Origin of the sequence: Pseudomonas segetis (assembly GCF_900188155.1) — a bacterium.
GTDB lineage: Bacteria > Pseudomonadota > Gammaproteobacteria > Pseudomonadales > Pseudomonadaceae > Aquipseudomonas > Aquipseudomonas segetis.
The window spans coordinates 519,045-575,858 of record NZ_FZOG01000001.1 but is presented as its reverse complement, the minus strand read 5'-3'; the positions used below and the strand labels follow the sequence as shown (position 1 = coordinate 575,858).

The following is a 56,814-nucleotide window of genomic DNA, read 5'->3' as shown; positions in this document are numbered from 1 at the left end:
CCATCTCGGTGTCACCAACGATCAGGTAGCGCAGCAGCTGTGTCGGCAAGATATCCAGTGGCATCACAGCTTCGTAGTTGCCCACGGGAACCATCGCTCGCGGGCTGCCATTGGTGGTGGTCGAAAAAGCAAACTTCTTCGCCGCGGCCAGCTTGGATACGAAAATATTCAGCACCGAGTGCTTGTTCACACCCGCGCGCAGGTAATGCAGCATTTCACGGTCATTGCCTTCGGCCAGGCAAGATACCTGCTGGTGATAACGACCCAGGAATGCAAAGGCGCCCTGCGCCGTGCGACCACCGAGCAGAGAACCCGAGACAACGCGGTTTTCGCCAGGCTTGAGTTCGCCAGCGGTGATTTCCTCAAGGTTCGCACCCAGGCGAGTACGCAACAGGCGCGGGGTTTCGACAACCGGGCCAGCCAGCGAGACAACCCGGTCAGTCCACAACTGCCCGGTGGTAAACAGCTTACCGATTGCAATGACATCCTGATAACCGATCGACCATACGCTCTTGGTCACGGTAACCGGGTCAAGGAAGTGGATATGGGTGCCTGCCAGACCCGCAGGATGCGGCCCGGCAAATGCCTCTGCCTGCACGCCCGGTAGCTGCTCGCCAGGCACCTTGGCACCATCGGCCTTGCACAGGAATACCTTGCCGAAGGTGCTAAGCACCTGCAGACCATTTTCAAAATCGGTGGCGTACTCGGCGATAACGACCGCAGGATCAGCCGCCAGAGGATGGGTATCAATCGCAGTCACGAAGATCGAGTTAGGGACCGCGTCAATGGCAGGCACCTTACTGAACGGGCGCGTCCGCAAAGCAGTCCACAAGCCTGACTGCTGCAGGTTCTCGCGGACTTTCTCATGGCTCAGCCCCGCCAGCTCACTGGCCGGATACTGAGCGAAAGTCACTTGCTCATCGCCCTCGATGTCAATTACCACCGATTGCAGCACACGCCGCTCACCGCGATGAATCGCGCTGATCACGCCTGCCGCAGGTGCGGTATAGACCACCCCCGGGGTTTTCTTGTCAGCGAACAGTACTTGCCCGAGCTTGACCCGATCACCCACCTGGACTTCCATCGTAGGCTTCATACCATGATAGTCGTAGCCTATGACGGCGACGCTACGTACCGGCCTTGCGGCCTCGATACGTTGCGCCGGCGCGCCAGTTATGGGCAAATCGAGCCCATTCTTAATTTTGATCATAGGTTTGCCTAACCACTGATATTGGAAATCTTCTTAGAATACGGACGACGCCAGAAAGCCAATAGGCAAGCACACACTGAAATAAATCAGCATGATGGACGGCATCGGTCGCGGGTAAAAAATCCGCTTGATTATAAAGACGGCCCCAGCCACTGACCACCCAAGGCTTGGCTTTTTTTAGGCGATACGTAACAAGAGGCAACAAGCTCATAGTTTGGATCAATCAATCCACGCCGTGAATACGACTAAAAGCACCTGTACAGCCAAGCCTTTATCAAAACCTAATCCGCCCATTATCCCCCAACCGGCCAGATTTCGCGACCAGGCAGTCAGAACCCTCCGATACCCAGTAAAACCAGGGCATAAAAAACGGGAGCCTGGGCTCCCGTTCTCATGGCGCTAAGGCGTCTTAGCGTGGAAAGGCTGGCGGGTTGACCCCGACCATATCTTCCATCACCCGGACGACCTGGCAGCTGTAGCCGAACTCGTTGTCGTACCAGACATACAATACAACGCGGTTATCGTTGCTGATGGTGGCTTCGGCATCGACAACACCGGCATGACGGGAACCAACGAAGTCAGTCGAAACCACTTCTTGCGAGTTCACGTAGTCGATCTGCTTGTGCAGGTCCGAATGCAGCGCCATGTAGCGCAGGTACTCGTTGATTTCTTCGCGAGTGGTCGACTTCTCAAGGTTCAGGTTGAGAATGGCCATCGACACGTTCGGCGTCGGAACACGAATCGCGTTACCGGTCAGCTTGCCCTTCAGCACAGGCAGAGCCTTGGCCGCCGCAGTAGCCGCGCCGGTTTCAGTGATTACCATGTTCAACGCTGCAGAACGACCACGACGACTGCCTTTGTGGAAGTTATCGATCAGGTTCTGGTCGTTGGTGTAGGAGTGAACGGTTTCAACGTGGCCGTTGACGATGCCGTATTTGTCATCGACAGCCTTGAGCACCGGCACAATGGCGTTGGTGGTGCAGGACGCAGCGGAGATGATCTTGTCATCCGGGCTGATGTCCGCGTGGTTGATACCGTGAACGATATTCTTCAGCTCACCCTTGCCTGGCGCGGTCAGGACCACACGATTGATGCCTGGGCACTTGAGGTGCTGACCCAGGCCTTCGGCGTCGCGCCACTTGCCGGTGTTGTCGACCAGCAGTGCGTTTTCGATGCCGTAAGCGGTGTAGTCGATCGACGCCGGGTCGTTGGAGTAGATAACCTGGATCAGGTTACCGTTGGCGCTCAGGGTGTTGTTGGCTTCATCGACAGTGATGGTGCCATTGAACGGGCCGTGTACCGAGTCGCGACGCAGCAGGCTGGCGCGCTTGACCAGGTCATTGTCGGCGCCCTTGCGCACAACAATGGCACGCAGGCGCAGGCCATCGCCACCACCGGTCTTTTCGATCAGGATGCGCGCCAACAGGCGACCAATACGACCGAAGCCGTAAAGCACAACGTCGGTGCCTTTGCGCCCGGCGGCATTTTGCTGGCCGCTAACGGTCTCCAGCTCTTCACGGACGAACTGCTCAAGGCTGCGGCCGTTGGCTTCTTTTCCGAACTTGGCCATCATGCGGCCAAGGTCGATCGATGCCGCGCCCAGCTTGAGCTCGCCCATGGTTTTGAGAACCTGGAACGTGTCGTGTACCGACAGCTCGACATCACCATCAATACGGTGGCGAGCATAACGGTGAGCTTTGAGTATCTGAATAACGGAACGATTGATCAGGCTACGACCATAGATCGATGTGACCACGTTGTTATTGCGATAGAGCTGGCCGATCATCGGAATCATCGCTTCCGCAAGGGCTTCTCGATCGATCCACTCACCAAGACACTGGTCGGGCTTCTGATTCACAGGCAGTACCTTCCACATATGTAGGGGCTGAAAAAAGGGGCTACATTATGCCGATCCGCGAGCGCGGGGGCAATGTCGCCTGTCGAAACTGACAGCAGACACTTTCGCCCGTTACAATCGCCAGCCTTGTATCTTGACCGTGAGCCGCCTGTGTCCGTACTGCGCCTTCCGTCCCTGCCCGCTGCTGCCGGCAAACAACACTGGGGCAACCTTCCCGGTGCTGCGCTAAGCCTAGCAATTGCTGAGGCTGCAAGCGCTGCAAATCGCTTCACTTTACTGCTGACCGCCGACAGCCAAAGCGCCGAACGGCTTGAGCAGGAATTGAGTTTCTTTGCCCCGCAACTGCCGGTGTTGCATTTCCCCGACTGGGAAACCTTGCCGTACGACCTCTTTTCGCCACATCAAGACATCATTTCACAGCGTATTTCTGCACTTTATCGTCTGCCAGAACTAAAACATGGCGTTTTGGTAGTACCGATAACCACCGCCCTACATCGCCTGGCCCCGACACGCTTCCTGCTCGGCAGCAGCCTGGTCCTGGATGTTGGCCAGACACTTGATGTCGACGAAATGCGCAGCCGCCTTGAAGCCACGGGCTATCGCTGCGTCGACACGGTTTATGAGCATGGCGAGTTTGCCGTGCGCGGGGCACTGATTGATTTATTCCCCATGGGCAGCAAGCAGCCTTTTCGCATCGATTTGTTCGATGACGAAATTGAAACCCTGCGCACCTTCGACCCGGAAACCCAGCGCTCAATCGACAAGGTTGAATCCATAAAGCTACTTCCAGCCCGTGAATTTCCGCTGGAAAAGAAAGCCATTACGGATTTCCGTGGACGCTTTCGCGAGCGCTTTGATGTCGACTTCCGTCGTTGCCCTATCTACCAGGACCTTTCCACGGGCATCACCCCGGCGGGTATCGAGTACTACATCCCACTGTTTTTCGAAGAAACCGCGACCCTGTTCGATTACCTGCCGCAGGACACCCAGGTGTTTTCACTGCCCGGCATCGAAAAAGCCGCCGAACAGTTCTGGAATGACGCCCGCAACCGCTATGAAGAACGTCGGGTCGACCCCGAGCGACCACTGCTGCCGCCAGCGGATATCTTTTTACCGGTCGAGGACTGCTTCGCACGCCTGAAAAACTGGCCCCGCGTGGTGGTCAGCCAGGAAGATATCGACGAGGGTGTTGGCCGCCTGCGTTTCAACGCACAGCCCTTGCCTGACCTGGCGATTCAAGCCAAGGCTAGCGAGCCACTTGCTGCGCTACGGCGTTTTATCGAGGAATATCAGGGACGCATCCTGTTCTGCGCCGAGTCAGCAGGTCGTCGTGAAGTCCTGCTCGAATTGCTGGCACGGCTGAAGCTCAAGCCCAAGGAGGTCGATGGCTGGCCAGCGTTTATCGCCGGCAAAGAGCGCCTGGGCATCACCATAGCCCCGCTCGACGAAGGCCTGCAGCTTGAGGATGTGGCGCTCATTGCCGAAAGCCCGCTCTTTGGCCAACGCGTCATGCAGCGCCGTCGCCGTGAAAAGACCCGTGATGCTGGCGAAAACGTCATCAAGAACCTTACCGAGCTGCGTGAGGGCTCACCCGTGGTCCATATCGACCACGGCGTGGGTCGCTATCAAGGCCTGGTAACCCTGGAGATTGACGGCCAGAACGCGGAATTCCTGTCGCTGCAGTATGCCGAGGACGCCAAGCTCTACGTCCCGGTTGCCAGCCTGCACCTGATCGCCCGCTACACCGGCAGCGACGACGCCCTCGCCCCGCTGCACCGCCTGGGCTCGGAAATCTGGCAGAAAGCCAAACGCAAAGCCGCTGAACAGGTTCGCGACGTTGCCGCCGAGTTGCTGGATATCTATGCGCGCCGCGCCGCGCGTGAAGGCTATGCCTTTGCCGACCCGCAGGTTGACTATGCCACTTTCAGTGCGGGCTTTCCCTTCGAGGAAACCCCGGATCAACAGGCTGCAATTGATGCAGTACGCCACGATATGCTCGCGCCCAAGCCCATGGATCGCCTGGTCTGCGGCGATGTCGGCTTCGGTAAAACCGAAGTGGCCATGCGCGCTGCATTTATTGCGGTACACGGCGGCAAGCAAGTGGCAATCCTGGTGCCGACCACGCTGCTCGCCCAGCAACACTACAACAGCTTTCGCGACCGCTTTGCCGACTGGCCGGTAAAGGTCGAGGTCATGAGCCGCTTCAAGAGCGCTAAGGAAGTTGGCGAAGCCATGCAGCAACTGGCGCAAGGCAAGGTCGACATTGTCATCGGCACCCACAAGTTGCTGCAGGACGACGTCAAGTTCAACAACCTGGGCCTGGTCATCATCGACGAGGAACACCGCTTTGGCGTGCGCCAGAAAGAACAGCTCAAGGCACTGCGCAGCGAAGTCGATATCCTCACCCTCACCGCCACGCCTATCCCGCGCACCCTGAACATGGCGGTTGCCGGCATGCGCGACCTGTCGATTATTGCCACGCCTCCGGCACGACGCCTGTCGGTTCGCACCTTTGTCATGGAACAGCAAAATACCGTGATCAAGGAAGCACTGCTGCGTGAGCTGCTGCGTGGCGGCCAGGTCTACTACCTGCACAACGATGTCAAAACCATCGAAAAATGTGCCGCCGACCTGGCCCAACTGGTACCGGAGGCGCGCATAGGCATAGGTCACGGCCAGATGCGCGAGCGCGAGCTGGAACAGGTGATGGGTGATTTCTATCACAAGCGCTTCAATGTGCTGATTGCCTCGACCATCATTGAAACCGGTATTGACGTACCGAGCGCCAACACCATCATCATCGAGCGTGCCGACAAGTTTGGCCTGGCCCAGCTGCATCAATTGCGCGGGCGTGTCGGACGCAGCCACCACCAGGCCTATGCCTACCTGTTGACGCCACCGCGCAAGCAGCTCAGCGACGACGCCCAGAAGCGTCTCGAAGCCATCGCCAACGCCCAGGATCTCGGCGCCGGTTTTGTCCTGGCCACCCACGACCTGGAAATTCGCGGGGCTGGCGAGTTGCTCGGCGATGGGCAGAGCGGTCAAATCCAGGCGGTTGGCTTTACCCTGTACATGGAAATGCTCGAGCGCGCGGTCAAAGCCATCCGCAAGGGCGAACAACCGAACCTGGACCAACCACTGGGTGGCGGCCCGGAAATCAACCTGCGTGTCGCCGCGCTGATCCCGGACGATTACCTGCCTGATGTGCATGCCCGCCTTATCCTGTATAAACGCATCGCTTCGGCGGTCGATGAGGACGGGCTCAAGGAGCTGCAGGTTGAAATGATTGATCGCTTCGGACTGCTTCCGGAGCCGACCAAGAACCTGGTGCGCATCACCCTGCTCAAGCTTAAAGCCGAAACCCTGGGCATCAAGAAGGTCGATGCCGGGCCACAGGGCGGTCGCATCGAGTTTGCCGCCGACACCTGCGTTGACCCGCTGACACTGATCAAGTTGATCCAGAGCCAGCCCAATCGCTACAAGTTCGAAGGCGCTACGCTATTCAAATTCCAGGTCCCAATGGAACGCCCGGAAGAACGATTCAACATACTTGAAGCGCTGTTTGAGCGCCTGACACCACCCTCTTGAAGGACCAATACGTGAATATGCGTGTACTTCGCAGCCTTGCCCTGCTGCCTTTACTGGCACTTAGCGCCTTTAGCCAGGCAGCCGTGGCCGCCGACAACTATCAAGTTGAAGTAATTGTCTTTCGTCAGCCCGGTGAAGTCCTGGTTTCCGGCAAGCGTGCCCCAGACGACTGGAGCCAGGGCGCACGCCTGCTTGAAGCCGATCAGGAGCGCGCAACCGCGCTCAATGACGAAGCAGACAAACTCAATGATGGCGGCGACTACCAGGTTCTGCTGCACAAGGCCTGGACTCAATCCGGCGATGAAACCCTGGCCTTCAGCAGTGGCGACATGCGCCTCGGTCATGCACCGATCGAGGGCACCCTGAGCCTCAAGCAAGACCGCTTGCTGGAGGCCAAGGTGGATCTGTGGATCAACCAGTTCGAGCCTGGCGGCCTGGTTCAGCGCAGTGAGCGTCTGAAGCAGTCAAGCACCTTGCAGGTACGCAAGCTCAACTATATCGATCACAGCAACCTGGGCATGCTGATTCAGGTTCGCCCGCAATAACCCCACCCGCAGCCGGACGCGGCGCTGTTGCCGCGCCCCTGCACGAGCCAAGGCTGGGTTTATTTGCTCTTCAGCAACTTGGTGTCCAGCACATCCGAAGACTTGCCCATGACGTTTTCGCTGATCTGGATAAAGTCCTTGGTGCTGACCTTGTCGAGGCGCATCAGGCCACGAGTCACGTCATCCAGCGACAGTTGCTTGCGGTCATTGGTGGCTTTGCGGATTTCACGGTCAAGGTCTTGCAGCATCAGCACTGCACGCGCGGTGATTGGCCCCGTGGAATTCTCGGTGCGCAGGGTCTTGACCGACTTGCTCCACTTCAGCAGTTGCTCACGCACTTTCTGGTAGCGCTCTTCTGTCATGCCGCCGGAGCGGCGAACCAACTCGATCGCGTAGTACTCGGCCAGGCCCTCACTGATCCAGTCGCTCTTGTCGGTGTCCTTGATTCGGGTAAATACGTGAACCAATTCGTGAACCAGTGAACTGGTACCGTTTTCACTGACGGTTGGACGCCCAGCGTGCATAAAGTAGGAGTTGGATGCCGAAAGACCACCACGCCACATCGGGTCGTTCGCCCCCACGACCAGCAACTTTTTCGGATCACGCGGGAAAACCGCCTGCGCCTCCGGCCAGACATAGGTGAGCATGGTCAGCATGTCCATACGGCGCATGCCCTGGCCGTCTGGCGCGGCGATGGTGACATCGGTTTCGCCCAGCTTGGTGCGGCGGGTGCCGATTTTACCTGCGAGAATCCAGCCAGTTGGACGATCGAACTTGCGCTGTGGGTTATTGATCCTGAAGGTGTTTTTGCCCACCCGCGGCCAGCCGGTTTCGACACTCGGCCAGCCTTCAGGCAACTTGAACTTCAGGTGCGCGACCAGATTGGTCTTGTCCTGGATCTGCATGGCCGCACTGGGTATCAGGTTGTCGCCGCGAAACAGCGCCCAGTCCCGGGTCATGAGCGCATCGAACTTACCGTCAGCGCGCGGGTGGCTTATTTTCACCCGGTAGCTGAGCTTGGTCTTGCCCTTGCCCGGCGTCCAGATGCCGCGTTCCGGGCTTTCCTGGGTCCACTCCCCGCCTTCGCTGCTGAAGTCAGAGTAGCGTTGCTCGTCGCCCAGGTTAAAAGAAAGCCGCTGGATGGCTTCGCCCTTGTCCAGAGTCATGCTCACTTCGGCCACGTCATCCTCTGGCACGAATCGCACGTTGTAATCCAAATCGACCTTAGTGGCTGCCCATACCGGCGAGCCAAAACCAAACAGCGCAACAGACAACAACAGGGGACGAATCGACATCACAGGGCAACTCCATGGCAAACGAGGTCAGTTCCAAGCATAGACAAGCAGCCAACCCGGCAATTCCATCACCGGAGCCGACATTTATTCAAGCTGGCGGGGTCAGTTTTAGCGAATGTTCAACGCTGTACTGGGACAGATATTAGCCTGCCCGAAAGATCAGATAGTCTTCCCAATCATCTTCAGCGACATTTTTTTCACTGAGCATGCGCCCTGATTGAGAAATACGTTCGACATGCACGGCTTGCGGGTCGCCACACACCAGGTGATGCCAGAGCGGCAGGTCCTTGCCTTCGCTGACCAAACGATAACCGCAAGTCGGTGGCAGCCATTGAAACTGATCAGCCTGTGCTGGCGTCAGTTGAATGCAGTCGGGCACGAACTTGATGCGGTTTTCATAGTTGGTGCAGCGGCAAGTATCGAGATCAAGCAGCTTGCAGGCGATGCGTGTGTAGTAAACGCTGCCGTCGTCTTCGTCTTCAAGTTTTTGCAGGCAGCACAGTCCACAGCCATCGCACAGCGACTCCCATTCAGCTTGATCAAGCTGCTCGAGGGTCTTACGTTTCCAGAAGGGTTCGACTTTGGCGGCCATGGCAAGAACCAAGATAGAGGTGCGAAAAGGCCGGCAGTCTAACGCGGCGCCCTTTCGCAACCAAGCCTACAGCGACGGATAGTGACCTGTTGCCCGGTAAAAGCTGAGTAATTACCGCGATGACTCCGCCTTGGGCCTTTGAAAAGCGAACGAGCAACGATAGTAAAAAGCGCAGCGGGCGTAACAGCCATAGACGGGGTCGCAGCAAGGGCTGCCCCACTAAAGCGCGCTCGGCCTGTGGTTTTCAGGCGTCACTTAATAATCGCGGGAAAAATCCACCAACCCCTGAAGCGCCTGCCCTGCCTGAAAACGTTCCAGGTTGTCGACAAACAGCTTGACCATCAATGCCGGCTGCGTCGGAGCGGAACTGTGGCCTGTGAGCAACAAGCGCGGCGCAGTCCAGAACATGTGCCCGGCAGGCAAGGGCTCTACTCGACACACATCGATTACCGCCGCAGCCAGCCTGTCCGCCTGCAAAGCGCTGACGAGGTCTTCATCCACCACCGCCGCGCCGCGCCCGGCATTGATAAACATGGCGCTTGGCTTGAGCAGGGCAAATAGCTCGCTGTTGTAGATATTCTGGGTCGCTGGCGTGTCCGGCAGCAGATTGATCAGGTAGTCCGCCTCGGCAGCCATGCGCGGCAATTCAGAAATCGACGCCACCTCAATGAACGGCCCTTGTTCACGCGCCTGGCTGGCAATGCCGTGGAGTTCTACGCCAAAGGCCGCCAAAAACAAGGCCATGCTATGGCCAATATCACCACAACCAACAATCAGTACGCGCCGGCCAGCCAGGCTTTGTGGCAGTTCGCCGCGCCATTGCTGCCGGGCCTGGGCGGCCTGCTGGGCCGATATTTGCCGTTCATGGGCAAGCATGTGGCACAGCACGTACTCGGTCATGACCTGGCCGAAGATACCTACAGCCCGGCTCAGCAGATAATCACGGGGCAAGCCATCTGCCAGAAACGGCGTGATCCCCGCCCATGTCGATTGCAGCCATTGCGGTTTTGGCCCCTCACGCAGGACCTGGGCGAGCAGATCAGGCTGGCCAAGCCAGATTTGGCAGTCTGCTGCCAGATCCGGCAACTGCTGCGGATCATCACTACCCACCAGTTCCAGGTCCGGACCCAGAACCTGTTCGAGGCGCCGGGCATAGTCGGCCTGGGCCTTTTCAGCAATCAACACACGCATCTTGTTATCCAAGGTCGTCAATGGGGCAATACATCCGGGTGCCGTGCCTGGTCGAGCACAGCGCTCGTTATTGGGTTACAGGCCCCTCAAACGGGGTCGTTGCGCCGCAGCAGCTCTTCAGGCAGATGCTGGATGTAGTCTTCCTCTTGCGGCGGCATCTGCAGGTGATAGCCCTGGTTGTCGAGGTTCTCCAGCACCTGGTGGATATCTTCGCGGGCCAGGGCGCGCTCAGGGGTCAAGATCATGCTGAACGCCAGGGTCGGTGTACCAAACGCCGCGAGCAGCGACTCCGGCACACGCTTGAGCTCATCGCTTTTGAGCACGTAGAGGTACATCTCGTTGCGTTTGGAACTCTTGTAGATATTGCAGATGCGCTTCACACCCTCTCCTCTTCTTTGGCTTCGCTGATTTTAGCCAGGCGATCTAGTAATGCTTGCCCCATCAACTCGCGGCGCCAGCCGGTGAGGGACTCAGGCAACTCATAAGGCCCCGTTGGGTAGCCACTTTTGAGCAGTGCCTCAAGGATCTTCTTGCGCAGCATCAGTTCCGGTGCGATATCCAGGCGTTCAGCCTCTTTCTGGCCAATAGCGCGCAGCTTTTTAAGGATTCCCGATGCCTCGATTGGCAGCGGCTCAGGCAAGGCTTCTGGCCATTGCGACGCGGGCAGCGCGGCGGCATCCTTGATCAACTGCAGAATAAATTCGCCGTCTTGACGCACCGTCTTTGGATGCATGTCTTCAATACGCGCCAGGCTCTGCAAGTTATCCGGCTGAGTCTTGGCCAGCGGCCACAGTGAATGCTCACGCAGAATTCGATTACGGGGCTGGTTACGGGCTCGCGCTTCACGCTCACGCCAGGCACAAAGTTCGCGCAACACCGCCAACTGCGCTCGCGACAGCTTCCACGCCAGCTTGGCTTCGCGATAGGCCTCTTGCGGTTCGACTTCACGGCCAAGGTGATTGACCATGTCGGCGCAGTCTTCAAGCACCCATTGGTATTTTTCAGGCGACAGCTTGGCTTGCAGCTCACGGTAGACATGCGCCAGGTGCAGGACATCTTCGGCTGCATAGCTTACCTGGGTCTCAGAAAGCGGACGCTTGAGCCAGTCCGAACGTGTCTCGCCCTTGGGCAACTCGATATCCAGCACAGCCTTGACCAAGCGAGAGTAACCCATTGAAAACCCCAGATTGAGGTATCCAGCCGCAATCTGGCTGTCAAACAATGGCACAGGCAGGCTGCCGGTCAGGCGCAGGAAAACCTCAAGGTCTTCGCTGCAGGCGTGAACCACCTTGATCACCTCGGGATTTTCGAGCAGCGCCGCGAACGGCGCCCAATCACTGATCAACAGCGGATCTATCAGGTAGGCACGCTCACCTTCGCTAACCTGAATCAGGCCGGCAATCGGGTAGAAGGTATCCACCCGCATAAACTCGGTATCCAATGCCACAAAGCCCAAGCGCTGCCATTGCTCGCAGTGCTGGGCCAGGTCCTGGTTGTCACTGATCCACTGAATATCAATCGCCACGCGGCTCTCCCATGCTGAATGGCAAGCAGTATATATGCCTGCGCCCTATCTCGGGGCCTGGTTGAATGATAACAAGCGATAAGACTCGTACTTGACCCTGTTGCCGCCCATGCAAAGCTTAGGCAACCCACTGCGCGCCGTGCCGACCGTCCGGCTGAATGATGCAACCACAAAATGCTGCATAGTTACGCAACCCATGCTCCGAAACCTGTAGTCTGCCGCTTGGCCTCAACGTGCTGCGCCCATCACTCAACAGGGAAAATAATAATGAAAAAACTGCTTGGTCTTTTGATACTGCTGATCGCCTGCGTTGCGGTCTTCCTTGCCGTCACTCCCAGCCCGATCAATCCAGTCGCCTGGCAGGCACCCAAAGCGCCAGCCATGACCGGTGTACTTGAGCCAAATGACACGCTGATGAAAGCGCAGCTAATTGCCAAGGGTAAGATCCACGGCCCGGAAGACACCGCTGTTGATGCTCAAGGCCGTGTCTATGCAGGCCTCGCAGACGGCAGGATTGTGCGCATTGAGGGCGAGACGGTCGACACCTTTGCCAACACCCAAGGTCGTCCGCTTGGCATGGATTTCGATGCACAGGGCAACCTGATCGTTGCCGATGCCTACAAAGGCCTGCTTTCAGTCGATCCCAAGGGCAGTATCAAGGTGCTCACCACCGGCGCTGAGGGCCTGCCATTCAAGTTTACCGATGACCTGGCCATCGCCCGTGACGGCACCATTTACTTCAGCGACGCCAGTTCACGCTTCGAGCAACCCGACTATTTGCTGGACCTGCTCGAGGCGCGTCCCTGGGGCCGTCTGCTCAGCTACACGCCAGCAACGGGCGAAACCAAGGTACTGATGAAGGATTTGTACTTCGCCAATGGTGTCGCGCTATCAGCCAATGAAGACTTCCTGCTGGTCAATGAAACCTATCGCTACCGCATCAGCCGCTACTGGCTCAAGGGTGAAAAAGCCGGCAGCCACGATGTGTTTATCGATAACCTGCCCGGCTTGCCCGACAACCTGGAAAGCGACCATGCAGGCATCTTCTGGGTAGCAATGCCTTCGCCGCGCAAAGCCGATGCAGACTTCCTGCACCAGCATCCATGGCTGAAAGCGCAAATCAGTAAACTGCCGCGTATGTTCTGGCCCAAGGCCACGCGCTATGGACTGGTGATTGCGATCAACGAGCAAGGCGAAATAACCCGGAGCCTGCACGATACCAGCGGCAGCCATCTGAGCATGATCACCTCAGCCAAGCCCGTGGGTGACTATCTATACCTTGGCAGCCTTGAAAACGACCGTATCGGCAAGCTCAAGATCCGCTAAGGCGCCGCCGGCAAAGGCTCTCGCCAGGGCCTTTTGCGTGGCTCAGCCCAGCTTTTCGGCAATCCAGATGGTGTGGCGAGTGCCCCTGTTGCCATGGGCATAGACCTGCACCGCCTCGGCCTTGAAGCCGGCCTTGGCGATTTTCTCGGAAAACTTGCGATCCGCACTGGACGACCAGACCGCCAAAATACCTTTGGCACGCAAGGCCTTGTGGCACTGGCGCAGGCCATCCATGGAGTAGAGCCAGGTATTGCTCTTTTGCGTCAAGCCTTCAGGGCCATTGTCGACATCTAGCATGATTGCGTCATAGTCACCCTTGGCGGCGTTGAGCACCTTGGCTACATCATCCTCAATGATTCGGGTGCGCGGATCATTGATTGGATAGCCCGACTTGGCACCCAAAGCACCGCGATTCCACTCGATCACCCCCGGCACCAGTTCTGCCACCACAACCTCAGCAGACTTGCCCAGGTGCAGCAGTGCCGAGGCCAAGGTAAAGCCCATGCCCAAACCGCCAATCAGTACACGCGGCTCGGGACGACCTGCGATCTTTTTACAGGGGATCTCCGCCAAGGCATCTTCCGAGCCATGCATACGGGTATTCATCAACTGGCCGCCATCACCGCCGGCAATCTTGATCACGAAGTCTTCGCCGTACTCGAACAGGCATAGCGCGGAATCGCCATGGGGAATAGGTGCGGTGTCCAGCAACACAAAGCGTTTCATCGGCGACTCACGTATGGATGGCATTGAATGCAGCGCACCATACAGCAGCACCGCCAGGCTTAAAACGCTTAGAGCTCGCCGTGCTGACCGGCCAAGACTACGGTGTAGCCGTCAGGGTCGCGCAGCCACACCTCACGGTGCTGCGCATTCGGGTTGACCAGCGGGCCCTGCAACACCCTGATTTGCAAAGCGGCAATGCGCACCAGCGCGGCGGCAAAGTCATTGACCTCAAACCACAGCAGCACGCCATTACCGCGCGAGTCCAGACTGCTATCGCCCAAGTACCGATGACTATGGGCATCCCAGGCATGAAGCTGAAGGATCATCTGGCCGCTAGAGTTAACCAACTGTTCGTACTCAGCCCCTCCGTGGGCTGACTTGCAGCCCAGCAGTTGCTGGTACCAAAGACTGCTGGCAGGCACATCGACAACTGCGATCAAGGGTTGTGGCTGCATGACTCTGGTTCTCGTGGTTAAAGGCTGATTCGACAATCAGACATTGGCTGTGACATTACGAATCCAGTAGCGCGCCTGATCAAGTTCATCCAGGCCAAAGTTACGGATCTCTGCATGCATCAGGGGTTTGACCAGTTCGCTGAACCAGCCAATCCATTTTTGATCGGCAACTATCGCCACATGGGAGAAATCCTTGAGGTGCTTGGGCGCAAATTTAAAATCAGCCCAAAGCGCAGATGGAGAGATCGCCCCCACATGCTTGACCACCTCGATAATGCGTACCTCACCATACTCACTGATGACCTGTTCAATGCGCGCGGCCAACAGATCAAACTCCTCACGGCTTAAACCACCATCAAGCTCGAACTCGATGACATTAGTGTGTTCACTCGGCTTAATTGTCAGCATTTTATTCACCTCGCAATTGGCGGATGCTTAAAACGAAGGCTCATGATCAAGCACTACGATAACTAATAAGACCACTCCGCTACGCTTGAGTTTTGCAACATGATAAAAAGCCTGTTGGCCCTACGGATTTTTAAACCGTGCCTTGCCCCACCAGCCCGAGAAGACCCTGATGCCTATTGCCCAACTGATCACCGCCGAACAACTGCACAAGCACCTGCAAGCCCCTGGCACGCGGATTTTTGATTGCCGTTTTGCACTGGATGACAAGGGCTACGGCCGACGCAGCTTCGCTGAGGGGCATATCCAAGGGGCGCAGTTCCTCGACCTGGAAGATGATCTATCCGGTGAAATAAAAACCGGTATCACCGGCCGCCATCCCCTGCCGCAACCGCTGGCACTGACCCGGCGCCTGGCTGAACTTGGCCTGGATAACGAAAGCCAAGTCATTCTTTACGATGACGGCCCCGGAGCTTACGCCGCCAGGGCCTGGTGGCTACTGGCATGGCTGGGCAAACGCGAAGGTGTTTTCGTGCTTGATGGCGGCCTCAAGGCCTGGCGCGAGGCAGGGTTGCCAGTCACGCCCCAGGTGCAGCCTGTGACTGCTGGCAACTTCAGTGGCCAGCCCGACAGTGCGATGGTGCTCACCGCCGAGCAATTGCAGGCCCGCCTGGACAGGCCCGAAATGACCTTGCTGGATGCCCGCGCCCTGCCGCGCTTCAAAGGCGAAGTGGAACCATTGGACCCGGTGGCCGGGCATATTCCGGGGGCTCAATGCGCAGTATTCACCGACAACCTGGACAGTGCCGGCCGTTTCTTGCCCGCCACCGAGTTGCGTGAACGCTTCAGCGATTTGCTCGGACAACGCCAGGCGGAGCAACTGGTGGCCTACTGTGGCTCCGGGGTGACGGCTTGCCACAACCTGTTCAGCCTGTGCCTGGCAGGTTACCCGCTGGCTGCGCTTTACGCGGGCTCCTGGAGCGAGTGGATTACCAATCAAAACAGGCCCATCGCCACTGGCGAGTGATCAGCCATGCAACCGGCAAACCCGCTACATGAGCGGGTTTGTTAATTACCAAGTGCTATATAGATATTTAGTGATCGAAGAAAACAATTTAAAAACAGGCCTTTACAACTCAAAGGTAGCACTACACTTCAACATGAGCGGCTAAACCCGCCCCCGGTAGAGCCTTTGTACGAACAACCAGCTGCCAAGCGCCTGCCCTACCGGTCTCCAGTTTTGTGAGGATGGTATGGGAATCGCGGCCTGCGAACTGAGCCAGCATGTTATCCGCCCGACATTGGTCTATCTGGGCCACTACTCACCTGCTGCGGAGGCCCTGCTTCTGGGAGCTGCGGCCAGTCAATCAAGCCTGTGCGCCGAGCTTGATGACAACCTGGGTCATGGTTTGTTTCGCATTACCGAAACCCGGCACCAGCAACTCTGGGACTGCCACCTCGCCTTTGATCCAGACCTTGCCAGCCAGATCCGCGGGCTGGCGAGCCAGCATGCCTTTCTTGATGCCCCGCACATAGAGCTCACGGTCAACCTGCGTTATGCGACCGCCATTGCCTGGATGCTGATTGAAATTGAACAGCGCCCCCTGCCTGAAGTTGATGACCTGGTCGGCATGGCAACAATTTGGCGCCATGTTTTTCGACCAACGGGGCGCGCGCAAGATTTTATTGAGGCATGGCAACGTTGCATTGGCCAGCTCGGTCAAGTTGCCTGACATCCTGCCAAACTGTCCGAATAGTCAGGGTTTGCGTCATTTCAGCTCAGTGCACGCCTGTTCACATTCAGCGAAGATAGCGGCACAACGCCACAAATTGTCCTACAAAACCCGACTTTTCAACTGAACTTTTGCCCTTGGCAAACGCCTAAGAAGCCTGTTAGCTTGCGCTCCCCAGCTACCCTTTGGAGTCCTCCTGTGAGCCAAAAAATTCTAAAAAGCAGTTTGGCCTTAGCCATTAGCGTTGCATCCAGCTACAGCCTAGCCAGCGGTTTTGCCCTCAACGAGCAGAGCATCAGCAGCATGGGTACTGCATTTGCTGGCCGTTCATCCTCTGCCGACGACGCCACCACGCTGTACGGTAACCCTGCTGGTATGTCGCGCCTCAAGCGTGAAGAAGTCTCTGCAGGTGCCGCAGTGGTAATCGCCAAGACCGACATCAAGCACGCCGATGGCAGCCTCAGCGGCAGCAACGACGGCGATATGGTGCCAGTCGTGGGCGTGCCTATGGGCTACTACGTCAAGCCAATCGACGACAAGGTCAGTTTCGGTATCGGCATGTATGTGCCATTTGGCTTGGTAACGGATTACGAGAGCGACTTCCAGGGACGTTATTTTGGCGACAAGAGCGAAGTTCAGGTCATCACGCTGCAGCCAACGGTCAGCTACCGCTTCAATGACAACTTGTCGATCGGTTTTGGCCCGACCATCAACCACATCTCCGGCGAACTGACCTCGAAAATCCCAAGCTTCACCCCTGAAGACGGCAAGGTCAAAATCAAGGGTGACGACGTTGCCATCGGTTATAACCTGGGTGTGCTCTACGAATTCAACGAGCACGTACGTGCCGGTGTGACTTATCACTCCAAGGTGGATTACGAGCTCGATGGCGACACCAAGGTTTCAGTGCCCGATGGCAGCCTGCTCAGTGGTTTCCAAGGCAAGTACGATGCTGGCCTGGATATCACCACGCCTGAATCCGTTGATATGTCCCTGACCTACGACATCAACGACCAGTGGACTGTTTACGCAGGCAGCACCTGGACCCGTTGGAGCCGCCTGGAAGACATCACGGTTAACAACGAAGGCGTAACAGCTCCGTTTGAAACCATCAGCGAAGAGCAAGACTGGCACGACACCTGGGCCCATGCCATTGGTGCAGCCTACAGGCTCAACAAGCAGTGGGTTCTGCGTGCTGGCCTGGCTGTTGACCAGTCGCCTGCCAACAACACGCACCGCTCGCCGCGTATCCCGACCGGCGACCGCAAGATCTTCAGCCTGGGTGCTGGCTGGAGCCCGACCGATGACATGACTATCGACGTGGCTTACTCCTACCTCAAAGAAGACGACGCCAAGCTCGACAACAGCGATCCGCTGCGCGGCAACTACAGCTCTACCTATGAAAACAGCGCCCACGGTCTTGGTGCGCAAGTGACTTACCGCTTCTGATTCGCGGCGCTTAAGCACTCAATTTGTGCGGCATGAATAACAACAAGAAAGCCGCGCAAATCTACCGTCGTTGAAACGCCAAAACCTTTCCCGCCCCATCACGCCTGTGGCAAGCCGCGCTTGCAGGCCGTCGAACGCTCAGCAAATACCAACACCCAGTTGCAACACTGCCAGGCCACCCTGGTACCAGCCCCAGCCAATCAGGCCCAGCAGCGCCAGCCCAACAATTGCTAATCCTGTTCGGATCAACCAGGCTTTGTTCATATCGCGGCCTGGAGATTCTGCAAGCGCGCCACCGGTTGCTCACGCACCGGCCAATTAAGCGCCGCGGCGATCAGGCTCAAGCCAATCGAGATATACCAGACCAGGTCATAGTTGCCTGTTCGGTCGTACAAATAGCCGCCCATCCAGCCCCCCAGGAACGCGCCCAACTGGTGAAACAGAAAGACAATACCACCGAGCATCGACAAGTTGCGCACGCCAAACATGGTGGCAATGGTACCGTTGGTCAAGGGCACGGTTGAAAGCCACAACAGCCCCATGGCGATACCGAAAGCATAGGCACTCCAGACCGTCAGGGGCGCCCAGATAAAGAGGCCTATCACCACCGCACGTGCCAGGTACAAGGCACTGAGCAGGCGTGGCTTGGAGCGCGAGGTGCCGAGCCAGCCTGCGGTGTAGGTTCCGAAAATATTGAACAGCCCAACCAGTGCCAGCACAGTAGTGCCGACCAGAGCCGGTAAATGCTGGTCAACCAGGTACGCGGGCAGGTGCACGCCGATAAATACCACCTGGAAACCGCAGACGAAAAACCCCAGGGCCAGCAACCAGAACCCCGAGTGCGAACTGGCTTCACGCAGCGCCTCGAGCAGGCTTTGATCGCCTGCCTGGGCCGGGAGCGGCACATCCTTGATCATCTTCGCCAAGGGTACGATCAGGGCAACCAGCAGGCCCAGCGCCAACAGTGCCGACGACCATCCCAGCCAACTGATCAAGCCAAGGGTACCCGGCAGCATGGCAAACTGTCCGAACGAACCTGCTGCGCTGGCAATGCCCATCGCCATGCTGCGATCCTCAACCGCAACAGCGCGCCCCACAACGCCAAGGATCACCGAAAACGACGTGGCTGACAGGCCCATGCCAATGAGCAAGCCAGCGCTGAGCGACAGCGACCAAAGCGAGTCGGCAAAGCCCATCAAGCCCAGACCCAGCGCATAGAGGACGCCACCAATAATCACCGTACGTTGCGCGCCAAAGCGGTCGGCAATAGCGCCGGTAAAGGGCTGGGTCAGGCCCCAGATCAGGTTTTGCAGGGCAATGGCAAAGGCAAAGACTTCACGCCCCCAGCCAAAGTCTGCGCTCATTGGCGGCAAGAACAAGCCAAAGCCATGTCGAATACCCAGCGACAACGCCAGGATCAACGAAGCCCCAAGCATTATCCAGCCACTTTTACGCCACACATTATTCATATCAATTCCTGGATACGCAGTGACCCGCGCTCAATCGGGGCCTGAATCGAATGCTTGCAACTTGGCGAGCAGGTGGCTCAATTCGTCCACCTGCTCTGCCCCCATACGTTCGACAAGCAATTGCTGGACGCCCTGCCATGCGGCAAAGGCCGCCTCGATAACCTGTTCCCCATGGGCACTGAGCAGCACAATGCGATTGCGCTGGTCGGCGCCCTCCTGCATGACCACCAGATCCCTGGCCTCAAGCACCCGCAGGTTACGCCCCAGGGTGCTGCGATCGAGACCCAGGGCCAGGGCAAGATCACTGATGCTCGGCTGCTCCAGACGCTGCAAATGCTTGAGCAGCGAATACTGGGCAACATTGATCCCGATGGCACTTAGCGCATCGTCGTATAGCTTGCTGACCCCGCGACTCGCACGGCGCAGCTGGGTACATAGACATTGGGTCGACAACATAGATACGGGTATATACCCGCATTAACCAAAACGCAACTTAAATCGAACTGGAAACTAGTGTGGGCCTTACCGGACTAGGAAAGCTTCCAGGTCTCTTCAGCGCCTGGCGAGCTTTGAATCCTGGGGCTTTGCCGGCAAACCTGGGCGATGCGCTGAGGTTTCATCTGGGTTTGCCGGGCAATGGACGGGCTGTCCAGTTGACCTTGACCTGAAGCAGCTTTGGCATCTTCAAGACACTTGAGGATAACCCCTTCGTCGATCTTGAATTTCACCCAGCGATAGAGCCAGTAGTGCGCCGCCAAACTGACGATAACGACCAGAGCAATGATGATTTTCTCAGACACAAGCAAGTCCTTCGTAGTGTCGGTCAACCAAGGGCGCAGCCCAAGACCACCACTATCGCGCACTCCATAATCTCGAGCAAGGCGCCCGCGGTATCGCCGGTGGTGCCGCCCAGGCGCTTGAGCATCAACCGACGGCACAGGACAAAAACCAGCCCCGCCGTTATCAGCGCCAGCCAGGCGCCGGGGATAAATACCAGTGACAACCCCGCCACAGCAACCAGCAACCAGGGCAACTGCTGACGCGGTAAATGGCTCGACAAGGCCTGCCCCAGGCCGCCCTGGCGCACATAGGGCGTGGTTAAAAACAGCAGCGGCAGCGCACTGCGTCCCAACAAGGGTGCCAGCACCAATACAGCACTCGCCCCAGCCCCAAGCAAGACCACCAGCGCGGCAAACTTGAGTAACAGCAGCAACAGCAGGACCACCACGGCAATAGGGCCACTGCGCGGGTCCTGCATGATATCCAGGGTGCGTTGCTTGTCGCCAAGGCCTCCCGCCCAGGCATCGGCGCTATCGGCCAGACCATCAAGGTGCAGGCCGCCGCTAATCGCCACCCAAAGGCTTAACAGCAATGCGGCCTGCAACAGCGGAGACAGATCGCCGAGTAGATAATGGGCCAGGGACAACACAATGCCGATCAACAGGCCCACCAACGGATACCAGAGCACTGAGCGGCCGTTTTGCTCGGCACTGGGCATCTGACCGAGGCTAATGGGCAGGCGCGTCAGAAACTGCAGCGCAATAAGCAATCCGTTCATCGACATTCGCTCAGGGTGCCGTCCTGCCCGGCCACGAGCCTGACCAGTTGAGCATGGCCAACACTGACCTGCATCAGATCACTGCGCGGCAAGCCCCGCGCCCTCGCCAGTAACAAGCGCATCACCCCGCCATGGGTGACCAGCAAGATACGTTCACCGCAATGGGCCTGTTGCATGCGTTGTACGCTGGCGAGAATACGTGCCTCGAACTGGATCAAGGGCTCGGCATTGGGCGGGGTGTATGCAAAAGGATCGGCCCAGAACCGGCCAAGTCCCTGCGCATCCCGCTGCATGACCTCGGCGCTGCTGAGGCCCTCCCAGTCGCCAAAGTGCAACTCTTGCAAAGCAGGATCGATAGCCAAAGGTATGGCCAGTGCCTGGGCGACCTCTTCGGCAAAGCGTGCGCAACGTTGCAGCGGCGAACTGATCACGCGATCCCACAGCGGCTGGCCTTGCTGTTCACTTAGGACAGTTGCCAGTGCTTCACGCAATTGGGCCCAACCCGTGGCAGTCAGTGCGTCGTCGATCGAACCACGCAAACCGCCGCCCTGCTCGGTTTCACCATGACGCAGCAAGTCGAGCCGAACTGTCATGCCGACCGCCCGGCAACCGCTGCTTCGGCGAAAGTCGCCATTTGGTTGTGCAGGGCACAGGCCATGCGCAGCAGTGGCACTGCCAAGGCCGCCCCGCTGCCCTCACCCAGGCGCAAACCGAGATCCAGCAACGGTTGCCCATCGAGCGCCTGCAAGAGCTTGCCATGTCCAGGTTCTGCACCCTGATGGGCGAAAAACAACCAGTGAACGCAGTCCGGATTCAGGCGCTGCGCAACCAGGGCAGCCACAGTGCAGATAAAGCCATCAACCAGGGCCACAATGCCTTGCTGTGCACAGGCCAGATAAGCGCCAGCCAGGGCAGCAATTTCAAAACCACCCAGACGCCGCAAGCCATCGACCACATCGCTTATCTGCGGGCGATGCAGCGCCAATGCCCTGTCGATGACCTGGGCCTTGTGCTGCACACCGGCAGCATTCAAACCAGTGCCAGGGCCAGCCAGCGCCGAGGCTTCGCATTGCAACAACCAACAAGCCAGCGCCGAAGCCGACGTGGTATTGGCAATCCCCATTTCGCCGGCGACAAACAACTCGCTGCCCGCAGCTTGCGCGCGCAGCACTGCGTCACGCCCTGCACCCAATGCCTGCATCACTTGTCCGACAGTCATCGCCGGGCCATGCAAGAAACTCTCGGTGCCAGCCCCCAACCCCAGGTGAAGGACGCCAGGCAAGGGGTCAAGCGCTGTGGCAATGCCCAGGTCGATCACTTCAAGTTGGGCGCCCAGCTGGCGGCTCAGTACACTGATGGCTGCGCCACCGCCGACAAAGTTACGCAGCATTTGCCCGGTAACTTCCTGCGGGAAAGCCGAAACACCTTCATTGGCAATACCGTGGTCAGCCGCGAAGATACTGACCCAGACCTTCTCGACCTCGGGTTTCTCGCGCCCTTGCAAGCCAGCCAGGCGCACCGCGACCTGCTCAAGCTGGGCCAAGGAGCCTGCCGGCTTGGTCAACTGAGCCTGGCGCTCTTGCGCCGCCAGTTGAGCGGCAAAATCCAACGAACGGCAGCCGCGCTGCAACCATGACTCGTTCACAATGCAGCTCCCTTGAGCACCATGGGCAACCCGGCAACGGTAAACACCACGCGCTGGCAACGCTCAGCCAGGGCCTGATGCAGCCAACCCGCCTGGTCGACATAACGTCGGGTCAGCTCACCAAGGGGAATCACGCCAAGGCCGGTTTCGTTGCTCACAAAGATGATCCGTCCTGGCATCGCCTCGATGCACCTCAGCAACTGATCAATCTCGCGTTGCATTCGCGCCTCATCGTTCAACATCAACAGATTGCTTAGCCAGAGCGTCAGGCAATCAACCAGTATGCAGCTATCGGCTGCGGCATGCTCCTGCAGCACCCTGGCCAAATGCACAGGTTCTTCAATCAATTGCCAATGGGCTGGGCGACGCTGGCGGTGATGAGCGATGCGCTGGCTCATCTCGCCATCAAGCGCCTCGCTGGTGGCGATATAGGTCACCGCCATGCCAGACTCAACAGCCAGGCGCTCGGCCAAACAGCTTTTGCCGGAACGAGCGCCGCCAAGGATTAATTCATGCATGGCGCTGCTCCAGATCGATAAATGAACATCAGCTTAAGCCGCACAGGTTTTTCAGCGCGGCACAATCAAGGTGCGCCTCGACCATATCGGCCAGCCGCTCGATGTCGCGCTCGCGCAAGGCCTGGTAACCAACCTCTTCGACCTCAGACAAGCCCGCCCAGCGCAGCAGTGCCGAACAGGCCGATGGCGACTCGAACAAGCCATGCAGGTAGGTCGCCAGAATCTGTCCATCGGCGCTGATGGCTCCGTCGCTGCGGCCATCATCCAGTTCGATCGCCGGTGCCAGCTCAGGGGCGATCAGGCTGACACCCGCATGGATCTCATAACCACTGATGGCCTCGCCGCTCGCCAGCAGCCGCCCAGAGACATTGCGTAATTGCTTGTGCGATTCAAGCACTGTGTCGATGCCCAGCAAACCCAGGCCCGCGCTGCTGCCAGGCGCACCTTCAAGCCCGTGGGGATCATCAATCTGCTGGCCGAGCATCTGCAAGCCGCCGCAGATGCCCAGCACTTTGCCGCCATAACGCAGGTGTTTGGTTATAGCCAGGTCCCAACCCTGCTCGCGCAAGAATGCGAGGTCCGCACGCACGGCTTTCGAGCCTGGCAGGATAATCAAGTCGGCAGCGGGTATGGGCTGGCCCGGCCCGACAAAGGTCAGCTCGACCTGTGGATGCAGGCGCAGCGGATCAAAGTCGGTGTGATTGCTGATACGCGGCAAGACCGGGACTATCACCCGCAAGACCTGCTCGGCCTTGCTGATTTGTCGCGTATCAATTGCATCTTCGGCTTCGAGGTGAAAATCCATCAAATAGGGCAACACCCCCAAAACCGGCTTGCCGGTACGCGCTTCGAGCCAGTCGAGCCCAGGTTGCAGCAAGGCGATGTCACCGCGAAAACGGTTGATCACAAAGCCTTTGATCCGCGCCTGCTCGCTTTCCGACAGCAGCGCCAAGGTACCGACCAGGTGGGCAAAGACTCCACCCTTGTCGATATCGGCAATCAGGATGACCGGGCAATCGACCGCTTCGGCAAAGCCCATGTTGGCGATATCACCCGCACGCAAATTGATTTCCGCAGGTGAGCCGGCGCCTTCGACCATGACCACTGGATAGGCTGCGCGCAAACGCTGGTGCGACTCCAGCACAGCGTTCATCGCGACCTTCTTGTAATCGTGATAGGCCAGCGCATCCATGTTGCTGATCGCCCGACCATGGATGATCACCTGGGCACCGGTATCACTGCTCGGCTTGAGCAATATCGGGTTCATATCGGTATGCGGGGCCAAGCCTGCCGCCTGCGCTTGCACGGCCTGGGCACGACCGATCTCGCCACCATCTGCTGTCACCGCGCTATTAAGCGCCATGTTTTGCGGCTTGAATGGCACTACTCTGACATCCTGGCGCCGCAACCAGCGGCACAGTGCTGTCACCAGGGTACTTTTCCCCGCATCGGAAGTCGTGCCCTGCACCATTAACGTGGTGCCAGGCTGCTGATTGTCATTCATCCCAAACTCTCATTGAATCTCTCAAGCGCTATCGCCAGACGCTGCCAGCCCGACTCATCGGCAGGCAGGCCAAAACGCAGACTTTCCGGCTGCTGGAAGTGGCGCAGCAAAATACCTTGATTGGCCAAACACCCATGCAGTTGCGAGGCTCGCTCAGTGGCAACCCACTGGAATAACGAGCACCCGCCCAGGGCTGGCAACCCTTGATTTGCCAGCAGCTCACCAAGGCGCTGAGAATCGGTAAGCAAGCGTTGGCGCTGCGCAGACTGGCCTTCAAAATCCCTGAGCAAGGCCGTTGCCATCACCCGGGTCGGTCCACTGATCGGCCAGGGCCCGAGCATCTCGGCAAGCCCCTCAAGCAAGGGTTGCTGCGCCAGGACAAAGCCAAGACGCGCACCCGCCATGGCGAAGAACTTGCCAAAGGATCGCAGCACAATCAGCCCCCGCAGATGGCTGAAGCGGGCCAGGCTTTGCTCCGGGGTACAGTCGATAAACGCCTCGTCGACCACCAGCCAGCCGCCGCGCTCGGCAAGACGCGCATGCCATGCCAGCAATTGCTCGGGTTCGATAAGGCGTCCGGTCGGGTTATTCGGATTGACCAGCACCAGCACATCCAGGCGATCAATGGCGCGATTGATACTGGCTTCGCTGAAGCTGAGCAACTTGTGTCCATGACGGCGCCATGCAGCAGCATGTTCGGCATAGGCCAGCGCCAGCATGCCGACCACCGACCTACGACGTAGCCGGGGTAGCGCCTGGATTGCAGCTTGCGAACCGGCCACAGCTAAAAGCGAACTGCAGCCATAATAATCGCGTGCCGCCGCTTCCAGACCATCCTCGGGCTCTGGCAATCGCTGCCAGGCGGACGCAGGAATATCAGGCAGCGCCCAGCCATAGGGGGCAACACCGGTAGACAAATCCAGCCAGTCCGGTAGCGCGATGCCGTATTGCAACGCGGCCAGGCGCAAGCGTCCGCCGTGCTCAAGCACTGAACAATTCCCAGGCACCGAGCAACAACAACCAAAGCACTACACCACCCCAAACCAGGTTGAGCGCCCGTTCGATATCAGCGGCGCGAGCCTGCGGCCCAGCCCCAAGGTCGGGCCGCTGGTGCATCTGGCCGTGGTACTGCGCCGCGCCACCCAATTGCACATTCAAGGCGCCTGCTCCAGCCGCCATGACCGGCCCCGCATTTGGGCTGTCCCATAGCGGCGCCTGCTGGCGCCAGCAACGCAAGCCCTGCCGGGTATGGCCAAGCAATGAATACGTCAGGGCAACCAGGCGTGCGGGAATGTAGTTAAGTGCATCGTCGATCTTCGCCGCCGCCCAGCCAAAGCGCTCAAAGCGTTGATTGCGATAGCCCCACATCGCATCCAGGGTGTTGCTCAGGCGATAGAGCACCACCCCGGGCGCACCGGCGATAATGAACCAGAACAAGGCGGCAAACACGGCATCGCTGCCGTTTTCCAAAACCGACTCGGTACCTGCCCGCGCCACCCCGCTGGCATCAAGCTGCTCCGTGTTGCGGCTGACCATGTGCCCCACCCGCTCACGCGCCAGGCTCAGATCACCCAGGCGCAAGGCCTGCACTATGGGTCGTGCATGCTCACCAAGACTGCGCAAGCCCAGGGCAATGTACAGCGCGACTATTTCGACAAACCAACCAAAGGCTGACACCTGGCTAAGCAACCAGGTCAAAAGGGTCAATGGCAAGACCGCAAGGCACCAGGCACTGACACCATGACTGCGCCAGCCAGCGCCCGACGGATTAAACCGCTGTTCAATTCGCTCGGCCCACTGACCAAAAGCCACCAAGGGATGCCAACCCTTGGACTCACCAAAGATCGCATCGGCTGCCACCGCTGCAACAGTGCTCAAAAACAAACTCATCCGCGCGCTTCTACGCAACCTCTTATCAATGCCTGTAGCTGCTGCACGCCATCTGTGAGTGCAGCAGGACCGGGCTGGAGGATATCTGCCGATTTGATCTCATGCAGCTGTTGATTGCGCACGGCCGGAATATTTTCCCAACCCGGACGCGCAGCCACCTGTTCAGGTCGGAAAGGCTTGCCGCACCATGAACCTATTATCAGGTCGGGCGCACGACGAATGACCTCGGCCGGATCGGCGATAATCCGCTGCTTGGCCGCCTTGAGATGGCCCAGCTCGGCAAAGCAGTCGTCCCCGCCCGCCAGCGTGATCAATTCACTGACCCAACCAATCCCGCTTATCAGCGGCTCGTTCCACTCCTCAAAGTAGACTTTAGGGCGGAAAGCCAGTTGCTCGGCAACTTGCCTGATCTGTTGCAGCCCGGCCATTAACTCGTTTATCAACTGGCTGGCTCGATCATTGGCATGCACCAGCGCACCCAGGGTTTCGATCATGCGCAGACAGCCATTGATATCACGCTGATTGAACAGGTGGACTTCCAGTCCGGCACGGGCCAGGTCAGCCGCGATATCGGCCTGCAGATCACTGTAGCCAAGCACCAGGTCTGGTTGCAGGGCGAGAATCATCTCCAGCCGGGCGCTGGTGAAACCACTGACCTTGGGTTTTTCCTTGCGGGCCTGGGGTGGACGCATGGTAAAGCCTGAAATTCCAGCGATGCGCGACTGTTCGCCTAGCAGGTAAAGGGTTTCACAGGTTTCGGTTGACAAGCAGACTATACGTTGTGGCCCCAGCATCACGCTCCCCATCGGTCTTCAAACAACAGGTTTTCCAACTCACGCGGCTGTGCCCAACCTTGCGCCTGCAACATCGGTTGCGGGTAGAACTCATTCACAGGCCCGAGACACAAGACGGCGAGTGGCTTACTGCCAACTGGCATGCCCAGTAGTGTGCCTAGGGCTTGAGGATCAAAAAGTGACACCCAGCCCATCCCCAACCCTTCGGAACGTGCGGCCAGCCACATATTCTGAATCGCACAGGCCACAGAGGCCAAATCCATCTCTGGCAATGTGCGTCGCCCGAAAACATGCGCTTCACGGCGGTCCATCAGGCCTACCACCAACAGCTCGGCACATTCGCGAATACCCTCGACCTTGAGCTGCATAAACTCATCGGAACGCTCGTTGAGCGCTTCAGCCGTACGCACACGCTCTTGTTCAACCAACCCGGCAATCGCCTCGCGGGTTTGCGCCTGGGTGATGCGGATGAATCGCCAGGGTTGCATCAGCCCAACGCTCGGCGCCTGATGCGCGGCCTCAAGCAACCTGGCCAGCAACTCCGGAGCGACCTGGCCGCCACTGAAATGGCGCATATCACGTCGTTCGGCAATCACCCGATAGATCGCCGCGCGGTCAGCGGCGCTGTAGGCCTGATCACTCATGGTCGCAACAACTCGGCAACCGCATGGGGGTTGGAAGCAAAATAGAAATGAATATAGGAGGCTGTCAGGCGAGCCTGACGGTAAACCGCTTCGCGCGTGCGCCGGTAATTGGGGCACTCGCCACGTGCGATCTCCGGCAAATCGCCTTCCAGGGAGGAGTGATGATAACTGTGCCCACGCAGCACGCCCTCTGGCAACTCGACTTCTTGCAAGGCCAATGCAGTCAAGCGCGGCTGCAGCGTCGCCCGCCCCTTGAGCAACCCCAGCATGATGCCGGTCTCACCTTGCTTGTCGGTCAAGGACTCAAGTAAATAGAGCATGCCGCCGCACTCGGCCAAAATCGGCTTGCCTGCGCCATGATGCTGCCTGATAGCCGTGGCCATGCCCTGGTTCGCAGCCAGTTGCTGCAAGTGCAACTCAGGATAACCGCCCGGTAAATACAGGCTGTCTACCCGAGGCAGCGCAATGTCGTCGAGGGGAGAAAAGAAGCACAGGGTGGCGCCGAGTTGACGCAATACATCCAGGTTGGCCTGATACAAAAAGGCAAAAGCGGCGTCCCGCGCAACACCAATCCGCACGCCAGCCAACAGCGGCTCAATGGAATGCACTTGAGGCGCTGGAAACGCAACCGGCGGCGGCAATTCAACTTGCGCACTGGCGGCCAGCGCATCGGCGGCGGCATCCAGCCTGGCATCCAGATCAGCCAGTTCGTCAGCCTGCACCAGGCCCAGGTGGCGGCTGGGCAACTCCATCTCGGCACTGCGCGGCAAGGCGCCATACCAGCGAATGGACTCGGGCAATGCGTCGGCCAGGATCTGCCCGTGACGCTCGCTGCCAACACGATTGGCCAAAACCCCGGAAAAGGGCAACCCAGGCTGGAAACTGGCCAGCCCATGGGCCAATGCGGCAAAGGTCTGCGCCATGGCCGAGGCATCGATAACCGCCATGACCGGCACCGCAAAGTGCCGGGCAAGATCAGCAGCCGAGGGTGAGCCATCGAACAGGCCCATGACGCCTTCGATCAAGATCAAATCGGCATCGCCCGCCGCTTGCCACAACAAACGCCGGCTTTCAGGCTCGCCAACCATCCATAAATCCAGTTGATACACCGGCAGGCCGGAAGCGCGCGCCAGGATCATCGGATCAAGAAAGTCCGGGCCACACTTGAACACCTGAACCCGCTTGCCTTGACGCGAGTACAAACGTGCCAGCGCAGCGGTAACCGTGGTCTTGCCTTGCCCGGAAGCAGGCGCGGCGATCAACAGCGCCGGGCATTGGCGCGCGGTCAAAACTCAACCCCTTTCTGCGCCTTCACCCCCGCCTTGAATGCATGCTTGACCAGGGTCATGTCGGTCACGGTGTCCGCCGCTTCAATCATTCCCGGCAAAGCGCCCCGCCCGGTCACTACCACGTGTTGCAACAACGGCCGGGCTTCGATATCCGCCAGTACGGTTTCAAGCTCGAGATAACCATACTTGAGCGCAATATTGAGTTCATCGAGCACCACCAGCATGACCTCTGGATCGCGCAGCAACTGTGCGGCAACCGCCCAGGCCTCACGGGCTTTTTCGATGTCGCGCTGACGATCCTGGGTTTCCCAGGTGAAGCCTTCGCCCATGACGTGGTAACTGACTTCGTCCGGAAAACGGCGAAAGAAAGCCTCTTCGCCGGTGCTCGCCGCACCTTTGATGAACTGCACTACACCCACTTTATAGCCATGCCCCAGGGCGCGAGCGACCATGCCGAACGCAGAACTGCTTTTACCCTTGCCATTGCCGGTATGCACCAACAACAAGCCATATTCATCCTGGGCCTGAGCAATTTTTTCGTCGATCAGGGCTTTCTTGCGCTCCATTCGCGCTTTATGGCGAGCATCGCGTTCACTTGACTCACTCATGACTGCACCTCGGATTTACGTCCGGCGAACGCTGCCTGCAAGCTAATGAACAGGATGCAGGCTGCTCCCACATACAAGGCCATGCTGGTCAGGTTGCGCGGGTAATACACCCCGATCCGCTCGCCCAACTGGGCCAGGCTTGGGTCCGGGTAACGACCCGAGAAAAACAAGAAACCGCCCCCTGAAAACAGGTAGCAGACAAAGGCGCTCACCGAAACAACAGCTGCCAGCAACAGCAGATTGCTCAACTGCTGGCGGTGCATGCCAGCATACAAACGCCCACCCAGCCACAGCGAGCCATAGGCTGGAACCAGCATCCAGTAGGCAGGCGACATGCACCAGTCACTCACGCCTGCCCATTGCACAGCGGCCATATCCAGCAGCGACGCCTCAAGAAACAGCACGGGAAAAACCCAGCGCGGCTTGAGCAAGACACCCGCCAGGAAGAATACAGCCCAGGATGCGCTAGGCAGGTTGACCGTGGCGAAATGCTGGCCCCGGGTCATGGCCATCAAGGCCGCAAGCGCAAGGCCGAGCAGCAATTGGTGACGTGGTGAAAGGTTCATCATTTTCTCCTGTTGGCAGCCCGCAACGCCCTGGGACGCTCCGGGCAGTTTCTATCCGCTACAGCGCTTGGTAGCGCACGCTGAAATACACGGCCTGGCCTGGCTGGTTATAGCCTTCGGCAGTTTCATAATCGGCACCGAGCAAGTTCGCTACCCGGCTTTGCAGGCGCCATTCCTCGGTCAGGCGATACTCACCACGCAGGTCAACCGTGGCGAACCCCGACAATTCCTTGGTGTTGGCCAAGTCGTCGTAGCGTTGCCCCTCAGCGTGCACAGTGCCGCCGATGCTGAACCTGCCGATCCGGCGGTCAACATCCAGGTTGAACAATTGCTTGGCACGCCGCGCCAGTTCATTGCCATCATTGGCTCCGCTCGACTGGTTTTCCGGGTCCATCAGTGTGTAGTTGGCGTTCCAGTCGAACCCCAGCAACTGACTGGCGACCACCAGTTCAACACCGTTGATACGGGCTTTATCGACGTTCGAAGGCCCCTGGATCGAGGAGTCGTAGGCAATCAGGTCGTCAATTTCATTGCGGAACGCATTAATCGACCAATGCCCCCAGGCGTGCTGACCGGTCAGGCCAATTTCCAGGCTCTGCGAGGTTTCGGCATCCAGGTTTGGGTTGCCGTAGTCGGGGAAATACAGCTCATTGAAGGTCGGCGCCTTGAACGCAGTGCCGTAACTGACGGTGCTGCGCAACCAGTCGGTCAGGGCAAAGCCATAAGCGATATTGCCTGTCTGGTGGTCACCAAACTGCTCGTTATCATCACGGCGCAACGCCAGTTGCCAGTCATGACGGCCCACATCGCCCAGGTACTGGATGAAGTAGCCGTTGTTGTCGCGTGAATCGCTGTCGTAATCGGTGCTGCCACTGATTTCATCGCGTTGGTAGTCAGTGCCCAGGGTCAGGGTCTGTCCCTCGGCAATACTCAGATCGTTCTGCCAGCTGGCGGTATCGCGGCGACTGTCGAAACGCGAGTTGAAGCTGCCATCTGTGTAGGCATCGGACTTGTCCTCACTGCGCCCGACCTGCAAGGTGACCTGCCAGATATCGAACGGAGAGAAACGGGCACGGCCGCCATAGACATTGGACTCGCCATCGGCATTGGCGTTGAAGCCTGAAGTGCGACTGCGGTTGACGCTGTCGTAATCATTGTGCGACTTGGCTTTAAGTACATTGCCGTCCAGCTCGAGACCGTTGTCGAAACGGTAACCGGCACTCAGGCTGCCCGACAGGTTGCGATAGCCATCATCGTCGCTTTCATAACCACTGACATTTGCCGACTTGACGTTGATGCCGTCGGTGTCGGAACTGCTGACCCCAAGGCTGTACCAGGCCTTGTCATCGCCACCGGAAACACCTGCGCTGCCGGTGTAGCTGTCGTGGGTTCCATAACCTGCTGAAAAAAACGGCTTGGCACCACCGCTGCGGCCTTTGCGGGTAAAGATCTGGATAACGCCGCCGATTGCTTCCGAGCCATAGAGACTCGAACGAGGGCCGCGCACTACCTCGATCCGCTCGATCAGTTCAAGCGGCAGATCCTGCAGGGCTGCACCACCCGAACTGACGGAACCGATCTTGACTCCGTCGATCATCACCAACACATGGTCAGACTCGGTGCCACGCATAAACAGTGAGGTCGACTTGCCCGGACCGCCGTTGTTGGCCAGTGAAACACCCGGGACCTTGCGTAATAATTCAGGAACGGAATTGACCTGGCTTTGCTCGATATCCGCGCGGTCGAATACAGTGATGGCAGACAGGCTCTGTTCGGCCGTTTGTGCCGTACGCGTGGCAGTCACCACGCTATCTTCCAGCTGGTTCGGCTCTGCTGCGAAAACCTGGGAACCGCTGGAAACGCCGCACAGCACCACTGCTGCCGACGTCAAAAAGGACTTGCTCTTCATTGTGTATGCTCCGCCGCTCTCACCCGTGCGACATTGGCTGGGGAAGGCATACGGAGAACAGCAGGCGCAATAGCCACTGGTACGCAACTACGTACAGGAAACGCTACGCCCGACAGTGCCCTCCGCAGTGCCGTGAACATGCGACAGGCCGGTCTCCGGGCTTACGAGCAGAGCACTGTTGCCAGCACAGCTACAAACGCACCTTCCCATGCAAATGCACAGTGGTTGAAAAAGCGTTTGATTTGACTCGTTTACCGTTGCGGGGGCAGCGTCGGAATTGTTTGGCGTGGACACGCGAAACGCACCGACTTCCCTGTTTCACCCTGTAAATACAGGGCACCTGAAGCAAGTCGCGCAGAGTAGTGACTTGCGAGCAGAAGGTCAAACAACAATACGCATGCAACCTGCGATTGCCCGATTCAGCAGAAAACCATCCAGGCCTGGTCAGTGACGGGGGTGAAAACCCGCAGGCTTGGCAGACAGCCAGCTCACAAAGGTGCTCAGGCGCTCGTCACTGAGCAGGCGTTCCTTATTGTTGTAGGTCAACGCCAGCTCCTTCTCGGTGAATAAGCGATGCACCTGGTTATGGCAGGCACGACACAACCACAAGGTTGCAGTGATGCGCTCGCTCTTGGCGTAGCGCTTTTGCACATAGGTTTTGTTATGCACAGACCTGGGAATCAAATGATGGCGAGTCAAGGGCGCATCGCGCGCGCACAGTTCACAAGCAGGAGGCTGCGCGGGCAAGCGGAGCGGTTCAGGCATGGCGGCACTATCTCAACAGTGTTTAACGCTTGCGACAGAGCGTCAATCCGTCGCCCAGCGGCAGCATCGACAAATCAATTCGCCTGTCACTTTTAAGTTGCTGGTTTAGTGCCTGAATTGCACGGGTATCCGCGCTTTGCGGCTCGACCTCAAGCACTCGCCCACTCCACAGGGTATTGTCGAAAAGCAGCAGGCCACCCGGCTTGAGCAAGCGCAGCCCCTGCTCGAAATACGCTGGATAATTGGCTTTATCGGCATCGATAAAAATCATATCGACCGCCTCGGCGAGTCCTTCAGCCTCTAGATCGGCCAGGGTTTGCAAGGCTGGCGCCAAGCGTTGCTCAATACATTCACTGACCCCAGCTTGCTGCCAATAGCGCTCGGCAATGGCGTTGTAGTCTGCTGGCAAGTCGCAGCAAATGAGCTGCCCGCCCATGGGCATTGCCTGGGCCATGCAGATCGCGCTATAGCCCGTGAAGGTGCCAACCTCGATGATGCGCCTGGGTGCAAGCAACTGGACCAGCAACGCCATGAACTGGCCTTGTTCGGGCGCTATTTGCCAACGCGCATTGGCCAGCCCGGCGGTCTCGTCACGCAACTGCCTGAGCAACTCCGATTCGCGCAGCGATACATCGAGCAGGTACTGATACAGGGGTTCGTCGAGGTTGAGCGTCCGATTGGTCATGATCTTTGTGGCTCGCAATAAATCATTGTCACGCCCCGGATCCTACAGGTTATGGGCAAGCTCGGGACCAAACACCCGCTTGGCATCCAGGTAGACGCCCTGCCAATAGCTGTTAGCCAAACTGTCAAGGCGCACAGTGCCACCGCTGGAGGGGGCATGTACAAACCGCCCCTCACCGACATAAATGCCCGCATGGCTGACCTTGCTGCCACCACTGGTGGCGAAGAACACCAGGTCACCACTTTGCAGGTTATTGCGGCTAACGCTTTGCCCGCGCATCCGACTCAGTTGACTGGTGGTGCGTGGCAGGCTGATACCTGCGGCATCACGATAGACGAAACCAATCAGGCCACTGCAATCGAATCCGCCAGCTGGAGTGTTGCCGCCGTAACGGTATGGCGTGCCAACCAGGCCAATCGCTCGGATCAGCACATCGTCGGCATTACCATTGGCGGCGGGATTGGTTATTCGGGGGACAGGTTGCGGCGTCGGAGGATGACTGGAGCAGGCGCTGAGCAGCGCTGCAAGAGATAGCAATGCAATGCGGATCGGTCGAGTCATGCGAGGCGCACCTTATTCCCTAGTGCGCCTACTCTGCCGCGCTATCGCTTATGACGCAAGTGTGAGCGTGAAGCGAGCAACGGCTGCTCACGCGATGGCTTGCGTGCCGAGAGAACCGTGCGCGTGAAACCGGCCTTGTGGCTGAGCGTCGGTTGGTCCCGCGAACTCTTGCGCACAGCCAGCATTGGCTGGTCCCGCGAGCCATCACCGTTGAGGAAGCGTTTGGCCCCGATGTAGTGACGCGACCAATAGCCACTGCCAAGCTTGCTGATACGGATGGTCTTGCCGGTGCGTGGCGCGTGAATGAAGCGTCCCTCGCCGATGTACAGCCCCATATGGCTGACACGCCCGCGCCCATTGTGGTTGAAGAACACAACATCGCCTGCACGCAGGTCATTCTTGGCAACCTTGGGCGCCTTCATCTTGATCATCTGCGCGGTGGTGCGCGGCAGGTGGATATTCGCCTGGCTACCAAAGAGGTAGACAATCAAGCCACTGCAATCAAAACCACGGCGAACATTGGTGCCACCCCAGCGATAAGGCACGCCGATCAACTCTTGCGCACGGCTAACGACTGCAGCGGCTTTAGGCAGGGAAGCCTTTGGCGCGCCGAGGTGTTTCTCTGTAGCCTGCGCTGAAAAACTGGCCAGAACCCCAAAAGAACAACAAAACAAAATACCGAGTAGAGATCTGCGCATTACGAAACCCAAACAGCAACAGCGGTTGCGGATGCCAAAAAAGTGAAAAAACAGTACGACCGACCCGAGCCGTGAGCCTGGGTAAAACCAGCACCAACAAAATTGAAAAAGGCGCCGAAGCGCCTTTGCACATACAACTTATCGGACAGTAACACCCTGCCCGGTTGAAGCCATCGCCAGTACGCGCTTGGCTTCCATATAGGTTCGCTTCCAGTAGGGGCTTTGCAGGCTGTCTACCCGAACCCCGCCACTGCGCCGGCTGGCAGAGTGGATAAATTGATCATCGCCCAGGTAAATCCCGGCATGGCTTACCCGGCCGCGACCATTGGTGCTGAAGAACACCACGTCGCCTGGTTCCAGCTCATCACGCTTAACGATAGGCGCATCGAGATTGATCATCTCGCGGGTAGAGCGCGGCAGTTGCATGCCTGCTTCTTCTTCGAACAAATAGCCGATGAAGCCACTGCAGTCGAAGCCTGACTTGACGCTGCTACCGCCCCAGCGATAACGGGTACCGACCAGGGAAAGGCCATGTTCGAGAATACTGTCGGCCAGCTGTGGCAACTGATAAGACTTCTGTGCAGCAAGCGCATCGGTGAAGTCGGTAAAATCTTCCGTCGCCGGATTAGCAGCCTCAGCCAGAGGTTCAGGCTGATTGATCTGGGTTTGTGGTGCCTGGCCAGCACAGGCTGCCAGAAGAACCGTGAGTGCAATAGGCACGAGGGGTGCGAAGCGTTTTAGCATGGGCACAGCCGTGTCGAATTTAATAAATTCGCGAGACTATGCCTTCTATGGCGTCGATTTGCAAATTCTATCGTCTGAAATGTGACTTAGCAGTTGCGGCAAAACATCTAAGGCCTTCGCGGCGATATAGACATCGACACTGTCGCTCAGGTCGGTGCGCGAGGGGTTTATTTCCGCCGTAAAGCCACCAACGGCCCGGGCGCGCAGAACAGGTTCGACAATATACGCGAAACTGGCACTGGTGCCGATGCTCAATACCAGGTCGAAACCCTCGGCCAGTTGTTGATACAGCGTGGCGATGGCCTTTTCTGGCAGCATCTCTTCAAACAACACCACCGGCGGGCGCATCACCCCCTCGCACTGACGACAAAGGGGCGGCAAGGCCTGCTCCAGACGAGCAGACAGTTGATTGTCCTGCAGCCCACAGACCTGGCAATACAGCGGTGCAAGCTGGCCATGGATTTCTATCAGTCGCTCTGCGGGGCTGCCTGCGGCACGATGAAAGCCATCGATATTCTGGGTCAGCAGCCAACACTCTGGCTTGAGTCTTTGCAACTCGGCGATAACCTGGTGCCCGGCATTGGGCTGCGCACCAAGGCAGGCCCTACCCAGCTCGGCCAGGTACTTCCAGCACAATGCCGGGTCCCGTTGCAGCATAGGCCCGCTGAGCGCGGCTTCGATGGGCACGCCTTCGTCGGTATTGCCGTTATACAAGCCACCAACGCCGCGATAGGTTGGCAGGCCGGAATCTGCTGAAAGCCCTGCACCCGTGATAATCAATACGCGCTCGGCGCATTTGAATGCCTGGGCCAGTTGTTCGATTTCGCTCAGCATCCTCTACCCCTTGCCAGCGCGGCAAATGGTCGCACTCAATGATTAACCGTGTAGGCCAGCATCGTAGACAACTGACACAGCGGCCGCCCGCTTTGCTCATGCCAGGTGTTGAACGCCGCCTGAACTGTTGCCAGGTCCCTGAGACTGGTTGGCACCTTGTCGATAATGCCCTGGGCATTCAGTGCCGCGACCATGTCGTTGGTCGGCACAAAGGTGTCCTTACCGACCATGCGCAAAAAACGCGGTGCCGACAAGCCACCCATTTGCGCACCGTGCTTGGCGATATACTTCCACAGGCCAACGATATCCGTCACTGGCCAACTGGCGATCAACTCACCGAAGCTGCCCTTTTCGTGGCGCACATCGAGGATAAACTGGGCATTGCGCGGCACGCTCTTGAGCTTGCCCAAGTGACGGATGATGCGCGAGTCCTGCATCAGGTTTTCAATCCGCTCGGCCCCCATCAGCACCACTTTCTCGGGGTCGAACCCAAAGAAAACCTGTTCGAACGCTGGCCATTTGGCGTCTATCACGCTGTGGCGCAAGCCTGCGCGAAACACTCGCAAGCTCATCACCGACAGATAGCGATCATCGCTGATGCTGCGCAGGTACTCGGCCGACTCAGGCTGGGGCAAGTGCGCCTCAAGCTCGGCGGCAGAGCCAAAACGGTTTAGACAATATTCATTGAGCCACTTGTAGTCGCGCATGCATTACCTTTGTGAATTGTGTGTGCGCTGCCCGGCCGCTGCTTGCGCGCTTCCTAGAGGTTCATCACATCCACAAAGCGCGGCGTCGCATCCTGATCGATCTTCAGGCTTGCGAAGTCAAACAGCTCCCGGTCGGCCAGTTGCGAGGGCACGATGTTCTGCAGGGCGCGGAACATGATCTCGGTGCGTCCCGGGGTTTTGCGCTCCCATTCCTGGAGCATGTCTTTGACCACCTGGCGTTGCAGGTTTTCCTGCGAGCCGCACAGGTTACAAGGAATGATGGGGAACTCCTTGAGGGTCGAATAGGCTTCGATATCGGCCTCGTTGCAGTAGGCCAGCGGACGAATCACCACGTTACGACCATCGTCAGAACGCAGCTTGGGCGGCATGGCCTTCAGGGTGCCGCCGTAGAACATATTGAGGAAGAAGGTTTCCAGAATATCGTCCCGGTGATGACCCAGCGCCATTTTCGTCGCACCAATTTCATCGGCGAAGGTATACAAGGTCCCGCGACGCAGGCGCGAGCACAGCGAACAGGTCGTTTTGCCTTCAGGTATCTTTTCCTTGACCACCGAATAGGTGTCTTTCTCGACGATGTGGTACGCCACACCAAGGGACTCCAGGTAGGCTGGCAACACATGCTCAGGAAAGCCGGGCTGCTTCTGGTCCATGTTCACGGCGACAATTTCAAACTTGATCGGCGCAACCTTCTGCAGGTGCAGCAATACATCGAGCATGGTGTAGCTGTCTTTACCACCCGACAGGCACACCATTACCTTGTCGCCATCTTCGATCATGTTGTAGTCGGCAATGGCTTCGCCCGCCTGGCGACGCAGACGTTTTTGCAATTTGTTCTGATTGACCGAGAGGGTGCCCATGGTGCGCTGGTGTCCGCATAGAAATACTAAAGCCCGACAGTTTACCTAGGGTTCCTCCGAAAAAGGTAGCAAGCGACGACAGGACAAGGCAAAAACCACAAAAAAGCGACCGGGGGCGCACTCGACTTTATGTTCTGTAATTGAGCATTTGACGCGCTTCGCTCCCCCTTTCGGAGCCGCTCCCAAGTGCATTCAGCCGAAAGGCGGCGAGGGTTTTTAACCCAGTAATATCTAGCGCAGTAGTTTTTCAGGATTGCCTGGATTGTGCGCGCTGCCCTACCTCACTAATCGCCTGGTACAGCGATTCAACTGTGCAGGCGGCAAATGAGACTTTGGGCACAGTTACCGCCACTGGAGCTGATCATTCGCTGCCAGCGGGCGACACAGTTGGTAGGCTTGGCCCATGACTGAAGCCCTTGATCCAACACTCGATTTACCCGCGCAGGTGCTGAGCCTGTTGCAGGCCGCACCCGAAGGGCTGAGCGAGTACGCGCTTATCCAGCAGCTAAAGGCCCTGCATTCAACCCATATTCCCAATTTGCCGCTGACCGACAAGCTGGCCTTGTTTCGCACTCACTTCCTGTTGTTCAACGCGCTCTATCGACTGCGCGACCAGCTTTGGCAGCAACAGAGCGCCGAGTTGCACATCAGCGCGATCCTGATCGAACTGCGCCCCTTTCAAGCAAGCCAGAAGCCAGGCCAGCAGCCCCTGGGCGAACATGATCCACTGCGTAGCTACTACCTGGATATGGACAACCTGCGCGGCATCGAGGAACGGGATGTTGAAAAGTTATTGGCGAGTTTCTGGACGCGAATGCAAGGTGGCGATGAGAAACTGGCGGCACTTGAACTGTTCGAGCTTCAGCACAGCGCTGAAGCCCTCGACCTGACCCGGATCAAGCAGCGCTATCGGCAGTTGGTCAGCATCCACCACCCGGACCGGGGCGGCAATACAGAGCGCTTGCAGTCGATCAACAAAGCCATGGAAATTCTTGCACGCTATTACCAGTGAGCTGTACAGAGCAATTTGCTCTAAGCCAATACCCCTCATTTTCGCCAGCCTCTGCCTATACTGCGACATACGGTCGCATTTAAATTGGCCTGTACCCGGCAACGCTGCCCATGCGTCTCGGGCACTTCGCTGGGGGGCGATCGGATAACAAGAGGAGGTGCCTGGTATGATCCACCATGTTTGGGGGCTCTTCACCCATCCCGACCAAGAATGGCAAGAAATACGTGGCGAGGAAGAATCCATCAGCCACATGTATCTCACCCATGTACTGGTGCTTGCTGCCATTCCCGCAGTATCGGCCTATATCGGAACCACGCAGGTAGGCTGGTCCATCGGTCAACGCGAGCCGGTGATGCTCACCGAAAGCAGCGCCCTGTATCTCACCATTCTGTCCTACATCGCCATGCTTGCCGGAGTTGCAGTCATGGGCGCGTTTATCCACTGGATGGCACGCACCTATGACGCCACGCCATCACTCACCCGCTGCGTGGTGTTCGCCGCTTATACCGCAACCCCGCTATTCATAGGAGGTTTGGCTGCGCTGTATCCGCACATGTGGCTGGGCATGGTGCTCGGCACAGTTGCCATTTGCTACACGGTGTACCTGCTCTATGTCGGCATTCCAACCTTTATGAGCATTCCCGAGGACGAGGGTTTCATGTTCTCAAGCTCAGTGCTTGCCGTTGGCCTGGTGGTGCTGGTGGCGATGATTGCCGCATCGGTCATCTTCTGGGGATTGGGAATTGGCCCTGAATACACCAGTTGATCACTGGCTCAAACCAATGACGAAACCACCAGCCGGTGGTTTCGTCGCTTAATAGCTGCTGAAACAGTCTGGCACGGGCATAATCGGGCCTCTGATTAGTTGCTGTGAAGCCAATGCCCGAACAGATCCACGACCGCGTTGAAGCCTGTTACCTGCAAGCCGAGGCTTTCTTCAAGCGACCTTTCCCGCGCCCGGAAGTCAGCTTCAAGCTGCGTGGGCAAAAGGCTGGAGTCGCCCATCTCACGGAGAACAAGCTGCGTTTCAACCTGCAGCTCTACCGTGAAAACCAGCAAGATTTCCTAAAACAAACCGTCGCCCACGAAGTTGCCCACCTGATTGCCCACCAGTTGTTTGGCTTGAGCATCCAGGCCCATGGCGAAGAGTGGCAACTGATCATGCGTGGCGTTTACGAACTGCCGCCCCACCGCTGCCACAACTACGCAGTCCAGCGGCGCCAGGTGCAGCGTTATATCTACCGCTGTACCTGCCCGGACACCAAGGGTGAGTTTCCCTTCTCGGCCCAACGCCATGCGCTGGTTGCCAAAGGTCGACGCTACTTCTGCCGGCGCTGCAAGGTGACGCTGAGCTTCACCGGTGAGCAACGCGTCGAATAATCCTCGCCAGGCCACTTAGTTGTTTCTCTCGAAGACCAAGGTGGCAGCCTGGTGCCGGTTAGTTGCTTGACCGGCACTATTGCGCAGAATGCCCGTCAAAGCCCCATGCAGGCTCGCAAGGTGCATACTCACCTTCTCTTCGCGCAAGGACAGGCTAATGATCGAACCCATTTTGCTGACGGCCACTCGTTTGTCGACCTTTGACCAGGATCGTCACCTGACCAACGCTACAGGTTTTTACTTCGAGCGGGATAAACGGCTGTTTTTGGTGACCAGCCGACACGTGGTGGTCGATGCAGCAACCGAGCATTACCCCAATCGCATTGAAATCGAACTGCACACCGATCCAGGCAATATTGCAGAATCAATCGGTTTCTCGATCCCCCTGTACCTGGATGGCAAAAGCATCTGGCGCCAGGCTGAAGATGCCACCGGGGAAATTGATGTCGCCGTCATCGAACTCGACCGCGCTGCCCTGCCCGAGCAAATGTTCTATCAGGCCTACACGCCTGAACATCTCCAGCACTCACTGGATCAGGTCGAAGTCGGCAGCTCGATGCTGGTGGTTGGTTTTCCACTGGGGTTTCACGACACCCTGCATCACATTCCCGTGGTCAGGCAGGCGGTTATCGCGTCATCGTTCGGCCTGAGATTCCAGGGTGAGGGTTACTTTTTGAGCGATGCCCGCACCCACCGTGGCATCAGCGGCGCCCCGGTAGTAATGCGCGCAACCTCGGAGCAAAAGGACAGGCTCGGTCAGTTGCCCTGGGTGCTGTTGGGCATCCACTCCGCACGCCTGGATGTCGGAACCCGAGACCTTGAACTGGATGAGGCCCTGGGACTCAACTGCACCTGGTACGCCGATGTATTGATGACACTGACCCAAAACTAAGCCGCAAATTGCGCTATCCCTCAAGCAGCCGCTCATATTGCAGCTTTGCTGGCCTTTAGCTCGGTGATCTGCTGCTCGCTGTAACCCAGCTCAGCAAGCACTTCAGCGGTATGGGCGCCAACCTCAACTCCCACATGCCGGGGCGCGGGCAGACCAGCAGAAAACTTGATCGGACAGGCCAGCTGTCTTTGCGCAGCCAAGCCCTGGCGCGGCACTTCAGTGATCAAGCCACGGGCCTTTGCCTGCGGGTGTTCACAGGCCTCGGAAAAGCTCAGCATCGGCTCAACACAGGCATCGATTTGCGCAAAACGCTGGCACAGTTCGTCAAAATCGTGCTTCTCGAACTCGATTTCCAACTCGCGCTTGAGCGCCTGCTGCTCTTCGGGTTTGGCCGACAAACCAGATGCCGCCAGTTCAGGACGGCCAATGGCCGCACAAAACTGCTGCATGAATTGCGGTTCCAGGCTGCCCACCGAAATCCAGCGACCGTCTCGCGTGCGGTAGTAATCATAGAAACTGCCACCATTGAGCGCCTGCTTTTGCATTTCCGGCTCAACACCCGCGGCCAGATACCCCGCACCCGCCATGGCATTGAGGCTGAACGCACAGTCCGTCATGCTGATATCCACATGCTGGCCTTCGCCTGTGACATTGCGCTGGATAACGGCTGCCAGCAGCCCCATGACACCATGTAGCGAGCCACCCGCCAGATCTGCAAGCTGCACGCCCAGCGGCAAGGGCCCGGACTCGCTGCGCCCGGTATAGCTGGCAACACCCGCCAGGGCCAGATAATTGATGTCGTGCCCGGCGCGATCCTTGTAGGGCCCGGTTTGCCCGTAACCGGTAATGGAGACGTAGATCAGCCTGGGGTTTATCGCCTTCAATGCCTGGTAGCCGATCCCCAGTTTGTCCATGACCCCGGGACGAAACTGCTCAAGAACAATGTCGTAGTCCTGCACGAGCTGCCTGACGACCTCGACCGCGGCGGCTTGCTTCAAATCCAGTGCTATGCTGCGTTTGTTGCGGTTAAGGTAGGCATGGCTGGCTGAAACGCCGTCCACATGAGGCGGCAACACACGCACCAGGTCGGTCCGCGTCGGCGACTCCACGCGCAACACCTGCGCCCCCATGTCAGCCAGCAGCAGCGAAGCAAATGGCCCCGGTAGCAGGGTCGAAAAATCCAGCACTTTGAGCGAAGCGAGCGGACCGGTCATTACAGTTCCTTGAGTCTGATTATTGGGCTCGACACAGTCATGCCAAGGCAGTCCAAATCATTTAACTGTCTGGTTATTGAGCCTAGACCCTGTATATACACGCCTCAATGACCCATAAGCTCAGCCTGCATTGACTGTTTCTGTCAGGTACTATGGACAACTGTCACAAACCATTACGAGCAGCGATTTGGCAGTACGCGTGATAGCAAAATGCTCTGCGACACTGAACCAATCGCTGTTCAGGCATTCCGATAATCTATATTGATGCCAAACAGTTAACACCCTTGTAAATCCGCAAACAGGAGCTTGTATATGCGCACTGCTGGTGCACGGAATCGCGGCCGAATACCCGCCAAACTGCTGGCTGGGCTATTGCTCATCATGGGCTTGGCATTACTCATCGGAGGCATTCGCCTCGGCCTGCTGGGTGGTTCCTGGTATTACGTGCTGGCGGGCATAGGCGTTGGCCTCAGCGGCTTCTTCCTGTTCCGCCTGCATCCGGCAGTGATCATTATCTATGCAATATTCCTGTTCGCCAGCACTGGCTGGTCGCTCTGGGAAGTTGGCCTCGACTGGTGGCAACTGGTCCCACGCCTGTCCTTGTGGTTCGCCATCGGCTTGCTGCTGTGGTTGCCCTGGCTACGCCGCCCGTTACAGCCACAACCTGTTGCACTGGCCAATGGGCTGCTTGGCGCCTCGGTGGTGCTGGCAGGAGCTGTGGCAATCGCAAGCCAGTTCACCGGCTATAACGGTGAAATCAAGGGCGAGCTGAGCCGTGCAACCACTGATGTGAAAAGCGCAGCGCCACAAATGCCTGAGGGCGACTGGCAGGCATACGGCCGCACCAGCTTTGGTGATCGCTACTCACCGCTGGGCCAGATCACCCCAGAAAATGCCAGCCAGTTGGAGCTGGCCTGGTCCTACCGCACCGGTGATATTCCAGGGCCGAACGACCCGCAGGAAACCACTGCGGAAAACACCCCGCTGAAAGTCAACGGCATGCTTTATGTCTGTACGCCGCACAGCCAGGTAATCGCACTCGACCCGGACAGCGGCAAGGAAATCTGGCGTTTCGACCCCAAGCTCAGCACGCAAAATGCCGATAGCTTCAAGGGCTGGGCGCATATGACCTGTCGCGGAGTTGCCTACCACGAAGACAAGAACGCAACCCAGGCCAGCACTGCGCCTGAGAAAAACGCCTGCCCACGCCGCCTGTTCCTGCCTACGGCCGACACTCGCCTGATGGCGATCAACGCCGACACCGGCAAGGTCTGCAGCGACTTTGGTGACAATGGCACCGTTGACCTGACGGCCAACATGGGCAGCTTCACCCCAGGTGGCTATTACTCCACCTCGCCGCCTGGCGTCAGTGGCGACCTGGTGATCATTGGCGGTCATGTGACTGACAACCTGTCGGTCGATGAGCCTTCCGGGGTGATTCGCGCCTACGATGTCAAAGACGGCCACCTGGTGTGGAACTGGGACAGCGGCAAGCCGGAAGCAACTGCGCCCATTGCCGAAGGCGAAACCTACACCCGCAACTCGCCGAACATGTGGTCGGTGATGAGCATCGACGACAAGCTTGGCCTGCTGTACCTGCCAATGGGCAACCAGATGCCCGACCAATGGGGCGGCAACCGGTCCGAGGCATCCGAAACCTACAGCGCTGGCGTCACGGCGCTGGACATCAAGACCGGCAAAGTCAGCTGGACTTTCCAGATGACCCACCACGACTTGTGGGACATGGACATTGGCGGCCAGCCGACCCTGGTTGATATCAAAACAGCCGATGGCATCAAGCCCGCGCTGATGGCCTCGACCAAACAGGGCAGCATCTATGTGCTTGACCGTGCCACGGGCAAGCCCATTGTTCCGGTCAATGAAACTCCGGTTCCGCAGGGGGCAGTCGAAGGCGACTTCACTTCGCCGACACAGCCCATGTCGGAACTCAACTTCATGCCCAAGACCCTGACCGAGAAGGACATGTGGGGCGGCACGCCATTTGACCAGATGCTTTGCCGCATCCAGTTCAAGTCACTGCGCTATGAAGGCATCTACACACCACCTTCGCTGCAGGGTTCAATTGTCTATCCCGGTAACTTTGGCGTGTTCGACTGGGGTGGCATTTCAGTTGATCCTAAGCGTCAGATCGCCATAGTGAACCCCAACTACATGGCATTCACCTCGCAATTGGTGCCCAGCGAAGCCGTAGAAGGCGGCCCGGCACGCAAGAGCGAAACCGAAGGCGTGCAACCAAACAAAGGCGCGCCCTATGGCGTGATCCTGCAGCCGTTGCTGTCGCAACTGGGCCTGCCTTGCCAATCGCCGCCCTGGGGTTATATCGCGGCGGTTGACCTGACCAATAACCAGGTTATCTGGCAGCACAAGAACGGTACGGTTCGTGACAGCTCGCCTGTTCCCTTGCCGCTGCCGATGGGCGTGCCTAGCCTTGGTGGAACCATCACCACAGAGGCCGGTGTTGCCTTCCTCAGCGGTACGCTCGACCAATACCTGCGCGCCTACGATGTGCGTAACGGCAAGCAGCTTTGGGAAGGTCGCCTACCTGCAGGCGGCCAGACCACGCCGATGACCTACACCGGCAAAGATGGCCGTCAGTACGTACTGGTGGTTGCCGGTGGTCACGGCTCGCTCGGCACCAAGCAAGGCGATTATGTAATGGCCTTTGCCTTGCCGAAAAAGTAACAGCGCTCAAACCGGCTGTATCAACTCTAAAAGAGGGCCGCAAGGCCCTCTTTTGGCTTGAAGACCCTCTGCAAAGCCAGCCAAGGAGCCTGTATGTTCAAACCCCTCGCCCTGCTGCTAAGTATTTCCAGCCTAGGCGCCTGCACCACGAGCCCCGCCATGCCCACCCCATACGATCTGTTAATCGGCAGCTACACCCAAGGTGCCAGCCAAGGCATTTATCGCTATCACTACGACAGCCAGGCAGGTCGCATCGGTGATCAACCCGAACAAGTCATCAAGGCAGACAATCCATCGTTCCTGCTGCTGTCAAAGGATCAATCCAGGCTATTGAGTGTCAACGAAAACGGCCCGGGGCAAACTGCCGACAAAGGCCAGGCCAGCAGCTTCGCGGTTGCCCCAGACAACCATTGGGTCAGCCCGATCAACCGCGTCGATAGCGGCGGTGATGAACCGACCCATGCCAGCCTGAGCCCCGACGAACGCTTTATGTTCGTCGCCAACTACGCGGTCCAGCCTGACCCCGGCGGCAGCCTCAGTGTATTGCCACTAAGTCCTGACGGCACCTTGCATGCTCCAAGCCAGCGTTTTAGCCACCCACCCAGCCATGTGAACAAAGCGCGCCAGGCGAGCTCGCACGTACATGCTGTGGTAATGAGCCCTGACCAGCGCTACCTGTTTGCCTGCGACCTGGGGGCCGATCGGCTATTCACCTATGGCTACAACCCCAAGCCCGGTTCGAATACTCCCCTGAGCCCCAAGGGCTCTACCGTCTTGCCGCCCGGCAGTGGCCCACGCCACTTGCTATTCAGCAATGATGGCAAGCGCGCCTACCTGACGCTTGAGTTGAGTAACCAGCTTGCGGTGTTCGACTATGGGCAAGGCACGCTGCGACAACAGCAAATTATCGATCTCAACCCGCCAGACACCGAGGGCGAGACGCACGCAGCCGGCACCCTGCACAACTCCGCGGATGGACGATTCCTGTATGTGGCAACCCGTGGTCCGGTGAGCCAGATTCTGGTCTTTGCCACCGGCCCAAGGCTGGAGTTGGTGCAGCGCCACGCCATAGCGGGTAAAGAGCTACGTGAGTTCAGCATCGACCCCAGCGGAAATCAGCTGCTGGTTGCCAACCAGGGCAGCAATGAGGTGCTGGTGATTGCCCGCGATCCTCTGAGCGGAAAACTGGGCGAGGTTCGCCAGCGCCTGCAGGTCGGCAACCCATCGGACCTGGTGTTTATCGGCGCTGATTCATAACAAAGGATGCGCTGAAACAGCCATTTCGCCGCATCGCCTGTTCATCCTCACCTCTGCACGCTTGTCCCTGCCTGGCCTGGCTGGCACCATCGGGCAGCCGTCATCAGGGATCAGCTTCATGAGCGAACGAACCATCGCCAGCCATTTTGTCCGCGCCGCTATCAGCGGCGCCCAACGCAATGGCTACGACTGCCTGGCCTTGCTGCGCGGACTCAATATCCAACCGGCGCTACTGGACGAACCCAAGGCACGTATCGCACCTGAGCAGTTCGCCCGGCTTATCCAGCAACTTTGGGAACTGCTCGACGACGAATACCTCGGCTTCGGCAAATACCCGAGTAAACGTGGCACCTTCGCCATGATGTGCCACGCAATAATTCATTGCCGCACACTGGAAAAGGCCCTGAGTCGCGGCGCTCTGTTTTATAGCTTGTTTCCCGAAGCACCAGGCATTCAGATCAGCCATGAAGGCGACTTCGCCTGCCTTACCGTAGACGACTCAAGGCTGGATGATCCCGAGCACTTTCTGGTCGAGTCATTACTGGTCATCTGGCATCGCCTGGGCAGTTGGCTGATTGGCCAGCATATTCGCCTTGAGCAAGCGACCTTCAGTTACGCCAAGCCGGAGCACGAACCCCAATACAAACTGCTGTTCCCCTGCCCGCGCCATTTCAATGAGCCACGCATCAGCCTGCACTTTCACAAACGCTATCTGGCGATGCCCTTGCTGCAGGACGAACGTACCCTCAAGCACTTCCTGCAGCACTCACCGGCTGACCTGCTGGCGCGCCCCGACAGCGGACACAGCCTGAACAGCCAGATCCGGCGCCTGCTCGGACGAGACTGCAGCGCATGGCCCGACCTGGAGAAAGTGGCTCAGAAGCTTCATATGAGCGCGCAAACCTTGCGCCGTCACCTACGTGAAGAAGGCACGAGTTTTCAGGAGCTGAAAGACAATCTGCGCCGCGACCTGGCGATCTATCACCTAGGCCGCAATGAAATTTCGATTCAACTGATTGCCGAACAGTTGGGGTTCTCCGAACCTTCGGCCTTTCACCGCGCATTCAAGAAATGGACCGGCCTGACACCTGGCGCCTACCGCTCGCTAGAACACTAGGGAGCCTCAGTCCTATGCCTAGAGTCGTCGAGCATGCCATGCGGCGACCATGAACAGGCCCGCCAGCACACCCAGCAATGACAGCCAACCCGCGTGTTCCCAGACATAGCCGCCAACATAGCCAACCAGGCTTGAGCCCAGGTAGTAAGCACAGAGATACAGTGCCGAAGCCTGGGCCTTGGCCCCTTTTGCGCGTTGTCCCACCTGGCCGCTGGCAACTGCATGGGCGGCAAAAAAACCGAGGGTGAACAAGCCCAGGCCAAACACCACCGCCACCAGCCAAGGCGTCGCGCACAGGCCGACACCGACCAGCATGATGACAATGCCGCCCAGCATGACCTGGCGCGAACCCAGGCGCGGTACCAGCCTTCCAGCCCAACCTGCGCTGAAAATCCCCACCAGATAAACGGTGAACAGCAAGCCAATCACGGTTGATGACAGATTGAATGGTGCCGCCGCCAAACGGAAACCCACATAGTTGAACATGGCGACAAAACCACCCATGAGCAGGAATCCCATGGCGAACAACAGACGCAGTTCCGGGTTGGCCAGGTGCAAGCGGAAGTTACCCAAAAGCCCCTTGAGCGATAAGGACTGGGCTTGGAAATGGCGCGATGCAGGCAGCAGCCAGATAAACAGCCCAAGGCCCAATACGCCCAGGCCGCCAATTCCAGCCAAGGCCAAATTCCAGCCACCGATATCGCTGAGGAAACCAGCCAGCAAGCGCCCCAGCAAACCGCCTAGCGCGGTGCCACCGATATACAGGCCCATGGCGGCAGGCAAGGCCTTGGGGTCGAACTCCTCACCAACATAGGCCATGGCCAAGGCCGGCAGACCACTGAGCGCCAAGCCGAGCAAGGCGCGCAAAACCAATAGATGGTCCCAGTCGCTGACAAATGCACAGGCAACTCCAAGCACGCTGGCCAGCCCCAAGGCAACAACCATTACTGGCTTGCGCCCCAAGCTCTCGGCAAGTGCGCCACTGACCAGCAAACAAACGGCAAGACTCAGCGTGGTCAGCGACAACGCCAAGCTGCTGGTCGCTGCAGAAACACTGAAATAGCTGGCCAATAAAGGAAGCAAGGGTTGCACGCAATAGAGCAAGGCAAAGGTCGAAAACCCTGCACAAAATAACGCAAAGGTGGCACGTTTATAGGCGCTGGTGCCTTGTTGCAGATGGCTCGCAAGAGTTGTATCGGACATTTCGCTGCTCACAAAAAACGGCCCCTGACTGGCCGCAGACAAATGTTAGCATGCTATCTACATCAACCGCTGCATGACCGGCCAATAACAGGATAAAAGTTCCTCACTCACATTTAACCTTGCCGTTTGTCAGGTTATTGATCTGGGTCAGTCCGCAATTTCAAAGCAAGACTAGACTTTGCTCACACCTCTTGAGGAGTGAGCCTGTATGCATCAGCCCACTGATGATCAGGGGAGCAAGGGCAAGGAAACCCGACTTTTTCTATTTCTTGTCATCTGCCTTTTCCCTGCCCTGGCAGTCGCTATTGTTGGCGGCTACGGCTTTTTCATCTGGTTTATGCAGATGCTTCTTGGTCCGCCCGGGCCACCTGCCTAAGCACCCTCTCTCAAGTCTGTTACACGCTCAGCCTGGAGCAACGTGACATGGATGAAGCCCTGCATATCGCCAGTTTGCTGGTACACGCACGCCCCGAATTATTTGCCGCGGTCAAAGCCAACCTACGCTTGCTACCCGACCTTGAACTGCATCAGGAGAGCCCTCAGGGCAAGCTTGTTGTGGTGGTAGAAGCCAGCGATGAGCAGCAAATACTCCAGCGCATCGACCAAATCAGCAACATTCCCGGCGTATTGAATGCCGCCCTGGTTTATCACGAACTCCTCGCCAGCGAAGGAGAAACACCATGAATCTGACACGTCGTCAGTTTGCCAAAGCACAGGCCGCAGCAATAGCTGCAGCCGCGGCAGGCCTGCCCATCATTACGACAGCCTCGAACCTGATTACTGAATCGGACATGACCACCCTGAACTGGAACAAGGCGCCCTGTCGCTTTTGCGGTACCGGTTGCAGTGTGATGGTGGCAACGCGCGACAACCAGGTCGTGGCCACCCACGGTGACGTCAAAGCCGAGGTCAATCGCGGTCTTAACTGCGTCAAAGGCTACTTCTTGTCGAAGATCATGTACGGCACCGACCGCCTGACCCAGCCGATGCTGCGCATGAAGGATGGCCAGTACGACAAGCAAGGCGAGTTCCAGCCAATCAGCTGGGAACAGGCCTTCGACATCATGGAAACCAAGGTCAAGCAGGCCCTCAAGTCCGACGGTCCCACAGCACTGGGCATGTTCGGGTCCGGGCAATGGACGGTCTGGGAAGGCTACGCCGCCAACAAATTGATGAAGGCCGGTTTTCGCAGCAACAATATCGACCCCAACGCGCGCCACTGCATGGCTTCGGCGGTCATGGGTTTCATGCGCACCTTCGGCATGGATGAACCCATGGGCTGCTATGACGACATTGAAGCCACTGATGCCTTTGTGCTCTGGGGCTCGAACATGGCGGAGATGCACCCCATCCTTTGGAGCCGCCTGACTGACCGGCGCTTGAGCTTTCCCCATGTAAAAGTGGCCGTGCTTTCAACCTATGAACACCGCAGCTTCGAGCTGGCTGATATACCCATGGTATTCACGCCCCAGACCGACTTGCTGATCCTCAACTACATCGCCAACCACATCATCGAATCCGGCGCCGTGAACAAGGATTTCGTCAGCAAGCACACGCGCTTTGCCAAGGGCACCGATGACATAGGTTACGGCTTGCGCCCGGACAACCCGCTGGAAATGCAGGCCAAGAACGCCGGCAAGGCCAACACCTGGGAAGACATGTCATTCGAGCAGTACGCCAAATTCGTCAAGCCATACACCCTCGAACGCGCGGCCAAGGAAAGTGGCGTCCCAGCCGAACGGCTGCAGCAGTTGGCCGAGCTCTACGCCGATCCGAAACGCAAGGTCGTGTCCTTCTGGACCATGGGTTTCAACCAGCACACCCGTGGTGTCTGGGCCAACAACATGGTGTACAACATTCACTTGCTGACCGGCAAAATCAGCGAGCCGGGCAACAGCCCCTTTTCCCTTACCGGCCAACCCTCGGCCTGCGGCACCGCGCGTGAAGTCGGGACCTTCTCGCACCGCTTGCCAGCTGACCTGGTCGTCACCAATCCCAAACACCGCGAGACTGCCGAGAGAATCTGGAAGCTGCCCGCCGGGACAATCCAGGAAAAGCCGGGCTTTCATGCGGTGCAGCAGAGTCGCATGCTCAAAGACTCGGTACTCAAGGTGTACTGGACCATGGCCAGCAACAATATGCAGGCCGGTCCCAACATCATGCAGGAAGTCCTGCCGGGCTGGCGCAATCCAGATGCCTTTGTAATCGTATCGGACCCCTACCCAACCGTGTCGGCCCAAGCTGCCGACCTGATATTGCCGACCGCCATGTGGGTCGAAAAAGAAGGCGCATACGGCAACGCCGAACGCCGCACCCAGTTCTGGCATCAGCTCGTCAGCCCACCGGGTGATGCAAAATCGGACCTGTGGCAACTGATGGAGTTTTCCAAGCGCTTCAAGACAGAAGATGTCTGGCCCGAGGACCTGTTGGCCAAGAAACCTGAGCTAAAAGGCAAGTCGCTGTTCGAGGTGCTCTACAAAAATGGTCATGTCGACCAGTTCCCGAGCGAGCAATTGGCTGAAGGTTATCTCAACGACGAGGCCAAGGCATTTGGCTTCTATGTACAAAAAGGCCTGTTCGAGGAGTACGCCTCCTTTGGCCGCGGCCACGGCCATGACCTTGCTGCCTTTGATGACTACCACAACGCACGTGGCCTGCGCTGGCCCGTCGTCGACGGCCAGGAAACCCGCTGGCGCTATCGCGAGGGGTCGGACCCCTATGTGGAAAAAGGCAGCGAAGTGCAGTTCTACGGTAACGCCGATAAAAAGGCGATTATCTTCGCCCTGCCCTACGAGCCACCAGCGGAGTCACCGGATGACGAATACCCCTTCTGGTTGTGCACCGGTCGCGTGCTTGAACACTGGCACACCGGCAGCATGACCCAGCGCGTGCCTGAGTTGCACAAGGCTGTCCCGGACGCAGTGGTTTACATGCATCCAGATGATGCAAAAGCCATGAAGGCCCGACGCGGCAGCGAAGTGAAGGTCATCAGCCGACGCGGCGAAACCCGCGCTCGTATCGAAACCCGCGGACGCAACAAACCACCACGGGGCCTGGTGTTCGTGCCCTTCTTCGATGCTCGCAAACTGATCAATAAAGTCACGCTGGACGCCACCGACCCGATCTCCAAGCAAACCGACTACAAGAAATGTGCGGTGAAGATCGAATTGGTCAATTTGGCCTGAGGAATGCAGCCATGAGCTATCGCCTACTGCCACTTTTATTACTTGCCGTCTTTGGCATTGCCGTCGCCAGCGACATCAATTATCCACTCGACGCCCCCGCGCCAGACGGCCGTCGGCCGGGTGGCACCTTGAGCCAGGATCTTGCCGCACCCAAGCTCAGCAGCACTGAAAACAAGGACATCAAGCGCGAACGTAACTATCCCGAGCAACCGCCAACGATCCCGCACAGTATTCGCGGCTATCACCTGGATAAAAACAGCAACAAGTGCCTGTCATGTCACAGCCGTGCCAACAGTGCCATAACCCAGGCACCGATGATCAGCATCACCCACTACATGGATCGGGACGGCCAGGCGCTGGCAGCCGTATCGCCTCGGCGCTACTTCTGCAACCAATGCCATGTCCCACAGAAAGACACCCCGCCTCTGGTAGGCAACAGCTTCAAGGACATAGACACAGTACTTGAGCAAGAAACCTCAACCCCTAACAGGAATCCCTGAGGAGGCGTCATGAAATCTTTGTTCGCCTGGCTCAAGGGTTACTGGTGCACACTGCGCCGCCCCAGCCTGCATTTCAGCCTGGGGTTTCTAACCCTTGGCGGCTTTATTGCGGGAATCATTTTCTGGGGTGGTTTCAACACCGCGCTGGAGGTGACCAACACCGAGCAGTTTTGCACTTCGTGCCACGAGATGCGCGACAACGTATTTGCAGAGCTCAAGGACACCATTCACTACAGCAACCGCTCAGGCGTGCGCGCCACCTGCCCTGATTGTCACGTGCCGCACAAGTGGACCGATAAGATCGCCCGCAAGATGCAGGCATCCAAAGAGGTGTGGGGCAAGATCTTCGGCACCATCAACACCCGGGATAAGTTTCTTGCCCACCGTCGCGAGCTTGCCGAGCATGAATGGAAACGGCTCAAGGCCAATGACTCACTGGAGTGCCGCAACTGCCACAACTTCGACTTCATGGATTTCACCAAGCAAAGCAAACGCGCTGCCAAGATGCACTCCACCTCCCTGGCCAGCGGAGAAGCCACCTGCATTGACTGCCACAAGGGTATTGCCCACCAATTGCCCAGCATGAGCGGAGTGCCGGGTTGGTAAATTGGCAAACGACAGGCGTACACTCCAGCGTTGCGTGTATACCGGTCTTCACATGAGGATTGAAGGTACTGCGCGCGTCTAACGCAACGGGTTGTGATAAGGATAAACGCGCTTGGACAGCAGCATTTTCTTCGCTGTATTGGCCGCAGCCATGCTGCATGCGGGCTGGAATGCCCTGATCAAGATTGGTCTGGATCGTTACCTGAGTGTGTGCCTGATTCAGATCGGCGCCGGGGTTGCCGCAACCTGTTCACTGCCATTGCTGCCCCTGCCCGAAACAGCCGCCTGGCCATGGATCATGCTCTCGGCGCTGCTGCATATCGGCTACAACGGCTTTCTCGCCCATGCCTATAAATACGGCGACCTGAGCCAGGTCTACCCCTTGTCGCGGGGTAGCTCACCGTTGATTGTGGCCTTGATCGGCGTCGCCCTGCTTCATGAAACCTTGAGCTGGGGACAAATCAGCGGGCTGCTTATTCTGGTCACCGGCATCTGGCTGATGGCATTACGTACCCAGAAAGACAGCCCGTTCAATACCCCACTGCTCCTGACCGCACTGACTACCGCCAGTTTTATTGCAGCCTACACCCTTACAGACGCAGTGGGCGCACGGGTCAATGGCGATGCACTGTCCTACGCCATGTGGCTGTTTGCAACCAACGGCCTGGTGACTCTGGTGATCCTGGTAGCGATGCGCGGCACCACAGTTCTAGGCAAGCTGGGCCAGCACTGGAAAGGCGGCTTGAGCGGCGGTGTGATGTCACTGATGGCCTACAGCATCGTCATCTGGGCCATGACACTGGCGCCAGTTGCCGTGGTCTCCGCATTGCGCGAAAGCAGCGTATTGTTTGCCCTGTTGATTGGCCGCCTGGTTCTCAAGGAAACATTGCCAGCACTCAGAATCCTGTCTTGCGTGGTGATCCTGCTCGGCGTTGTGACCCTCAAGCTGACTTGATGCCATGCGGCTGGACGCAGCACTGCAGAGCTCCTAATCTGAACCTGTGCCCTTGAATGCCAATGGCACAATCCAGGAGGACTCAGGATGAGCGATTTCGTCGTCAGCGCACGCCGCATCAGGCAAGGAGCCTTTATTGCCGAGCCCGGCCCTTCCCGATTCCTGATCGTCGATGCTGAGCAACTGCCTGCACCCGAGCAAGGGCGCACCGGCGTCACCTGGATCAATGCCTGGCTCCAGCAAATGCTGGCTGAAGCAGTCTGGGGCGTGGATGAGCGCACGGGCGCAAACCGTGGTGACATCCTGATCTTCGTCCACGGCTACAACAACAGTCCCGCCGAGCTTATGGCGCACCACCGCCAGCTCAAGTCCGACCTGCACGCCGTTGGCTGGAAAGGCGTGGTGGTTTCCTTTGATTGGCCATGCGACAACAAGGCAGCCGGTTACCTTGAAGACCGCCACGACGCCAAGCAAAGCGCAATGCAACTGGTCACCGACCTGATCTCGCTGCTGGCGACCAGGCAAACCCCGGATTGTGCAATCAACACCCACATCCTGGCGCATTCCATGGGTGCCTATGTGGTGCGTGAAGCCTTTGATGACGCAGATGATGCGCGCCTCGACAACAACAGCTGGATGATCAGCCAGCTGTGTTTCATTGGCGCAGATATTTCAGCGCAATCGCTCAATGAAGGCAACGCCACCACCGACTCGCTCTACCGTCACAGCATGCGCCTGACCAACTATTTCAGCCTTGGCGACAGCGTACTCAAGCTCAGTAATGTCAAACGTGCAGGGGTCGCCCCACGCGCCGGACGCATTGGCCTGCCAGCGCTTGCACCGCGTAGCAGCGCCAATGTTGATTGCTCGCTTTACCACCAGGCACTGCTGCAAAGCGCCGCCCTCCAGGCAGCCGATCAACCGAGCGGTTTTCATGGCAACCAAAGCCATTCATGGTTCTTTGGCAATCGGGTCTTTACCCTCGACTTGTTCGAAACCCTCAAGGGCGACCTGGATCGCAGCATCCTGCCGACCCGCAGCCCAAGCCTGACCGAGCGCAGCTTCAACCTGATCCGCCCTGCTGGCACCTAACCGGCAACTTCTGCCACGCCCCGCCACCCAACCCTGGATCTGTATTCGCACCATTTGCTGCAGCCCGTCTAGATCGGGCGTTGCACTCAGGGCACAATGCATAGATGAATGAAGACTACCTACCGAGTTGCTGCACGCCGTTAACCCAGTGCTGGCCCCTGCCCCTGCCAATGGCAGGCACCCAGCTGATCAGCACGCGTTTCGACCCCGGCTTGTTTGAGCCATCGGCCTTTGAACGCTGTGCAATCGCTCCGGTACGGGGTGTCGCAAAGCGCCAGACCGAATACCTCGCCGGAAGGCTTTGCGCTCGTGAAGCCCTGCGCCAGGTCACTGGTGTCGCGAGGGTGCCTGCCGTTGGCGAGGATCGCGCTCCTGTCTGGCCGCTGAATGTCTGCGGCTCAATCTCGCACGGCAATGGCCTGGCTGCTGCGATAGTGGCCGAGCGTAATCACTGGCGTGGCCTTGGCCTGGACATAGAGCAGCCTCTGGAAACGCAGCGTGCAGCACGCCTGGCCAGTGAAATTCTGACCCCGCGCGAAATGCACCGAATAGCCAAAACCAGCGCAGAGGAACAAGCCTGGTGGGTCAGCCTGAGCTTCTCGCTCAAAGAAAGCCTGTTCAAGGCGCTGTATCCACTGGTTCTGACTCGGTTTTACTTTGAAGATGCCGAGTTGCTCGAATGCGACAAGGGAACACAAGGCAGGGCCCGGCTGCGCCTGCTGGTCGACTTGAACCAACAGTGGCCGGCCGGCAGTGAAATCAGCGGACAATTCTGCATGTTCGAAAACCAGCTTATTAGCCTGGTTTATGTCCCGCGTCTATCAACCCGCTAGCATCAGTTAATCCCTTCCCGCGCACAAATCCGATAAACTCAGGCAATTGCTGCCAGGAGTACCTATGCGCGACGAACTGAATCAAGGCTTGATCGACTTTCTAAAAGCATCGCCAACGCCCTTCCATGCCACTTCCAACCTTGCGCTTCGCTTAGAAGCAGCGGGCTTTCAGCGCTTGGACGAGCGCGATACCTGGCACACCGAAGCCGGTGGTCAGTACTATGTCACTCGCAACGATTCCGCCATCATTGCGTTCAAAGTGGGCAAGCGACCACTGACCGAAGCCGGTATTCGCCTGGTTGGCGCCCATACCGACAGCCCATGCCTGCGCGTCAAACCGAACCCAGAACTGCAACGCCATGGTTTTTTCCAGCTTGGCGTGGAGATTTATGGCGGCGCACTGCTTGCGCCCTGGTTTGACCGCGACCTGTCCCTGGCTGGCCGCGTGACCTTCCGTCGCGATGGCAAGGTGGAAAGCCAACTGATCAACTTCGAACTGCCGATTGCCGTCATCCCCAACCTGGCCATCCACCTGAACCGCGAGGCCAACAGCGGCTGGGCGATCAACAAGCAAACCGAGATGCCGCCCATCCTGGCGCAGGTCGCAGGTACCGAGCCAGTTGATTTCCGCGCCCTGCTGGCTAACCAACTGGCCCTTGAGCACAGTTTGAATGCCGATGCGGTACTGGATTACGAACTGA

General features: G+C 58.1%; 59 protein-coding genes and 1 riboswitch (2 of these 60 running past the window's edge). Of the genes, 22 read left to right on the top strand and 37 right to left on the bottom strand.

The window, feature by feature from the left end:
- Together CHB79_RS02800 and CHB79_RS02795 are read right to left on the bottom strand one after the other, a co-directional pair.
- Positions 1-1,210, bottom strand: the 5' portion of a protein-coding gene (locus CHB79_RS02800) for a Na(+)-translocating NADH-quinone reductase subunit A (RefSeq protein ID WP_010485169.1). It extends 128 nt beyond the left edge of the window; only the first 1,210 of its 1,338 coding nucleotides appear in the window; its start codon is at positions 1,208-1,210; its stop codon lies off the left edge, out of view.
- A 409-nt stretch (positions 1,211-1,619) separates the two neighbouring features.
- On the bottom strand, positions 1,620-3,086 hold the full coding sequence (locus tag CHB79_RS02795) for a glyceraldehyde-3-phosphate dehydrogenase (RefSeq protein WP_089358816.1): 1,467 nt from the start codon (positions 3,084-3,086) through the stop codon (positions 1,620-1,622).
- 132 nt (positions 3,087-3,218) lie between these two features.
- Here CHB79_RS02795 and mfd point away from each other — a divergent pair, with 132 nt between their 5' ends.
- Positions 3,219-6,656 (top strand): transcription-repair coupling factor, encoded by a 3,438-nt coding sequence (mfd, locus tag CHB79_RS02790; protein WP_089359186.1) that lies wholly within the window; start codon positions 3,219-3,221, stop codon positions 6,654-6,656.
- 17 nt (positions 6,657-6,673) lie between these two features.
- Entirely contained in the window at positions 6,674-7,201 is a 528-nt protein-coding gene (locus CHB79_RS02785; RefSeq protein ID WP_010485162.1) for a CsiV family protein, read from the top strand.
- Positions 7,202-7,260: 59 nt separating this feature from the next.
- Here the strand turns inward: CHB79_RS02785 and CHB79_RS02780 are convergent, their stop codons facing one another.
- The 5 genes from CHB79_RS02780 to rnd all read right to left on the bottom strand — a co-directional run bounded on the left by CHB79_RS02780 (position 7,261) and on the right by rnd (position 11,804).
- A complete protein-coding gene (locus CHB79_RS02780) occupies positions 7,261-8,496 on the bottom strand; it encodes a hypothetical protein (RefSeq protein ID WP_089358815.1) in 1,236 nt (411 codons plus the stop codon).
- Positions 8,497-8,638: 142 nt separating this feature from the next.
- Positions 8,639-9,088, bottom strand: coding sequence for a YcgN family cysteine cluster protein (locus CHB79_RS02775; protein ID WP_010485158.1), 450 nt, complete (start codon positions 9,086-9,088; stop codon positions 8,639-8,641).
- 255 nt (positions 9,089-9,343) lie between these two features.
- Positions 9,344-10,279: a D-2-hydroxyacid dehydrogenase gene (locus CHB79_RS02770; protein WP_089358814.1), complete on the bottom strand. Its 936-nt coding sequence runs from the start codon at positions 10,277-10,279 to the stop codon at positions 9,344-9,346.
- 86 nt (positions 10,280-10,365) lie between these two features.
- Positions 10,366-10,659, bottom strand: coding sequence for a YcgL domain-containing protein (locus tag CHB79_RS02765; protein ID WP_010485154.1), 294 nt, complete (start codon positions 10,657-10,659; stop codon positions 10,366-10,368).
- A complete protein-coding gene (rnd, locus tag CHB79_RS02760; RefSeq protein ID WP_089358813.1) occupies positions 10,656-11,804 on the bottom strand; it encodes a ribonuclease D in 1,149 nt (382 codons plus the stop codon). Before rnd ends, CHB79_RS02765 begins: the two co-directional genes overlap by 4 nt.
- Positions 11,805-12,071: 267 nt before the next feature.
- Between rnd and CHB79_RS02755 the strand changes: the two genes are divergently transcribed.
- A complete protein-coding gene (locus tag CHB79_RS02755; protein ID WP_176443116.1) occupies positions 12,072-13,130 on the top strand; it encodes an SMP-30/gluconolactonase/LRE family protein in 1,059 nt (352 codons plus the stop codon).
- Between the two features lie 42 nt (positions 13,131-13,172).
- On the opposite strand, the gene CHB79_RS02750 is transcribed toward CHB79_RS02755, so the two are convergent.
- The 3 genes from CHB79_RS02750 to CHB79_RS02740 all read right to left on the bottom strand — a co-directional run bounded on the left by CHB79_RS02750 (position 13,173) and on the right by CHB79_RS02740 (position 14,719).
- Positions 13,173-13,856 carry a spermidine synthase gene (locus tag CHB79_RS02750; protein ID WP_089358812.1) on the bottom strand — a complete coding sequence of 228 codons (684 nt, stop codon included), beginning with the start codon at positions 13,854-13,856 and terminating at the stop codon, positions 13,173-13,175.
- Positions 13,857-13,924: 68 nt separating this feature from the next.
- A complete protein-coding gene (locus CHB79_RS02745; RefSeq protein WP_010485146.1) occupies positions 13,925-14,311 on the bottom strand; it encodes a VOC family protein in 387 nt (128 codons plus the stop codon).
- 36 nt (positions 14,312-14,347) lie between these two features.
- Positions 14,348-14,719, bottom strand: a complete 372-nt coding sequence (locus tag CHB79_RS02740; RefSeq protein WP_089358811.1) for a SpoIIAA family protein — start codon at positions 14,717-14,719, stop codon at positions 14,348-14,350.
- A gap of 169 nt (positions 14,720-14,888) precedes the next feature.
- Here CHB79_RS02740 and CHB79_RS02735 point away from each other — a divergent pair, with 169 nt between their 5' ends.
- From CHB79_RS02735 to CHB79_RS02725, 3 genes are all read left to right on the top strand, one after another.
- The gene (locus CHB79_RS02735) at positions 14,889-15,743 is read left to right on the top strand and encodes a sulfurtransferase (RefSeq protein WP_089358810.1); all 855 of its coding nucleotides are present in this window, start codon (positions 14,889-14,891) and stop codon (positions 15,741-15,743) included.
- A 226-nt stretch (positions 15,744-15,969) separates the two neighbouring features.
- A complete protein-coding gene (locus CHB79_RS02730) occupies positions 15,970-16,449 on the top strand; it encodes a hypothetical protein (protein WP_089358809.1) in 480 nt (159 codons plus the stop codon).
- A 198-nt stretch (positions 16,450-16,647) separates the two neighbouring features.
- Positions 16,648-17,898: an OmpP1/FadL family transporter gene (locus CHB79_RS02725; protein ID WP_010485141.1), complete on the top strand. Its 1,251-nt coding sequence runs from the start codon at positions 16,648-16,650 to the stop codon at positions 17,896-17,898.
- Between the two features lie 138 nt (positions 17,899-18,036).
- Here the strand turns inward: CHB79_RS02725 and CHB79_RS22275 are convergent, their stop codons facing one another.
- The 25 genes from CHB79_RS22275 to ttcA all read right to left on the bottom strand — a co-directional run bounded on the left by CHB79_RS22275 (position 18,037) and on the right by ttcA (position 38,164).
- On the bottom strand, positions 18,037-18,162 hold the full coding sequence (locus CHB79_RS22275) for a hypothetical protein (RefSeq protein ID WP_274377980.1): 126 nt from the start codon (positions 18,160-18,162) through the stop codon (positions 18,037-18,039).
- Entirely contained in the window at positions 18,159-19,367 is a 1,209-nt protein-coding gene (locus CHB79_RS02720; protein ID WP_089358808.1) for an MFS transporter, read from the bottom strand. The genes CHB79_RS22275 and CHB79_RS02720 overlap by 4 nt, the downstream gene beginning before the upstream one ends.
- A gap of 30 nt (positions 19,368-19,397) precedes the next feature.
- Positions 19,398-19,823 (bottom strand): MarR family winged helix-turn-helix transcriptional regulator, encoded by a 426-nt coding sequence (locus CHB79_RS02715; protein ID WP_089358807.1) that lies wholly within the window; start codon positions 19,821-19,823, stop codon positions 19,398-19,400.
- A 74-nt stretch (positions 19,824-19,897) separates the two neighbouring features.
- Positions 19,898-20,167 (bottom strand): hypothetical protein, encoded by a 270-nt coding sequence (locus CHB79_RS02710; protein ID WP_010485135.1) that lies wholly within the window; start codon positions 20,165-20,167, stop codon positions 19,898-19,900.
- Between the two features lie 23 nt (positions 20,168-20,190).
- A complete protein-coding gene (locus tag CHB79_RS02705; RefSeq protein WP_089358806.1) occupies positions 20,191-20,925 on the bottom strand; it encodes an adenosylcobinamide-GDP ribazoletransferase in 735 nt (244 codons plus the stop codon).
- On the bottom strand, positions 20,922-21,518 hold the full coding sequence (locus tag CHB79_RS02700; RefSeq protein ID WP_089358805.1) for a histidine phosphatase family protein: 597 nt from the start codon (positions 21,516-21,518) through the stop codon (positions 20,922-20,924). The genes CHB79_RS02705 and CHB79_RS02700 overlap by 4 nt, the downstream gene beginning before the upstream one ends.
- Positions 21,515-22,570, bottom strand: a complete 1,056-nt coding sequence (gene cobT / locus CHB79_RS02695) for a nicotinate-nucleotide--dimethylbenzimidazole phosphoribosyltransferase (RefSeq protein WP_089358804.1) — start codon at positions 22,568-22,570, stop codon at positions 21,515-21,517. The genes CHB79_RS02700 and cobT overlap by 4 nt, the downstream gene beginning before the upstream one ends.
- A complete protein-coding gene (gene cobU, locus CHB79_RS02690; protein WP_089358803.1) occupies positions 22,567-23,088 on the bottom strand; it encodes a bifunctional adenosylcobinamide kinase/adenosylcobinamide-phosphate guanylyltransferase in 522 nt (173 codons plus the stop codon). The genes cobT and cobU overlap by 4 nt, the downstream gene beginning before the upstream one ends.
- A gap of 28 nt (positions 23,089-23,116) precedes the next feature.
- Positions 23,117-24,592 (bottom strand): cobyric acid synthase, encoded by a 1,476-nt coding sequence (locus CHB79_RS02685; protein ID WP_089358802.1) that lies wholly within the window; start codon positions 24,590-24,592, stop codon positions 23,117-23,119.
- Positions 24,589-25,581 carry a threonine-phosphate decarboxylase CobD gene (gene cobD, locus CHB79_RS02680; RefSeq protein ID WP_089358801.1) on the bottom strand — a complete coding sequence of 331 codons (993 nt, stop codon included), beginning with the start codon at positions 25,579-25,581 and terminating at the stop codon, positions 24,589-24,591. The genes CHB79_RS02685 and cobD overlap by 4 nt, the downstream gene beginning before the upstream one ends.
- Positions 25,574-26,482: an adenosylcobinamide-phosphate synthase CbiB gene (gene cbiB, locus CHB79_RS02675; RefSeq protein WP_089358800.1), complete on the bottom strand. Its 909-nt coding sequence runs from the start codon at positions 26,480-26,482 to the stop codon at positions 25,574-25,576. The genes cobD and cbiB overlap by 8 nt, the downstream gene beginning before the upstream one ends.
- Positions 26,479-27,276: a cobalamin-binding protein gene (locus tag CHB79_RS02670; RefSeq protein ID WP_010485120.1), complete on the bottom strand. Its 798-nt coding sequence runs from the start codon at positions 27,274-27,276 to the stop codon at positions 26,479-26,481. Before CHB79_RS02670 ends, cbiB begins: the two co-directional genes overlap by 4 nt.
- A complete protein-coding gene (bluB, locus tag CHB79_RS02665; RefSeq protein WP_089358799.1) occupies positions 27,276-27,920 on the bottom strand; it encodes a 5,6-dimethylbenzimidazole synthase in 645 nt (214 codons plus the stop codon). Before bluB ends, CHB79_RS02670 begins: the two co-directional genes overlap by 1 nt.
- Positions 27,917-29,209: a cobyrinic acid a,c-diamide synthase CobB gene (locus CHB79_RS02660; RefSeq protein WP_089358798.1), complete on the bottom strand. Its 1,293-nt coding sequence runs from the start codon at positions 29,207-29,209 to the stop codon at positions 27,917-27,919. The genes bluB and CHB79_RS02660 overlap by 4 nt, the downstream gene beginning before the upstream one ends.
- Entirely contained in the window at positions 29,206-29,817 is a 612-nt protein-coding gene (cobO, locus tag CHB79_RS02655; RefSeq protein ID WP_089358797.1) for a cob(I)yrinic acid a,c-diamide adenosyltransferase, read from the bottom strand. The genes CHB79_RS02660 and cobO overlap by 4 nt, the downstream gene beginning before the upstream one ends.
- On the bottom strand, positions 29,814-30,386 hold the full coding sequence (locus CHB79_RS02650; protein WP_089358796.1) for a hypothetical protein: 573 nt from the start codon (positions 30,384-30,386) through the stop codon (positions 29,814-29,816). The genes cobO and CHB79_RS02650 overlap by 4 nt, the downstream gene beginning before the upstream one ends.
- A gap of 55 nt (positions 30,387-30,441) precedes the next feature.
- Positions 30,442-32,292: a TonB-dependent vitamin B12 receptor gene (btuB, locus tag CHB79_RS02645; protein ID WP_089358795.1), complete on the bottom strand. Its 1,851-nt coding sequence runs from the start codon at positions 32,290-32,292 to the stop codon at positions 30,442-30,444.
- Positions 32,293-32,421: 129 nt separating this feature from the next.
- A riboswitch (cobalamin riboswitch) is annotated at positions 32,422-32,651 on the bottom strand.
- Between the two features lie 85 nt (positions 32,652-32,736).
- Positions 32,737-33,057, bottom strand: a complete 321-nt coding sequence (locus CHB79_RS02640; RefSeq protein ID WP_010485108.1) for a hypothetical protein — start codon at positions 33,055-33,057, stop codon at positions 32,737-32,739.
- A gap of 22 nt (positions 33,058-33,079) precedes the next feature.
- Positions 33,080-33,742, bottom strand: a complete 663-nt coding sequence (locus CHB79_RS02635; RefSeq protein ID WP_089358794.1) for an O-methyltransferase — start codon at positions 33,740-33,742, stop codon at positions 33,080-33,082.
- Positions 33,743-33,784: 42 nt separating this feature from the next.
- Positions 33,785-34,303, bottom strand: a complete 519-nt coding sequence (locus CHB79_RS02630; protein ID WP_010485104.1) for a C40 family peptidase — start codon at positions 34,301-34,303, stop codon at positions 33,785-33,787.
- A gap of 41 nt (positions 34,304-34,344) precedes the next feature.
- Entirely contained in the window at positions 34,345-35,001 is a 657-nt protein-coding gene (locus CHB79_RS02625) for a C40 family peptidase (RefSeq protein WP_083840247.1), read from the bottom strand.
- Between the two features lie 138 nt (positions 35,002-35,139).
- Positions 35,140-35,745: a C40 family peptidase gene (locus CHB79_RS02620; RefSeq protein ID WP_010485101.1), complete on the bottom strand. Its 606-nt coding sequence runs from the start codon at positions 35,743-35,745 to the stop codon at positions 35,140-35,142.
- 45 nt (positions 35,746-35,790) lie between these two features.
- Complete coding sequence (locus CHB79_RS02615; protein WP_089358793.1) at positions 35,791-36,579, bottom strand: NAD-dependent deacylase; 789 nt, start codon at positions 36,577-36,579, stop codon at positions 35,791-35,793.
- Between the two features lie 35 nt (positions 36,580-36,614).
- The gene (locus CHB79_RS02610; protein ID WP_010485097.1) at positions 36,615-37,286 is read right to left on the bottom strand and encodes a DNA-3-methyladenine glycosylase I; all 672 of its coding nucleotides are present in this window, start codon (positions 37,284-37,286) and stop codon (positions 36,615-36,617) included.
- A 53-nt stretch (positions 37,287-37,339) separates the two neighbouring features.
- Positions 37,340-38,164 carry a tRNA 2-thiocytidine(32) synthetase TtcA gene (gene ttcA, locus CHB79_RS02605; RefSeq protein WP_010485095.1) on the bottom strand — a complete coding sequence of 275 codons (825 nt, stop codon included), beginning with the start codon at positions 38,162-38,164 and terminating at the stop codon, positions 37,340-37,342.
- 403 nt (positions 38,165-38,567) lie between these two features.
- On the opposite strand from ttcA, the gene CHB79_RS02600 reads away from it, so the two are divergent.
- From CHB79_RS02600 to CHB79_RS02585, 4 genes are all read left to right on the top strand, one after another.
- The gene (locus CHB79_RS02600) at positions 38,568-39,176 is read left to right on the top strand and encodes a DNA-J related domain-containing protein (RefSeq protein WP_089358792.1); all 609 of its coding nucleotides are present in this window, start codon (positions 38,568-38,570) and stop codon (positions 39,174-39,176) included.
- A gap of 166 nt (positions 39,177-39,342) precedes the next feature.
- Complete coding sequence (locus CHB79_RS02595; protein ID WP_010485091.1) at positions 39,343-39,942, top strand: Yip1 family protein; 600 nt, start codon at positions 39,343-39,345, stop codon at positions 39,940-39,942.
- A gap of 113 nt (positions 39,943-40,055) precedes the next feature.
- Positions 40,056-40,556, top strand: coding sequence for a SprT family zinc-dependent metalloprotease (locus CHB79_RS02590; RefSeq protein ID WP_010485089.1), 501 nt, complete (start codon positions 40,056-40,058; stop codon positions 40,554-40,556).
- A 157-nt stretch (positions 40,557-40,713) separates the two neighbouring features.
- Positions 40,714-41,448 (top strand): S1 family peptidase, encoded by a 735-nt coding sequence (locus tag CHB79_RS02585; protein ID WP_089358791.1) that lies wholly within the window; start codon positions 40,714-40,716, stop codon positions 41,446-41,448.
- Positions 41,449-41,480: 32 nt separating this feature from the next.
- Here CHB79_RS02585 and CHB79_RS02580 read toward each other — a convergent pair whose 3' ends face one another.
- Positions 41,481-42,662, bottom strand: a complete 1,182-nt coding sequence (locus CHB79_RS02580; RefSeq protein WP_010485085.1) for a CaiB/BaiF CoA transferase family protein — start codon at positions 42,660-42,662, stop codon at positions 41,481-41,483.
- A gap of 312 nt (positions 42,663-42,974) precedes the next feature.
- On the opposite strand from CHB79_RS02580, the gene CHB79_RS02575 reads away from it, so the two are divergent.
- The 3 genes from CHB79_RS02575 (at position 42,975) to CHB79_RS02565 (ending at position 47,739) form a co-directional block, all read left to right on the top strand.
- Positions 42,975-45,365, top strand: coding sequence for a glucose/quinate/shikimate family membrane-bound PQQ-dependent dehydrogenase (locus CHB79_RS02575; protein ID WP_089358790.1), 2,391 nt, complete (start codon positions 42,975-42,977; stop codon positions 45,363-45,365).
- A gap of 93 nt (positions 45,366-45,458) precedes the next feature.
- A complete protein-coding gene (locus tag CHB79_RS02570; RefSeq protein ID WP_089358789.1) occupies positions 45,459-46,622 on the top strand; it encodes a lactonase family protein in 1,164 nt (387 codons plus the stop codon).
- A gap of 118 nt (positions 46,623-46,740) precedes the next feature.
- Positions 46,741-47,739 (top strand): AraC family transcriptional regulator, encoded by a 999-nt coding sequence (locus tag CHB79_RS02565; RefSeq protein WP_089358788.1) that lies wholly within the window; start codon positions 46,741-46,743, stop codon positions 47,737-47,739.
- Between the two features lie 18 nt (positions 47,740-47,757).
- Here the strand turns inward: CHB79_RS02565 and CHB79_RS02560 are convergent, their stop codons facing one another.
- Complete coding sequence (locus CHB79_RS02560) at positions 47,758-48,942, bottom strand: MFS transporter (RefSeq protein WP_089358787.1); 1,185 nt, start codon at positions 48,940-48,942, stop codon at positions 47,758-47,760.
- A gap of 208 nt (positions 48,943-49,150) precedes the next feature.
- Between CHB79_RS02560 and CHB79_RS02555 the strand changes: the two genes are divergently transcribed.
- From CHB79_RS02555 to CHB79_RS02515, 9 genes are all read left to right on the top strand, one after another.
- On the top strand, positions 49,151-49,318 hold the full coding sequence (locus CHB79_RS02555) for a periplasmic nitrate reductase, NapE protein (RefSeq protein WP_010485076.1): 168 nt from the start codon (positions 49,151-49,153) through the stop codon (positions 49,316-49,318).
- 47 nt (positions 49,319-49,365) lie between these two features.
- Positions 49,366-49,626, top strand: coding sequence for a chaperone NapD (locus CHB79_RS02550; protein ID WP_010485074.1), 261 nt, complete (start codon positions 49,366-49,368; stop codon positions 49,624-49,626).
- Entirely contained in the window at positions 49,623-52,127 is a 2,505-nt protein-coding gene (napA, locus tag CHB79_RS02545) for a nitrate reductase catalytic subunit NapA (protein ID WP_089358786.1), read from the top strand. Before CHB79_RS02550 ends, napA begins: the two co-directional genes overlap by 4 nt.
- Positions 52,128-52,138: 11 nt before the next feature.
- Complete coding sequence (locus CHB79_RS02540) at positions 52,139-52,627, top strand: nitrate reductase cytochrome c-type subunit (protein WP_089358785.1); 489 nt, start codon at positions 52,139-52,141, stop codon at positions 52,625-52,627.
- A 9-nt stretch (positions 52,628-52,636) separates the two neighbouring features.
- Entirely contained in the window at positions 52,637-53,233 is a 597-nt protein-coding gene (locus CHB79_RS02535; RefSeq protein ID WP_010485069.1) for a cytochrome c3 family protein, read from the top strand.
- 112 nt (positions 53,234-53,345) lie between these two features.
- Positions 53,346-54,188, top strand: coding sequence for an EamA family transporter (locus tag CHB79_RS02530; RefSeq protein ID WP_089358784.1), 843 nt, complete (start codon positions 53,346-53,348; stop codon positions 54,186-54,188).
- Between the two features lie 87 nt (positions 54,189-54,275).
- On the top strand, positions 54,276-55,280 hold the full coding sequence (locus tag CHB79_RS02525) for an alpha/beta hydrolase (RefSeq protein WP_089358783.1): 1,005 nt from the start codon (positions 54,276-54,278) through the stop codon (positions 55,278-55,280).
- A gap of 104 nt (positions 55,281-55,384) precedes the next feature.
- On the top strand, positions 55,385-56,113 hold the full coding sequence (locus CHB79_RS02520; RefSeq protein WP_089358782.1) for a 4'-phosphopantetheinyl transferase family protein: 729 nt from the start codon (positions 55,385-55,387) through the stop codon (positions 56,111-56,113).
- A 64-nt stretch (positions 56,114-56,177) separates the two neighbouring features.
- Positions 56,178-56,814, top strand: the 5' end (the start) of a protein-coding gene (locus CHB79_RS02515) for a M18 family aminopeptidase (RefSeq protein WP_089358781.1). The gene runs 653 nt beyond the window's last position; 637 of the gene's 1,290 nt are visible here — the first part of the coding sequence; it begins with the start codon at positions 56,178-56,180; the stop codon falls past the right edge of the window.

Coding starts and splice junctions, on each gene's coding strand:
- cbiB (WP_089358800.1), bottom strand. CDS start 26,482: ATGAGTTTGTTTTTGAGCACTGTTGCAGCGGTGGCAGCCGATGCGATC.
- CHB79_RS02525 (WP_089358783.1), top strand. CDS start 54,276: ATGAGCGATTTCGTCGTCAGCGCACGCCGCATCAGGCAAGGAGCCTTT.
- CHB79_RS02755 (WP_176443116.1), top strand. CDS start 12,072: ATGAAAAAACTGCTTGGTCTTTTGATACTGCTGATCGCCTGCGTTGCG.
- CHB79_RS02610 (WP_010485097.1), bottom strand. CDS start 37,286: ATGCGCGACTACAAGTGGCTCAATGAATATTGTCTAAACCGTTTTGGC.
- CHB79_RS02590 (WP_010485089.1), top strand. CDS start 40,056: ATGCCCGAACAGATCCACGACCGCGTTGAAGCCTGTTACCTGCAAGCC.
- CHB79_RS02580 (WP_010485085.1), bottom strand. CDS start 42,662: ATGACCGGTCCGCTCGCTTCGCTCAAAGTGCTGGATTTTTCGACCCTG.
- cobU (WP_089358803.1), bottom strand. CDS start 23,088: ATGCATGAATTAATCCTTGGCGGCGCTCGTTCCGGCAAAAGCTGTTTG.
- CHB79_RS02540 (WP_089358785.1), top strand. CDS start 52,139: ATGAGCTATCGCCTACTGCCACTTTTATTACTTGCCGTCTTTGGCATT.
- CHB79_RS02705 (WP_089358806.1), bottom strand. CDS start 20,925: ATGAACGGATTGCTTATTGCGCTGCAGTTTCTGACGCGCCTGCCCATT.
- CHB79_RS02630 (WP_010485104.1), bottom strand. CDS start 34,303: ATGACTCGACCGATCCGCATTGCATTGCTATCTCTTGCAGCGCTGCTC.
- CHB79_RS02640 (WP_010485108.1), bottom strand. CDS start 33,057: ATGCCTGAACCGCTCCGCTTGCCCGCGCAGCCTCCTGCTTGTGAACTG.
- CHB79_RS02770 (WP_089358814.1), bottom strand. CDS start 10,279: ATGCGTGTGTTGATTGCTGAAAAGGCCCAGGCCGACTATGCCCGGCGC.
- CHB79_RS02750 (WP_089358812.1), bottom strand. CDS start 13,856: ATGAAACGCTTTGTGTTGCTGGACACCGCACCTATTCCCCATGGCGAT.
- cobO (WP_089358797.1), bottom strand. CDS start 29,817: ATGAGTGAGTCAAGTGAACGCGATGCTCGCCATAAAGCGCGAATGGAG.
- napA (WP_089358786.1), top strand. CDS start 49,623: ATGAATCTGACACGTCGTCAGTTTGCCAAAGCACAGGCCGCAGCAATA.
- CHB79_RS02735 (WP_089358810.1), top strand. CDS start 14,889: ATGCCTATTGCCCAACTGATCACCGCCGAACAACTGCACAAGCACCTG.
- CHB79_RS02555 (WP_010485076.1), top strand. CDS start 49,151: ATGCATCAGCCCACTGATGATCAGGGGAGCAAGGGCAAGGAAACCCGA.
- CHB79_RS02650 (WP_089358796.1), bottom strand. CDS start 30,386: ATGATGAACCTTTCACCACGTCACCAATTGCTGCTCGGCCTTGCGCTT.
- CHB79_RS02585 (WP_089358791.1), top strand. CDS start 40,714: ATGATCGAACCCATTTTGCTGACGGCCACTCGTTTGTCGACCTTTGAC.
- CHB79_RS02615 (WP_089358793.1), bottom strand. CDS start 36,579: ATGCTGAGCGAAATCGAACAACTGGCCCAGGCATTCAAATGCGCCGAG.
- CHB79_RS02560 (WP_089358787.1), bottom strand. CDS start 48,942: ATGTCCGATACAACTCTTGCGAGCCATCTGCAACAAGGCACCAGCGCC.
- CHB79_RS02795 (WP_089358816.1), bottom strand. CDS start 3,086: ATGTGGAAGGTACTGCCTGTGAATCAGAAGCCCGACCAGTGTCTTGGT.
- btuB (WP_089358795.1), bottom strand. CDS start 32,292: ATGAAGAGCAAGTCCTTTTTGACGTCGGCAGCAGTGGTGCTGTGCGGC.
- CHB79_RS02535 (WP_010485069.1), top strand. CDS start 52,637: ATGAAATCTTTGTTCGCCTGGCTCAAGGGTTACTGGTGCACACTGCGC.
- CHB79_RS02700 (WP_089358805.1), bottom strand. CDS start 21,518: ATGACAGTTCGGCTCGACTTGCTGCGTCATGGTGAAACCGAGCAGGGC.
- bluB (WP_089358799.1), bottom strand. CDS start 27,920: ATGAGTGATCAGGCCTACAGCGCCGCTGACCGCGCGGCGATCTATCGG.
- CHB79_RS02745 (WP_010485146.1), bottom strand. CDS start 14,311: ATGCAGCCACAACCCTTGATCGCAGTTGTCGATGTGCCTGCCAGCAGT.
- CHB79_RS02620 (WP_010485101.1), bottom strand. CDS start 35,745: ATGCTAAAACGCTTCGCACCCCTCGTGCCTATTGCACTCACGGTTCTT.
- CHB79_RS02575 (WP_089358790.1), top strand. CDS start 42,975: ATGCGCACTGCTGGTGCACGGAATCGCGGCCGAATACCCGCCAAACTG.
- CHB79_RS02625 (WP_083840247.1), bottom strand. CDS start 35,001: ATGCGCAGATCTCTACTCGGTATTTTGTTTTGTTGTTCTTTTGGGGTT.
- ttcA (WP_010485095.1), bottom strand. CDS start 38,164: ATGGGCACCCTCTCGGTCAATCAGAACAAATTGCAAAAACGTCTGCGT.
- CHB79_RS02720 (WP_089358808.1), bottom strand. CDS start 19,367: ATGAATAATGTGTGGCGTAAAAGTGGCTGGATAATGCTTGGGGCTTCG.
- CHB79_RS02595 (WP_010485091.1), top strand. CDS start 39,343: ATGATCCACCATGTTTGGGGGCTCTTCACCCATCCCGACCAAGAATGG.
- CHB79_RS02775 (WP_010485158.1), bottom strand. CDS start 9,088: ATGGCCGCCAAAGTCGAACCCTTCTGGAAACGTAAGACCCTCGAGCAG.
- CHB79_RS02565 (WP_089358788.1), top strand. CDS start 46,741: ATGAGCGAACGAACCATCGCCAGCCATTTTGTCCGCGCCGCTATCAGC.
- CHB79_RS02715 (WP_089358807.1), bottom strand. CDS start 19,823: ATGTTGTCGACCCAATGTCTATGTACCCAGCTGCGCCGTGCGAGTCGC.
- CHB79_RS02635 (WP_089358794.1), bottom strand. CDS start 33,742: ATGACCAATCGGACGCTCAACCTCGACGAACCCCTGTATCAGTACCTG.
- CHB79_RS22275 (WP_274377980.1), bottom strand. CDS start 18,162: ATGAACAAAGCCTGGTTGATCCGAACAGGATTAGCAATTGTTGGGCTG.
- CHB79_RS02670 (WP_010485120.1), bottom strand. CDS start 27,276: ATGCTGGGGCCACAACGTATAGTCTGCTTGTCAACCGAAACCTGTGAA.
- CHB79_RS02740 (WP_089358811.1), bottom strand. CDS start 14,719: ATGCTGACAATTAAGCCGAGTGAACACACTAATGTCATCGAGTTCGAG.
- CHB79_RS02785 (WP_010485162.1), top strand. CDS start 6,674: ATGCGTGTACTTCGCAGCCTTGCCCTGCTGCCTTTACTGGCACTTAGC.
- CHB79_RS02685 (WP_089358802.1), bottom strand. CDS start 24,592: ATGAATGACAATCAGCAGCCTGGCACCACGTTAATGGTGCAGGGCACG.
- CHB79_RS02730 (WP_089358809.1), top strand. CDS start 15,970: ATGGGAATCGCGGCCTGCGAACTGAGCCAGCATGTTATCCGCCCGACA.
- CHB79_RS02550 (WP_010485074.1), top strand. CDS start 49,366: ATGGATGAAGCCCTGCATATCGCCAGTTTGCTGGTACACGCACGCCCC.
- CHB79_RS02600 (WP_089358792.1), top strand. CDS start 38,568: ATGACTGAAGCCCTTGATCCAACACTCGATTTACCCGCGCAGGTGCTG.
- CHB79_RS02780 (WP_089358815.1), bottom strand. CDS start 8,496: ATGTCGATTCGTCCCCTGTTGTTGTCTGTTGCGCTGTTTGGTTTTGGC.
- CHB79_RS02570 (WP_089358789.1), top strand. CDS start 45,459: ATGTTCAAACCCCTCGCCCTGCTGCTAAGTATTTCCAGCCTAGGCGCC.
- CHB79_RS02520 (WP_089358782.1), top strand. CDS start 55,385: ATGAATGAAGACTACCTACCGAGTTGCTGCACGCCGTTAACCCAGTGC.